General features: G+C 61.6%; 52 protein-coding genes, 1 pseudogene and 1 riboswitch (2 of these 54 cut by a window edge). Of the genes and pseudogenes, 14 read left to right on the top strand and 39 right to left on the bottom strand.

Going from position 1 to position 56,934, the window contains the following annotated elements; all coding sequences use genetic code 11:
* Both RWJ89_RS18890 and hglS read right to left on the bottom strand, forming a co-directional pair.
* Positions 1 to 456, bottom strand: partial view of an NAD(P)/FAD-dependent oxidoreductase gene (locus RWJ89_RS18890; protein ID WP_316028368.1) — the 5' portion only. 828 nt of this gene lie to the left of the window's left edge; the window shows 456 of its 1,284 coding nt (coding positions 1–456); it begins with the start codon at positions 454 to 456; its stop codon lies beyond the left edge, outside the window.
* Between the two features lie 69 nt (positions 457 to 525).
* Complete coding sequence (gene hglS / locus RWJ89_RS18885; RefSeq protein WP_222009795.1) at positions 526 to 1,956, bottom strand: 2-oxoadipate dioxygenase/decarboxylase HglS; 1,431 nt, start codon at positions 1,954 to 1,956, stop codon at positions 526 to 528.
* 84 nt (positions 1,957 to 2,040) lie between these two features.
* Between hglS and RWJ89_RS18880 the strand changes: the two genes are divergently transcribed.
* The 3 genes from RWJ89_RS18880 (at position 2,041) to RWJ89_RS18870 (ending at position 4,580) form a co-directional block, all read left to right on the top strand.
* On the top strand, positions 2,041 to 2,949 hold the full coding sequence (locus RWJ89_RS18880) for a LysR family transcriptional regulator (protein WP_131663138.1): 909 nt from the start codon (positions 2,041 to 2,043) through the stop codon (positions 2,947 to 2,949).
* A 68-nt stretch (positions 2,950 to 3,017) separates the two neighbouring features.
* Positions 3,018 to 3,254: an Lrp/AsnC ligand binding domain-containing protein gene (locus tag RWJ89_RS18875; protein ID WP_221946094.1), complete on the top strand. Its 237-nt coding sequence runs from the start codon at positions 3,018 to 3,020 to the stop codon at positions 3,252 to 3,254.
* A gap of 147 nt (positions 3,255 to 3,401) precedes the next feature.
* Positions 3,402 to 4,580 (top strand): glycosyltransferase family 4 protein, encoded by a 1,179-nt coding sequence (locus tag RWJ89_RS18870; protein WP_168255967.1) that lies wholly within the window; start codon positions 3,402 to 3,404, stop codon positions 4,578 to 4,580.
* 69 nt (positions 4,581 to 4,649) lie between these two features.
* On the opposite strand, the gene RWJ89_RS18865 is transcribed toward RWJ89_RS18870, so the two are convergent.
* The 9 genes from RWJ89_RS18865 to epmA form a co-directional block, all read right to left on the bottom strand.
* Positions 4,650 to 7,961 carry an oligosaccharide flippase family protein gene (locus tag RWJ89_RS18865; RefSeq protein WP_316031249.1) on the bottom strand — a complete coding sequence of 1,104 codons (3,312 nt, stop codon included), beginning with the start codon at positions 7,959 to 7,961 and terminating at the stop codon, positions 4,650 to 4,652.
* Positions 7,962 to 8,043: 82 nt separating this feature from the next.
* Entirely contained in the window at positions 8,044 to 9,222 is a 1,179-nt protein-coding gene (locus RWJ89_RS18860) for a glycosyltransferase family 4 protein (RefSeq protein WP_316031248.1), read from the bottom strand.
* Positions 9,223 to 9,267: 45 nt separating this feature from the next.
* On the bottom strand, positions 9,268 to 11,748 hold the full coding sequence (locus RWJ89_RS18855) for a glycoside hydrolase family 2 protein (protein WP_316031247.1): 2,481 nt from the start codon (positions 11,746 to 11,748) through the stop codon (positions 9,268 to 9,270).
* Positions 11,749 to 11,764: 16 nt separating this feature from the next.
* Complete coding sequence (locus RWJ89_RS18850; protein ID WP_316031273.1) at positions 11,765 to 12,757, bottom strand: DUF1839 family protein; 993 nt, start codon at positions 12,755 to 12,757, stop codon at positions 11,765 to 11,767.
* Entirely contained in the window at positions 12,748 to 13,656 is a 909-nt protein-coding gene (locus RWJ89_RS18845) for an amino acid--[acyl-carrier-protein] ligase (protein ID WP_025396393.1), read from the bottom strand. The genes RWJ89_RS18850 and RWJ89_RS18845 overlap by 10 nt, the downstream gene beginning before the upstream one ends.
* 5 nt (positions 13,657 to 13,661) lie before the next feature.
* Positions 13,662 to 14,843 carry an acyl-CoA dehydrogenase family protein gene (locus RWJ89_RS18840; protein WP_025396394.1) on the bottom strand — a complete coding sequence of 394 codons (1,182 nt, stop codon included), beginning with the start codon at positions 14,841 to 14,843 and terminating at the stop codon, positions 13,662 to 13,664.
* Complete coding sequence (locus RWJ89_RS18835) at positions 14,843 to 15,094, bottom strand: acyl carrier protein (RefSeq protein WP_025396395.1); 252 nt, start codon at positions 15,092 to 15,094, stop codon at positions 14,843 to 14,845. Before RWJ89_RS18835 ends, RWJ89_RS18840 begins: the two co-directional genes overlap by 1 nt.
* Before the next feature lie 263 nt (positions 15,095 to 15,357).
* Complete coding sequence (locus tag RWJ89_RS18830; RefSeq protein ID WP_168255973.1) at positions 15,358 to 16,410, bottom strand: lysine-2,3-aminomutase-like protein; 1,053 nt, start codon at positions 16,408 to 16,410, stop codon at positions 15,358 to 15,360.
* A complete protein-coding gene (gene epmA, locus RWJ89_RS18825) occupies positions 16,407 to 17,468 on the bottom strand; it encodes an EF-P lysine aminoacylase EpmA (RefSeq protein ID WP_025396397.1) in 1,062 nt (353 codons plus the stop codon). The genes RWJ89_RS18830 and epmA overlap by 4 nt, the downstream gene beginning before the upstream one ends.
* Before the next feature lie 148 nt (positions 17,469 to 17,616).
* On the opposite strand from epmA, the gene efp reads away from it, so the two are divergent.
* Positions 17,617 to 18,186, top strand: a complete 570-nt coding sequence (gene efp, locus RWJ89_RS18820) for an elongation factor P (protein ID WP_017962511.1) — start codon at positions 17,617 to 17,619, stop codon at positions 18,184 to 18,186.
* Positions 18,187 to 18,369: 183 nt separating this feature from the next.
* On the opposite strand, the gene RWJ89_RS18815 is transcribed toward efp, so the two are convergent.
* The 6 genes from RWJ89_RS18815 to metA form a co-directional block, all read right to left on the bottom strand.
* Positions 18,370 to 19,098, bottom strand: coding sequence for an SIS domain-containing protein (locus RWJ89_RS18815; protein ID WP_025396398.1), 729 nt, complete (start codon positions 19,096 to 19,098; stop codon positions 18,370 to 18,372).
* 17 nt (positions 19,099 to 19,115) lie between these two features.
* Entirely contained in the window at positions 19,116 to 20,267 is a 1,152-nt protein-coding gene (gene nagA, locus RWJ89_RS18810) for an N-acetylglucosamine-6-phosphate deacetylase (RefSeq protein WP_222061727.1), read from the bottom strand.
* Entirely contained in the window at positions 20,267 to 21,298 is a 1,032-nt protein-coding gene (locus tag RWJ89_RS18805) for an SIS domain-containing protein (protein ID WP_316031246.1), read from the bottom strand. The genes nagA and RWJ89_RS18805 overlap by 1 nt, the downstream gene beginning before the upstream one ends.
* Positions 21,295 to 22,068, bottom strand: a complete 774-nt coding sequence (locus tag RWJ89_RS18800; protein WP_131663128.1) for a GntR family transcriptional regulator — start codon at positions 22,066 to 22,068, stop codon at positions 21,295 to 21,297. Before RWJ89_RS18800 ends, RWJ89_RS18805 begins: the two co-directional genes overlap by 4 nt.
* Before the next feature lie 162 nt (positions 22,069 to 22,230).
* Positions 22,231 to 23,253 carry an aldose epimerase family protein gene (locus tag RWJ89_RS18795; RefSeq protein WP_131663127.1) on the bottom strand — a complete coding sequence of 341 codons (1,023 nt, stop codon included), beginning with the start codon at positions 23,251 to 23,253 and terminating at the stop codon, positions 22,231 to 22,233.
* Positions 23,254 to 23,479: 226 nt separating this feature from the next.
* Positions 23,480 to 24,403: a homoserine O-acetyltransferase MetA gene (metA, locus tag RWJ89_RS18790; protein ID WP_168268657.1), complete on the bottom strand. Its 924-nt coding sequence runs from the start codon at positions 24,401 to 24,403 to the stop codon at positions 23,480 to 23,482.
* 47 nt (positions 24,404 to 24,450) lie between these two features.
* Positions 24,451 to 24,528, bottom strand: a riboswitch (SAM riboswitch).
* Positions 24,529 to 24,642: 114 nt separating this feature from the next.
* On the opposite strand from metA, the gene RWJ89_RS18785 reads away from it, so the two are divergent.
* On the top strand, positions 24,643 to 26,535 hold the full coding sequence (locus RWJ89_RS18785; RefSeq protein ID WP_205938857.1) for an ABC transporter ATP-binding protein/permease: 1,893 nt from the start codon (positions 24,643 to 24,645) through the stop codon (positions 26,533 to 26,535).
* Positions 26,536 to 26,548: 13 nt separating this feature from the next.
* Here RWJ89_RS18785 and RWJ89_RS18780 read toward each other — a convergent pair whose 3' ends face one another.
* The 4 genes from RWJ89_RS18780 to RWJ89_RS18765 form a co-directional block, all read right to left on the bottom strand.
* Complete coding sequence (locus RWJ89_RS18780; protein ID WP_131663124.1) at positions 26,549 to 27,178, bottom strand: hypothetical protein; 630 nt, start codon at positions 27,176 to 27,178, stop codon at positions 26,549 to 26,551.
* 120 nt (positions 27,179 to 27,298) lie between these two features.
* Positions 27,299 to 29,116, bottom strand: coding sequence for an ABC-F family ATP-binding cassette domain-containing protein (locus tag RWJ89_RS18775; RefSeq protein ID WP_316031245.1), 1,818 nt, complete (start codon positions 29,114 to 29,116; stop codon positions 27,299 to 27,301).
* A 3-nt stretch (positions 29,117 to 29,119) separates the two neighbouring features.
* Positions 29,120 to 29,776, bottom strand: coding sequence for a thiamine diphosphokinase (locus tag RWJ89_RS18770; protein WP_206105854.1), 657 nt, complete (start codon positions 29,774 to 29,776; stop codon positions 29,120 to 29,122).
* 57 nt (positions 29,777 to 29,833) lie between these two features.
* Positions 29,834 to 30,361 (bottom strand): MarR family winged helix-turn-helix transcriptional regulator, encoded by a 528-nt coding sequence (locus RWJ89_RS18765; RefSeq protein ID WP_131663121.1) that lies wholly within the window; start codon positions 30,359 to 30,361, stop codon positions 29,834 to 29,836.
* Positions 30,362 to 30,477: 116 nt separating this feature from the next.
* On the opposite strand from RWJ89_RS18765, the gene RWJ89_RS18760 reads away from it, so the two are divergent.
* Both RWJ89_RS18760 and RWJ89_RS18755 read left to right on the top strand, forming a co-directional pair.
* Positions 30,478 to 32,016: an MDR family MFS transporter gene (locus RWJ89_RS18760; protein WP_168329682.1), complete on the top strand. Its 1,539-nt coding sequence runs from the start codon at positions 30,478 to 30,480 to the stop codon at positions 32,014 to 32,016.
* Positions 32,017 to 32,405: 389 nt separating this feature from the next.
* On the top strand, positions 32,406 to 33,950 hold the full coding sequence (locus tag RWJ89_RS18755; protein WP_131663119.1) for a M48 family metalloprotease: 1,545 nt from the start codon (positions 32,406 to 32,408) through the stop codon (positions 33,948 to 33,950).
* Between the two features lie 51 nt (positions 33,951 to 34,001).
* On the opposite strand, the gene RWJ89_RS18750 is transcribed toward RWJ89_RS18755, so the two are convergent.
* From RWJ89_RS18750 to RWJ89_RS18730, 5 genes are all read right to left on the bottom strand, one after another.
* Positions 34,002 to 34,865 carry an RNA polymerase factor sigma-32 gene (locus RWJ89_RS18750; RefSeq protein WP_012759432.1) on the bottom strand — a complete coding sequence of 288 codons (864 nt, stop codon included), beginning with the start codon at positions 34,863 to 34,865 and terminating at the stop codon, positions 34,002 to 34,004.
* 377 nt (positions 34,866 to 35,242) lie between these two features.
* The gene (locus RWJ89_RS18745) at positions 35,243 to 35,815 is read right to left on the bottom strand and encodes a CarD family transcriptional regulator (RefSeq protein ID WP_003543775.1); all 573 of its coding nucleotides are present in this window, start codon (positions 35,813 to 35,815) and stop codon (positions 35,243 to 35,245) included.
* 392 nt (positions 35,816 to 36,207) lie between these two features.
* Positions 36,208 to 36,546 carry a ferredoxin FdxA gene (gene fdxA, locus RWJ89_RS18740; protein ID WP_003567552.1) on the bottom strand — a complete coding sequence of 113 codons (339 nt, stop codon included), beginning with the start codon at positions 36,544 to 36,546 and terminating at the stop codon, positions 36,208 to 36,210.
* A gap of 194 nt (positions 36,547 to 36,740) precedes the next feature.
* The gene (locus RWJ89_RS18735; RefSeq protein ID WP_131663118.1) at positions 36,741 to 37,145 is read right to left on the bottom strand and encodes an RNA-binding S4 domain-containing protein; all 405 of its coding nucleotides are present in this window, start codon (positions 37,143 to 37,145) and stop codon (positions 36,741 to 36,743) included.
* Positions 37,146 to 37,147: 2 nt separating this feature from the next.
* Positions 37,148 to 40,417 (bottom strand): helicase-related protein, encoded by a 3,270-nt coding sequence (locus tag RWJ89_RS18730; RefSeq protein ID WP_221946111.1) that lies wholly within the window; start codon positions 40,415 to 40,417, stop codon positions 37,148 to 37,150.
* 806 nt (positions 40,418 to 41,223) lie between these two features.
* On the opposite strand from RWJ89_RS18730, the gene RWJ89_RS18725 reads away from it, so the two are divergent.
* Both RWJ89_RS18725 and RWJ89_RS18720 read left to right on the top strand, forming a co-directional pair.
* The gene (locus RWJ89_RS18725) at positions 41,224 to 41,379 is read left to right on the top strand and encodes a DUF3309 family protein (RefSeq protein ID WP_017962528.1); all 156 of its coding nucleotides are present in this window, start codon (positions 41,224 to 41,226) and stop codon (positions 41,377 to 41,379) included.
* Positions 41,380 to 41,406: 27 nt separating this feature from the next.
* The gene (locus RWJ89_RS18720) at positions 41,407 to 41,667 is read left to right on the top strand and encodes a YMGG-like glycine zipper-containing protein (protein WP_003543792.1); all 261 of its coding nucleotides are present in this window, start codon (positions 41,407 to 41,409) and stop codon (positions 41,665 to 41,667) included.
* A 489-nt stretch (positions 41,668 to 42,156) separates the two neighbouring features.
* Here the strand turns inward: RWJ89_RS18720 and RWJ89_RS18715 are convergent, their stop codons facing one another.
* Together RWJ89_RS18715 and RWJ89_RS18710 are read right to left on the bottom strand one after the other, a co-directional pair.
* Entirely contained in the window at positions 42,157 to 42,882 is a 726-nt protein-coding gene (locus RWJ89_RS18715; RefSeq protein WP_168283285.1) for a beta-ketoacyl-ACP reductase, read from the bottom strand.
* Positions 42,883 to 42,953: 71 nt separating this feature from the next.
* Entirely contained in the window at positions 42,954 to 44,135 is a 1,182-nt protein-coding gene (locus tag RWJ89_RS18710; protein ID WP_017962531.1) for an acetyl-CoA C-acetyltransferase, read from the bottom strand.
* Between the two features lie 239 nt (positions 44,136 to 44,374).
* Between RWJ89_RS18710 and phaR the strand changes: the two genes are divergently transcribed.
* A complete protein-coding gene (phaR, locus tag RWJ89_RS18705; protein WP_017962532.1) occupies positions 44,375 to 44,947 on the top strand; it encodes a polyhydroxyalkanoate synthesis repressor PhaR in 573 nt (190 codons plus the stop codon).
* Here the strand turns inward: phaR and RWJ89_RS18700 are convergent.
* The 5 genes and pseudogenes from RWJ89_RS18700 to mtgA form a co-directional block, all read right to left on the bottom strand.
* Positions 44,942 to 45,349, bottom strand: a complete 408-nt coding sequence (locus tag RWJ89_RS18700) for a hypothetical protein (protein WP_003543801.1) — start codon at positions 45,347 to 45,349, stop codon at positions 44,942 to 44,944. The genes phaR and RWJ89_RS18700 overlap by 6 nt on opposite strands.
* Before the next feature lie 145 nt (positions 45,350 to 45,494).
* Positions 45,495 to 45,680, bottom strand: a complete 186-nt coding sequence (rpmF, locus tag RWJ89_RS18695; RefSeq protein ID WP_003543812.1) for a 50S ribosomal protein L32 — start codon at positions 45,678 to 45,680, stop codon at positions 45,495 to 45,497.
* Positions 45,681 to 45,835: 155 nt separating this feature from the next.
* Positions 45,836 to 46,483: a glutathione S-transferase family protein gene (locus RWJ89_RS18690; RefSeq protein ID WP_168283284.1), complete on the bottom strand. Its 648-nt coding sequence runs from the start codon at positions 46,481 to 46,483 to the stop codon at positions 45,836 to 45,838.
* A gap of 13 nt (positions 46,484 to 46,496) precedes the next feature.
* A pseudogene (locus tag RWJ89_RS18685) lies at positions 46,497 to 46,592 on the bottom strand (DUF1868 domain-containing protein); the annotation flags it as partial.
* A gap of 83 nt (positions 46,593 to 46,675) precedes the next feature.
* Entirely contained in the window at positions 46,676 to 47,413 is a 738-nt protein-coding gene (gene mtgA / locus RWJ89_RS18680; RefSeq protein WP_168283283.1) for a monofunctional biosynthetic peptidoglycan transglycosylase, read from the bottom strand.
* 135 nt (positions 47,414 to 47,548) lie between these two features.
* Between mtgA and RWJ89_RS18675 the strand changes: the two genes are divergently transcribed.
* Positions 47,549 to 48,463, top strand: coding sequence for a polyprenyl synthetase family protein (locus RWJ89_RS18675; RefSeq protein ID WP_025396416.1), 915 nt, complete (start codon positions 47,549 to 47,551; stop codon positions 48,461 to 48,463).
* Positions 48,464 to 48,472: 9 nt separating this feature from the next.
* Here RWJ89_RS18675 and hisC read toward each other — a convergent pair whose 3' ends face one another.
* The 4 genes from hisC to RWJ89_RS18655 form a co-directional block, all read right to left on the bottom strand.
* Positions 48,473 to 49,534, bottom strand: coding sequence for a histidinol-phosphate transaminase (gene hisC, locus RWJ89_RS18670; protein WP_316031244.1), 1,062 nt, complete (start codon positions 49,532 to 49,534; stop codon positions 48,473 to 48,475).
* 16 nt (positions 49,535 to 49,550) lie between these two features.
* Positions 49,551 to 50,801: a flavodoxin-dependent (E)-4-hydroxy-3-methylbut-2-enyl-diphosphate synthase gene (gene ispG / locus RWJ89_RS18665; protein WP_017995512.1), complete on the bottom strand. Its 1,251-nt coding sequence runs from the start codon at positions 50,799 to 50,801 to the stop codon at positions 49,551 to 49,553.
* Positions 50,802 to 50,897: 96 nt separating this feature from the next.
* The gene (locus RWJ89_RS18660; protein ID WP_316031243.1) at positions 50,898 to 52,088 is read right to left on the bottom strand and encodes an MFS transporter; all 1,191 of its coding nucleotides are present in this window, start codon (positions 52,086 to 52,088) and stop codon (positions 50,898 to 50,900) included.
* Positions 52,089 to 52,152: 64 nt separating this feature from the next.
* Entirely contained in the window at positions 52,153 to 52,929 is a 777-nt protein-coding gene (locus RWJ89_RS18655) for a DeoR/GlpR family DNA-binding transcription regulator (RefSeq protein WP_168283280.1), read from the bottom strand.
* 516 nt (positions 52,930 to 53,445) lie between these two features.
* Here RWJ89_RS18655 and RWJ89_RS18650 point away from each other — a divergent pair.
* From RWJ89_RS18650 to RWJ89_RS18640, 3 genes are all read left to right on the top strand, one after another.
* A complete protein-coding gene (locus RWJ89_RS18650) occupies positions 53,446 to 54,219 on the top strand; it encodes an amino acid ABC transporter substrate-binding protein (protein WP_011653981.1) in 774 nt (257 codons plus the stop codon).
* Positions 54,220 to 54,422: 203 nt separating this feature from the next.
* On the top strand, positions 54,423 to 55,103 hold the full coding sequence (locus RWJ89_RS18645; RefSeq protein ID WP_077977942.1) for an amino acid ABC transporter permease: 681 nt from the start codon (positions 54,423 to 54,425) through the stop codon (positions 55,101 to 55,103).
* Positions 55,100 to 55,861, top strand: coding sequence for an amino acid ABC transporter ATP-binding protein (locus RWJ89_RS18640; protein WP_094087128.1), 762 nt, complete (start codon positions 55,100 to 55,102; stop codon positions 55,859 to 55,861). The genes RWJ89_RS18645 and RWJ89_RS18640 overlap by 4 nt, the downstream gene beginning before the upstream one ends.
* Before the next feature lie 39 nt (positions 55,862 to 55,900).
* On the opposite strand, the gene RWJ89_RS18635 is transcribed toward RWJ89_RS18640, so the two are convergent.
* Both RWJ89_RS18635 and pyc read right to left on the bottom strand, forming a co-directional pair.
* Positions 55,901 to 56,473 carry an NADPH-dependent FMN reductase gene (locus RWJ89_RS18635; RefSeq protein WP_065281619.1) on the bottom strand — a complete coding sequence of 191 codons (573 nt, stop codon included), beginning with the start codon at positions 56,471 to 56,473 and terminating at the stop codon, positions 55,901 to 55,903.
* 188 nt (positions 56,474 to 56,661) lie between these two features.
* A protein-coding gene (gene pyc / locus RWJ89_RS18630) for a pyruvate carboxylase (RefSeq protein ID WP_316031242.1) crosses the window boundary here: on the bottom strand, positions 56,662 to 56,934 show its 3' end. The gene runs 3,192 nt beyond the window's last position; the window shows 273 of its 3,465 coding nt (coding positions 3,193–3,465); its start codon lies beyond the right edge, outside the window — the gene reads right to left on this strand; the stop codon is at positions 56,662 to 56,664.

Genomic DNA, 56,934 nt, shown 5'->3' with positions numbered 1-56,934 from the left:
TGCGCCGCGCGCGGCCCATTGCGCCGCGCGTGCCTCGATCTCCTTCAGCCCATCAGCGCCGACCGCGCAATGCAGCGTGCCGTTCCGTTCGAGTTCGCAGGCAATCTGATGTTTGTCGATCAGCTCCATGACGAGCTTCGGCGCATTGCCGAGCAGATCGAGAAGACGTTCGCCATGCACCGGACCGAGCACGCCGGGCAGATCGTTCGGCATCACCCACATGCCGGCATTGATCAGCCCGACATTGCGCCCGGCACCGCCGAAGCCGATCTCCTTCGCCTCCAACAGCACCACCTTCGACCCGGCTTCGGCAAGATGCAGGGCGGAAGAGAGGCCGGTGTAGCCACCGCCGACGATGACGACATCGGCCGACATCGCGCCGTCGAGAGGCGACGTCGTCGGCGGTTCGGGCGCTGTATTTTCCCAGAGGCCGTGGGAGCGCGGATCATTCAGCATGGCTCAGTCCGATCAGAGCGAAATCGCGGGATACTCTAATGCATAAAAGAAAGTGTTGAACCTGCCATTTCACGCAACCGTCTTCAACGGCAAGCCCACAAGGCCGAGCGCCTCCAGCGCCGAATCCAGCGATGCCGCCTGGCGTTCGGCGTAGAGCGCCAGCTCGTCCTGGACGGTGGCGCCAAGTGCTGCCTCGAAGGCGTCGCGGTTCGAGCGGGTCGCGTAGTTCTGCTGCTGGTCGGTGCCGAGGTTCGACTGGAAGATGCCGGCCGCGCTGACGGGCAGGAAGTCTTCGTAGACGATCGGGGTGAAGGTGAGGTAACCCGAGGCGATCAGTGCCTCCGGATCACCGGGCAGCGTGCTGCCGGCCGCGGCGGCAATGCCCGCAGGCGTCGCGGAATAGCGGAAGAAGGCCAGATTCTCTCTGCGCAGCTCATCCCAGCTGTCCGGCAGTGCCTTGAAACGTGCGGCGAGTTCGTCGTCGTAGGCACCGGCTTTGGCGCCGCCGGCGCCGACCTGCACCTCGCCGCGAACGGAGGCGAGCAGCTGGTCATAGAGCGTCCGGCCCTTCGCCGTCAGCGCCACGCCGCGCTGTTCGATCTCCCCGAAGCGGGCGGTATGCGTCCCTTGCATCGCGCCGTCATCACCGGAAAAGGCGATCATTTCCTCCAGCGCCTTGAAACTCGTCTGCCGCAGCAGGATATCGCAATGACGACGCGGCGGCCCTTCGATGACCGCCTTTGGCGTAATGCCGCGTTCCGGCATGCGGGCCTGGACTGCGTCGATATCGAGCGTGCGCGGCGTCAGATGGTTGATATGCGGCCCCTTGAAGCTGACGACGTCGGCGATCAGCCGATGGGCGTCATGCAGCCGCTTGTAGGTGTCGGCGCTGACTGTCGCTTCGCTATGCCAGCGGAAGGTTTCAAGCGCCTCGGCGACGAATTCCATCGCTTCTGCCTTGGTCAGGCCGCCGTTCTGCTCATGGCGCTCGATCAGCGTGACGGCGCGCGGCGTATAAATCCGTCGTTTCGCCAGAATGGCTTCGGCTTCGCCGCGCAACCCCTCGTCCTCGATCAGCTCCAATCGCAGCAGCGAGGTGAAGACCCGGAATGGATTAACGTTGAGCGCGGCCTCGTCGATTGGCCGGAAGCTGGTGGAATGAACCGGCACGCCGGCGACCGAAAGATCGTAATAGCCGACAGGCTGCATGCCCATGACCGCAAACAGCCGCCGAATGGTGAAGAGCTCGTCGGCCGTACCGAGCCGGATGGCGCCGTGGCGCTCGACATCGATACGCTCCAGCTCGCCGGCGCGGGCCAGGCGATCGCGCAGGTCAGGATCCTTTTCGAGGCAGCCGGCATTCACATCCGCCACCAGTTCGATCAGCGTGCCGTATTGCGGCACCTCCGCCCGGTACATCTGCGACATCGCCTCGGTAAACAGCGATCGGATGCGGTCTGGGGAAACGAAGGCTTGCGGCATTGGGAAACTCCGGCTCATTCCGTTTTTGCAGGATGAACCTCTTTACACGCGCGACAAAGGCGCAAATATCGCTATTTCGGAAATAGCCCATTCTGAAATGGAATGACCGTGCTGACATCTAGACGTTTTCTGCCGTCGATTTCGCATCTCGCCGCCTTCGAGGCGGTCGCCCGCACCGGCAGCGTGACGGCAGCGGCGCGCGAACTCGATCTGACGCAGAGCGCCGTCAGCCGCCAGGTGAGCGCGCTGGAGGAGCAGCTTGGCGTCGAGCTCTTCCTGCGCGAACGCCAGACTATGCGGCTGACGCTTGCCGGCGACGGCTATGCCCGCGAGATTCGCGAGGCGCTGCGGCGGATATCGAGCGCCTCGCTGAACCTGCGCGCCAATCCCCATGGCGGCACGCTCAATCTCGCCATACTGCCGACTTTCGGCACGCGCTGGCTGGCGCCGCGCCTGGGACGCTTTCTCGCCGCCAATGCCGGCGTGACCATCAATCTGGTGACCCGGCTTTCGCCCTTCGATTTCCGCCTCGATTCGATCGACGCCGCCATCCATTTCGGCCACCCGCACTGGCCGGGCGCCGAACTCGCGCTTCTGATGTCGGAGCGCACGGTGCCGGCCTGCAGTCCGGATTTTCTGAAGCGATACGCGATCAAAACACCGGAGGATCTGCTCGCCGTTCCGCTGCTGCACCTGACGACGCGTCCTGACGCCTGGGAGCAATGGTTCGCCGGCAATGGCGTTTCCTTCGAAAATGTGCACGGCATGCTCTTCGACCAGTTCGCTACCGCCGCGCAGGCCGCAATCGCCGGCCTCGGCGTTGCCCTGCTGCCGACATTCCTGATGCAGGAGGAGATCAGGCGCGGCGATCTCGTCGCCGCTGTCGACCGTGAAATGGAAAGTCGCGAGCGCTATTATCTCGCCTTTCCGCCCGAGCGCGCCGATTATGCGCCGCTTGCCGCCTTTCGTGACTGGATCGCCGCAGAAGCCACCGCCAATCCGACTGCGTGACGAACGGCTTGCATCGGCATGGCGCTTTCGACCATTATGCGCGCCAAACAACTTTGCAGGAAATTTCCATGAAGCCGATCTTCGTCCAGCTCCAATGCGCACCCGGCAAGACCTATGAGGTCGCCGACGCTATCTACCAGACCGAACTGGTCTCGGAGCTCTATTCGACCAGCGGCGACTACGATCTGTTGCTGAAGGTCTATATCGAGGAAGGCCAGGATATCGGCAAATTCATCAACGACAACATCGCCAATATTCCCGGCATCGTCCGTTCGCTGACGACGCTGGCCTTCAAGGCCTTCTGAATTCCCGTCAGACGCGGTTAACCTTTTTGACGAAGATTGGCCTTCGCAAGCGGTCTCTTAAACCGTGCCTTAACGCCGGACATATCTGGTCGTTGCTGTGTTAAGAGCCCGCATCAATACGGGCCGGCGTGCAGCGATAGGTGGAAAATGTCGATTATCGAGGCAGATAGGGTACGCGAAAGCCCGCAGTTGGGAACAGGCCCCCTGATCGTCCATGTCGTGCGCCAGTTCCTGCCCAACCGCGGCGGATTGGAAGACGTCGTCGCCAATCTCGCCCGCCAGACCGTGCGCCGCGGTTACCGCGTGCGCGTCGTCACGCTGGATTCGCTCTTCACCGCGCCTGAAGACAAGCTGCCGCTTCGCGAAGATATCGACGGCATCGAGGTGGTGCGCATTCCCTGGTTGGGCACCAGCCGCTATCCTCTGGCACCGCAGGTTTTCCGCCATCTCGCCGATGCCGATCTCGTGCATGTCCATGCCATCGACTTTTTCTTCGACGCGCTCGCCTGGGGCCGGCTGCTGCACGGCAAGCCGATGATCGTCACCACCCATGGCGGCTTCTTCCACACGCGGAAATACGCGACGATCAAGAAGATCTGGTTCCGGACATTGACCCGTGCTTCGGCGATGGCCTACCGCCGCGTCGTCTGCTGCAGCGCCTCCGACCTCAAGCAGTTTTCCGAGATCGTGCCCGACAGCCTGCTGATCGAAAACGGCGCCGATATCGGCAAATTCGCCGACACCGCTTCGCGCCGGGCAAAACGCCGCATCGTCACGATCGGCCGGTTTTCGGTGAACAAGCGGCTGGACCACCTGCTCGATGCGATGGCCATGCTGAAGACCCGCGATCCGGAATGGCATCTCGACATCGTCGGCGCCGAATCCGACCTGAACCGGGCGGATGTCGAAGGCGCAATCGAAAGCCGTGATCTCTCCGGGCGCGTCACCCTGCATGTGTCGCCCGAGAACGACACCATCCGGCGCATCATCGCAGAAGCCTCGATTTTCGCCTCCGCTTCGGAATATGAAGGCTTCGGCCTGGTGGCGCTGGAGGCGATGAGCGCCGGTCTGCTGCCGGTGCTGAACGCCAACGATGCCTTTTCGACGCTCGCCGACCGGCATCCTGTTCTCCTGCTTGCCGATTTCACCAATCCCGAGAGCGCCGCCACGGCGATCGAAGCCGCCCACCAAGCTCTTTCGCGCCAGCCGGACGCCGTTCGCGCCGGGCTTCTCGACGCCGCCCGCGGCTATTCCTGGGATATCGTCGCCGGACGCTACATCGATCTCTACAGATCGCTTGATGTCGTCGCCGCGAAAAGCATCTGATCCTGTCTTCCTGCCGCATAAGCTACGGGGTTGCGCGTGTGAAAAGACGCGGCGCTGTAAAATCGCCGGTTATGCTCTCGCCAGACGAATGATCTCGTCGAGTACGAATTTGCGCGATTGCGGCGGCGTCAGATTGTGGTCGGCATCCGGCAGCATCAGCAGCCGCACGTTCGGATAGCGCGACAGCCTGGCGCCGCGCGGCCCAAAGTGGAAATAGACGTGGTCGAGCCCGACATCGGCCTCGCTGTAGATCAGCGTCAGCGGTACCTTACGCTTGCCGAACAGCGCGAATGAGTGCCGGACCTCGCGGGCGATATGGCGCCGGTCGGGAAGTAACTCGAGCAGCGGCGCGATCCACGGCGACAACCGGCGGCCGGCGGCGATGACGATGTTCCGCAGCGCCGCAACCACGTCGACCTGGCCGCGCAGCAGCCGCTTCAGCGTGTCGAGTCGCGCGAGGCGCTGGCTATAATCATCGAGGCTACGGGGAACGGAGACGACATGCTCCCGTCGCACCGGCATGTCGGGATCCCAATAATAGACGAACGGATTGATCGACACGACCGCCTTCAGCCGTTCGTCGGCGACGCCGGCGCGGAAGGCGACATAGCCGCCGCTGCATCGGCCGGCGACCATGACGGGCCCGGCGACGACGCTTTCGAGCAGATCGAGCGCGGCGACCGCATCCGTGGTCTGCGAATCCGAATAAAGCACCTGTTCCGGCGCATCCGGCCGCGGCGGGCTGTCGCCGACATTGGCGGAATCAAAGCGCAGCGAAACGACGCCTTGGCGAGCGAGCTCGCGCGCCATATCAACCGTCGTCCGTCCCCAGCCGGCATGCCGGTCGTAGGCCGTCGACAGGAAGAGCACGGCATTACCCTTGATCTCGCCGAGCGGCCGGCTGACGACGCCGACCAGATGATTATGGCTTCCGAAACGGACCGGCGTTTCCGCAAAACCATCGCCGGCAAGCGGCAGGCTGTCGATCGCTGCCGGCGATTGGGCGGCGGATGTCTCCGTCGTCGTTGTCTCTAGCCACGTCGTCAGCAGTGCCACGACAGCCATCGGCGTCTTGGCAAACAGCGGATTGGTGGCGAGCTCGTCATAACCTTCGAAAGCCTTCTGCTCGACATCGGCGCCAAGCGCCTTCAGCGTATCGGCAAAACCGGTATCCTCGGCCTTGGCAGGACGTTCTAGGATCAAATAGCGGGGAGCTGCAAGCTCCTGCGGCGAGGCGATGCTGAGCTTGCCGAGCTCGGCAGCGATCTCTTCGGGCATGACGAGCCCGGCAATCTGCACCTTGGCAGTCTGGACATGCTCCTTGCCGAGGCCGAGATCGGCATCGATGATCTTGGACCACATGTTGAGTTCGCGCAGATAGGCCCGGCCGCTCAGCACCGGCGCCAGCATGACGAGGCTGTCGACGCCGTCGATCGAGGAACCGACGCGATGGGCAAGGGTCGCGCCGAGGCCTTGGGCGATGAGGATGACGCGGTCGCAGCCGCTCAGTGATTTCAGCTTGGCGGCGGCCGCACGGATCGAATCTTCCCAGGTTTCCAGCCTTGCCGGCAGAGCGCCGAAATCGAGCGCATCGCCGGTGCCGCGATAGTCGAAGCGCAGGCTCGCCACGCCGATATCCGAGAAATGCTCGGCCGCGACGCGGAAGAATTTCCGGCTGCACATCTCCTCGAAACCCCAGGGACTGACGAAGAGCACGGCGGCCGAACGTTTCTTGGCGAGAGGATTCTCAGGCATGAACAGCCCGATCGTGCCGTCGAAGACGACAGGCAGGGCGGCACTCCGTCCCGCGCCTTCGGCCGGCTCGAGCGAGAATTCACCAGGCGCGACCTTGGCGCGATCGGGATCGCCGGGAAGTCGTGGCGCGATGAAATTGATCGCACGGCCGACCGGCCGGCGCAGCAGGGACGGCATCTTCTCGAGAATAGAGCGCATGACTTCGACATCCTCGCCCGGCACGGCGCGCAGCACCCGCAGTGCTGCGAAATAGCAGAATGCGCCGGCGATGATCGCGCCGACCAATCCGGCCGGACCCTGGACGAATTCCAGCACGGAAATCGCGCCGCAAGCACACAGCACGGAGGCGAGCGTCACCTTCGTCAAGCTCGCGTAGAGGCCCGAAAGCTGGGATCCGAATCCTGTCTGTCTGATCATCATCACCGACATCGCAACGAATACGAGGATACGCACGAGTGCGGCACCCTCGGCTGCAAGCCTAGGTATGATGAGTAAACAACCCACTACCATCAGAAGGCCACCTATCACACTGATGTTCAGGCGGGAGCGGGCCCTGTCCATCGACAGCAGGTAGAGGCTGAGGATCTGCATGAAGGTATAGGCGGGAGCAACAAGCGCAAGCAGCGCCACCACCGTCCCGCTGCGGCGGAATGCTTCACCGAACACGACGAGCACCAGTTCACTGGAGATCGCGGCAAGCCCCAGGCTCATCGGCAGCACGATATAGGCCATGCTGCGGGTGACGGCGGCAAAGACCTCGACCGGCAACGTCGAATCGTCGCTGCTGTGCCGCCGCTCGGAATAATAGGGCAGCAGGCTGCCGGTCATCTGGATCGGCAGTTGCAGCGCGATATTCGCGATCGACAGACCGACGGCATAATAGCCGACCATCTCCACCGACCAGAACTGCTGCAGGAAGAGCAGCTCGAGCCGGTTGAGGAAAATGGAATCGATGATGAACTGGATCGACAGGATGACGGAGGAGGAGGCGAGATATTTCAGCGAGACCCCGCACCAGTCGCGCCGCGCCAGAAGGATCGGCAGCGTGGCGAAAAACAGCACCAGTTGGCCGAGCGCATAACCGACGAGAACGCCTTCGACGCCGTAAAAAACGGCGCCGACGGCAACGCCGGCAGGCTGCACGATCGAGACGGCGACCGTCAGCTTAAAGAAGGCGCCCAGTTTCTTTTCGCCGATCAGGTAGAATTTGACGAAGGAACCGATCGCCTGGACGAAGAACAGCACGCCCGTGACCAGAGCGACGGAAGGCGCGGTGTCGGCCCAGTGCATCTTTTCGGAGGTCAGGAAGAATAGGGCGTAGAGCGCCAGCAGCACGACGGTCGAGAACATCATGAAGCTGACGAGGATGGCGGCAAAACCCCGGCGGCGGCGCGCGTCGAAGCCGTCCGCCGAAAGTTGCGGCAAGGTCTTCAGCAGCGTGATGCTGGAGCCGAGCTCGGCGATCGAGGCGCCGGTCACCACCAGCCAGAGCGAAAAGGCGACGATGCCGTTGGCTTCCGGCCCGAGCAGCCGCGCGGTTATGATCGAGGAAACGAAGCCCGTCAGAAGCAGCAGCATGCCTGCCGCGCCATTCATCACCGAGTTTGCGATAATACCCTTCGACATCTGTCCATCCGTCAGGATCGGCCTACCGCCGCATACCCGCCATCTCTAATGCGAAAATGTTAAAATAAAGCGGAGTGGCACCTTAGCTGGCCTGCATCGCCGCCAGCGTCTGAAGCGCCTTCTCGTAGCTGTTCTCGGCGAGGTAACGCAGCAGGAACTCCCGCGCCTTCTCGGCCTTCTCTCGTGCACGCTCGGGTGTGCGGAAGATGTCCCGCAGGTGCGCGGCCGCCGCCTCGGGTGAGGGATCGGCCCAGACCGCGCCTTCGAGTCCGGCAAATTCGGGATGGGTATCGACCACCGGAATGAGGGGAGAGGCAACCAGCCAGCTATTGTCGGGATCGCAGAAATCCACCGTGCCCGACCAGGCCGTGGAAACGACGGGGGTACGCTGCATGATCGCCTCGGCCACCGTCAGCCCGAAACCCTCGGAACGATGCAGCGAAAGATAGGCGTCTGAACAGCGGATGAGGCCGCTGATATCGGAGTCCGACATCCTGTCGGTGACGATCCTGATCCCGGTATTGCCCGCGACCGAGCTTATCAGTTCGCGCAGGCCCTCATCCTTGTTGATATCGCCGCTGGCCTTCATCAACAGGAAGGCGCTGGGGCATTCGGCGGCAAATATCCTGAAGGCCTCGATGATGGCCTGCGGATTCTTCCGGTTGATCGAGGAGCCGGCGCTGAAGATGAAGCTGACGAGAAAGGCGTCCTCCTCGATGCCGAATTTCTGGCGCATGCCTTCCGTCGCCGGCTTCTCTGTGACGGGATGCGGAACGACGATGACCGGTGCCGCAGTGAGGGGCGCAATCGCCCGCCTGGTGAATTCCGACGGCACGAAGACGGCATTCATGTAATGCATCGCATTGCGCCACTCGGCCGGCACGACTTCGAGCTCCCAGGCGAAATAGCCGATGTTGAAGGCGCGGGTGAAATTGGCAACGCCCTTCTTCAGGATGGCGCGCGGCAGCATCGGCGGATTGAGATGCCAGATCCGGCTCCCCGCGGCTTCGGTGGAGAGATGCGACGGCATCCATCCGGCAAAGGAATTCTCGTCAGGATGCGTGCTGACGTCGGAGAGTGAAATCGCCCGCCCAGCTTCCGACAATGCGCCAGCGCAGAGCCTTGCCGATTCGCCGACGCCGACCGCCATCGAGAGATAGCCGACGATTTCCACCGGCCTGCGCGGATTGAAGGCAAGACGCGACCGCGGGATCAGCCGCTGCAGGACATGGGCGCGCAGAAGGCGGTATATCGTTCTCAAATCACGGTCTTTCCCAATGGATCGGCATCATTCTTCGCAGGGGCGTCAGCCCTCGATTGCGACGCGATGCGAACTGCCTAGACTTCTGATCTCGCCCGCAGGCGGAATATCGCTTTCCACGCCGGACAGCGCGTGGAGCCTCACACGCCGCATCGGACCGGGGGCAAGGTGGAACCAGTCGTCCTCGGCCCGATAGCCCTCGACGTCGATATGCACCGATTGCGCCAGCCGGTCGGTCCTGATGTCAACGAACCAGTCGTCGCCGTCTCTGGTGAATGATGCTTCGATACCTGCATCATGCAGCGCCTTCTCCCGTCCGCACGGGAAGTGGAAGCTCTCGGCGAGAATGGCGCCGTCCGCCAGCGAGCGCAGGCGCGCCACACTGGCATCATGCGCCGGCGGCCCGAAACGGAAGGCATAGGTCGTATCGAAGAAGGCGCCGAACAGCGCGGTGCAGGCAAGGCGCTCCGTGTCTCTTGCCGCCAGCTTGAAGGCCCTGCTACCGCTGACGACCTGCTGTTTTCCGCCGCGCAGGCACACGACTTCGAGCTCGACGTCGAGTGCTGCATCCGTCTCGTTGATGACATGCACGTCGAGACCGTTCGTTCCCTCGTCGGTGAAGATCACTTGCACCGGCCGGAATGCACGGCGCATCGCATACCAGACCGGCTTCGGCTCTCCGGTGGAGTCGATCACTCCCCAGCCCGGGCCCGGCAGCAGGTCTTGCAGCGTCCAGACGAGCGCGCCATTGCAGGCGGAGCCCTTGCGCCGCCATTCGGCAAAAGTCTCCTCGATCACCTCGCCGGTAACGGCGCGGGAGAGATCGAGATAGCGTTCCGGATCTTCGCGGCGCAGCTCAGCCGGATCGAAACCGTAGAGAAGCTGCAGGTAAAAGTCGCGAACGTCCTCGAAATCCCATGATGCGCTGCGGTCGCGGGGCACGCGGGCCTTCCACAGCGGGCTGTGGACGGCGGGCACATCGAGATGGCGCTGCAGCGTCCTTTGCTGCGGCACATGCGCGAAGGCGAGGCTTTCGGAGGCAAAACGCACATCGGCGCGGCGCGCATCGGCAATCGGCCGCATATAGGCGCCGACGCCGTAATAATGCGCGATACCGGCATTGGGCGAAAAGGGCATCGCTCCGCCATATGGCGAGTTCGGCACATAGGGCACGTCGGGGCGCATGCGCGCGACGACCGCCGGGATGATTTCATCGGTGACCGGCCCGCTCCAGAATTCCGCCGGCAGGCCGAGCATTGCCGCCTGCTGGTGAATTTCGCTGCCGCCGCAGAGCACGGCCAGCGAAGGCGACGCCTGCACGCCGTGCAGGAATTCCTCGACCTCCGCATGCACGTGGCCGAGAAAAGCCTTGTCGTTGCGCGGATAATCGAAATTGGCGAACATGAAGTCCTGCCAGACGAGCAGGCCGAGTTCGTCGCAGAGCGCGAAGAAATTAGGCGTTTCGTAGGCCATGGTGCCGCCGATGCGGATCATGTTCATGCCGGCTGCAGCGGCAAGCCGCAGGAACGGCTCATAATCCGCCCGCCCGCCCGGCAATCGCGCGATATCGGCAGTCGTCCACACCGCGCCGCGGCAGAAGATACGCTCGCCGTTGACGAGGAGCGCGAAGTCGTCGCCATCGGCACCACGGTCGACGTCGATACGCCGGAAGCCGGTCCTGCCGAGCGGATATTCAACCCCGTCGGAAACCAGCGTCAGCGCGTAGAGACGCGGAGCGCCATGCGTATGCGGCCACCAGGCCTCGATGTCGGAAAGCTTGAGGATAGCCGAGTAATGACTGTCGCCGACCTTCTCGAACGGCTGCTCCATCCCGCCGCAGCGCAGCAGCATTGCCGGATCCTCGGCATTGCTATGCAGGGAAACGCTGAGGCGGCCGACGCCACTCTCCTCCAATACGGCGCGGATGGAGACGTTGTCGATCGAGACGGGATGGCGCCGCACCATCGAAATCGGCCGCCATGGCCCGACGGCATGGATATCGGGGCACCAGCCCGGCATATGGCCGAGCAGCGTCGTGCGGAAATTCTTCAAGCCCGCCGGCGTGATCATCTGCGGCCGCCAGCGCGCGCGGGGGCCTGGCTCCGACAGACGGGGGCCGAGCGCCCGGAAGCACAGTGCCAGTTCGTCGCCGCCCGAAAGCGTCACCGGAATCTCGTGCGCCGTAAACATGCTCTCGGAAAACAGGATTTCCTGGCCGTTCAAGAAGACATGGCAAAGCGTCGCCAGCCCTTCGAAACGCAGGATCGCGTCGCCGGGCTCGGCATCGAAAAGCCGGCAGAGATACCAGGCATCCCGCGTGTTCAGCGGCTCGGGATTTTCACGGTCGAAGAGCCCGGCTTTTTCGAGCGCGGCGGCGACGGTGCCGGGAACGGGTGCTGGAATGAACTGGGCGGAGAGCGGGATGTCGTGCGGCACGGCGCAGGCGCCCGGCTCCGTCAGGATCAGGTTCCAGCCTTCGGAAAGTAGACTTTCCTCGGCACCGATACTCGCCAAACGCCCCCGCATGGTCAGATCTCCGGCCTCAGATTCGCCCCGCAAGCGACGCCATCATGGAATCCCATGCATCGGCGGCCGGATCAAGTGCTGCCTGCAACGGCTCGAACTTCCTGCGGGTGACGGCGCGGGCAAGCTGGAACTGCACCGATTTCGCCACCTCCGAAATACGCCTAGCCTGCTCGGCGGCAGCCGCGAATTCACCAGGGGAAAGCCAGGCGAGGTAATCGGCCGCCAGCTCGAAATTGGCGCCCACCTGGCGAAGTGTGTTGAAGGCGTATTTGTGGAAGAAGCCGAACGGCCGTTCCGCCACCGCTTCGACCTGGTGTGGAAAGACGCTTGCAAAGGCGCGGATCGGGTTTTCGCGGGGACGCCGGGCAAAATGAAAACCGGCAAGCCGCCGTGCGGTCGCGCGCAGATGCGTTTCATCAGCCGGCCTTTCCGGGAAACGCGCAAATTCCGTGTAGGGCAGGAACGGCAGGTCGTTTTCCGTCAGGTGCAGCTGGAACAGTCCGTCGAAATCCTCGCCTTCAAGCCGGAAATAACCGGCATTATGGAAATAATCGACGCGCTTGGCCGCAACGTCCAGCCGGTTGATCGCGACCGTCGTCTTGCCGTGCTCCTGCCGGTAGGCAGTGCCGCGCGTATCCGGCATGTAGAAGGAATCCATTTCGATCAGGCAGAGACGGGCTCGCGCGACCTGAACCTCGACATGGCGTTCGACACGGTCGTAGATGGCAAGCTCAGTCGCACGAATGCCGTAGAGCGCTTCGAGATCCTCAAGCGGCACTTTGAAGAAAGTGAACTGGTCGCCCTCGAAATCCTGCGTCAGGGTAAAACCCAGCATCGCCTCCGGCGCAACGCCTGATGTTGCCAGAACCTCGATCCAGAGATCGACATAACAATTGGTTTCCGGCCAGGTGCGCTCACCCGAATGCAGCGCATGCGCCCGGTAGGTTTCCGGGTCGATTCCCGAAAATACCCCCGAAAATACCGACGTCATCGATTTGCTCAGCCCCACAGCGCTTTCCGTACGCTGGCCGGCCATTGCTTCACATCGAGCCCGTGATGATGGAAGAGGGCAAGGGCGATGCGCTCCAGTCCAAAGCCGACGCAGGCGGTGTGTGCGACACTGCCGTCTTCGAGATTGAGACCCCACTTCGTGCCGAAGGCATCCTGATGGTAGTTGAAGCTCATGCAGGCGGTCGGATTGGCGGCCGAGGTGATCGGGATCAGCAGCTCGAACTTCAGGTTCTGGTCGCGCTGATTATTGGCGAGCATCTTGCCGGCGCGGCCGAAGAACGGATCATTAGCGACGTCGATCGTCACATCGAGGCCGACGGCCTTCATCATCTCGACGCCGCGATCCATCCAGCGCTGGCGGAAATCGGTGACGTGCAGCTCTGTGCCCATGCAGACATATTCACGCATGCGGAACAACTGCTGGCGGGCAGGGTCTTTCGACGGCTCATGGCGGAAGCAATAGGATTGCAGGTCGAAGAGGCCGCCGGTCTTCGGCAGGTTGCCGCGCTTGGCGATCGTCGGATAGAGCGGATAGCAGGCAGCCGGCGTCAACACGATGTCGGTCGCCTCCTGTCCCTTGGTCCAGTCTTCGCCGACTTCCATGCATTGCAGCAGGCTGACATGATCGAGCTCGCTGCCGCAGAAGCTGTGCACCGTGCCGGCGAGCTGCGGAAAGCTCTTCATATAGCCGCTCTTTTCGAAGAAGGCACGGTTCATGCCGGGCGGAAAGCGCATGGCTTCGGCACCATCGGCGCCGCCGAACGTGTCGATCAGGCGCTCGAAGGCAGCGATCACATCTTCGAACTGGCCGCTGCGGCCGTAGAGCCCGTCGATGCCGGTATCGATCAGCAGACCGGATTCGAAAAGCCGGTCCAGAAACGAGGTCTGCATATCCATGACTGTCACCCCAGTAGGCTAGTGTCCTGTTTATGGACAAGAAGCATGCTCGACGTGTTGCCGAGGATGCGGTCATTCGAAATCATGAGCTGTGCGGAATGCGCGTCGCGCAGATGGCGTCCGAGGCTGAAGGGCGTGCCGTTCTTGTAGCCCATGATGCCGCAGATCAGCATCGCATGGTTGACGATCTCCAGGATCGTCTCGGACGAAGCGATCTTGACGTTGTTCATCGCCACCGCAAATCCCATCGAAGACAGCCTGTCGGCATCGGCCTTGGCATCCTCATAGGCCTTGAGGCCGGCAACCACGTTGGATTTCACCATCTGCAGCAGGTTCGAAACCTCGGCGAGGCGCAGCGCGCCTGGCGGCTGGGCATCCGGCGCCCTGCGGGCTGCGGCACGCACAAAAGCCTGGGCGCGCACAACGGCGTCGACGGCGATGCCGTACCAGACGCCGCTCCACAAGAGGTGCGAGGAGGCAAGCATGGACTGCGCCGCGATCTCCGCGAAAGGCTTCGGCAGGATCTGGCAAGCCGGCGCTTCGCCCTTGAACAGGAAGCCGTCGGAACAGGTGCCGCGCATGCCGAGCGTATTCCAGACATGCGTTTTCTCGAGCGTGTACTGGTCCTTGAGGAAGGCCGTCAGCACCTGATCGGAGGAAGCCGCCTGCGCGTGGGCACGCGAGGTGATGAGAATGGCGTCGGCGTGCGAGCCGTAGGAAATGACAGTCGCATCCTTTTCGAGACGGCACGTGTCGCCATCGACCTCGACCGCACAGATGCTGTTGCGCAGATTTCCGCCGATACCGCCTTCGGTGGTGGCGGATGCGATCAGCAGCTGCTCGGCGGCGATGCGGCGCATGAAACCGCGATGCCATTCGCTGTCGGCGCCGTGTTCAACGAGGCTCGACAGTTTGATGTGGTGCATGGCGAAGACCATGGCGCTTGCAGCGCAGGCCTGGCCGAGCATCGAGCACAATTCGGCGATCTCGGTGATCGAGGCGGATTCGCCGCCGAGATGGCGCGGCACCTGGATGCCGAGCAGCCTTTCGGCCTTCATCGCATCGACGGCTTCCCGAGGGAAACGGGCTTCGGCATCAACGGTATCCGCGTGTTTCGCCGCAATTTCGGCGACGCGGGCCACCCTTGTGACAAGACCGTCCTGCATGATCTTGACAGGGAAATTCATCAGGCGACCTTCCGGCCGTCCCGGATGAGATCGACGGTCCTGGCGATGGCCGAGATGCTCGCGAAGGATTTGCGGTTCAGGAGATTGTCGGGAAATTCGATGTCGAAGGCCTCTTCGAGGCCAAGCATCAACTGCACAGAAGCAAAGGACGTCAAACCTGCCGCATAAAGATCGGCGTCGTCGGCGACCTGATCGATCGGCCCAGGAAGCTTGCCGAATTTGGCTACGAGGTCGCGGATTGCCTTATTCATCCCATCACTCCAAGATTCTCATGATCCCGATCCGGCGTTCATCGCCTTGTCATGAGCGTTCTTTTAGTGCGGAAAACAGAACATTCCGCTAATTTATTGAGTTAAATATGACTAAGGCTCATAGTTAGGATTTTAGCGATCATTCCCGCGCCGTCGTAAACAACCACCTTATATCAATGACTTAAGATAATTTCGATACTGCGACGCAGTCTGGTTTCTGGCGTGGCGAGTACAGAAATGACACGCAAAACGCCGCGTTTGTCTCAACCGGCCGGTGGATAGGAATGCTCGCCGCCGCGATAATCGGTGATGGAATAACATCCGTCGCCTGTCGCACGGATCGCACTCCCAGTGACGACGGCCTTGCCGTGACCGCCTGGGATATCGAGGATGTATGCCGGCTGGCAGAGACCGGAAATTCGCCCGCGCAGCGCCGCGACGATCTCCTGCCCCTCGTCGATCGTCACTCTGAAATGACTGGTGCCGGGCGCCAGATCCGGATGATGGAGGTAATAGGGTTTGACGCGGATTTCGACGAAGGCCTTCATCAGCTTCGCGAGCACGTCGGGATCGTCGTTGACACCCTTGAGCAGCACTGACTGGCTGACCATGGCGATGCCGGCATCGACGAGGCGGCCGCAGGCCGCCCGCGCTTCGGTCGTCAGTTCGCTGACATGGTTGGCGTGCAGCGCGATATAGACCGTCTTGCCGCTCGCCTTCAGCGCGGCGATCAGCGCCGCATTGATCTTCTCGGGATCGACGACCGGAACACGCGTATGGAACCTGATGATCTTGACGTGCGCGATGCTGGCAAGCGCCTCCATGATCTCGCCGAGCCGGCGCGAGGAAAGCACCAGCGGATCGCCGCCGGTGAGGATGACCTCCCAGATTTCCTCATGACCGCGGATATAATCGAAAGCGGCCTGCATCGCCGCGGCATCGAGCGTGCCGAGGCCCTGCGGCCCAACCATTTCGCGCCGGAAGCAGAAGCGGCAATAGACCGGGCAGACATGCACGGCCTTGAGCAACACACGATCGGGATAGCGGTGAACGATGCCTGCAACGGGGCTGTGGGCATGATCGCCGATCGGATCGGCGCGTTCTTCCGGGGCGATCGTGAGTTCGGCTGCATCGGGCACGAATTGCCGAGCGATCGGATCATCGGGATCGGCTCGATCAATGAGCTTGCTGATCGCGGGCGTCAGCGCAACCGCGTAACGCGCTGCCACCTCCTCGAGCGCTATGCGATCGGCAGGCGCGACCAGCCCCGCCTTCACAAGATCGTCGACGCTCTTGATCGGTTTGACGACATTCATCTTCCAACCTCCGCCACCGGCGCCCAGAGCACCTGGTCGATGCGTGATGCTCCCGTCGCGAGCATCACCAACCGGTCGAAGCCGAGCGCGATACCGCTTGCCTCAGGCATCAGCGACAGCGCGGCGAGGAAATCCTCGTCGATCGGATAGGTCTCGCCGTAGACCCGCGCCTTCTCGGCCATCTCGATCCCGAACCGTCGCCGCTGTTCTGCAGCGTTGGTGAGTTCGCCGAAGCCGTTCGCTAGCTCGACGCCGCAGGCATAGAGCTCGAAACGTTCGGCAACCCTCGGATCGCGTGCCGAGCGACGCGCAAGGGCTGCCTCCGAGATCGGATATTCGTCGAGGATGGTGATGCGGCCGAAACCGAGATGCGGTTCGATCTTTTCGACCAGCACCCGGCTGAAGAGATCGGCCCAGCCGTCGTCATCGGCAACCCGCATGCCGATGCGCTTCGTCTCGGCCGCCAGATGGTCGCGGTCAGTCGAACCGTCGGCGGCGACCGAGGCGAGAAGATCGATGCCGGCATGACGCTCGAACGCTTCGGCAACGCTGATCCGCTCCGGCCCGGCGAAGGGATCGCTCTCGGCGCCGCGATAGGCAAGCTTCCCGGTCTTCACCGTCTCAGTCGCCAGCGCCAGGATCCGCACGCAATCCATCATCAGGCTCTCGTAGCCTTCGCCGGCCCGATACCATTCGAGCATGGTGAACTCGGGATGGTGCAGCGGCCCGCGCTCGCGGTTGCGATAGACATGCGCAAAACACGAGATGCGCTCCTCGCCCGCCGCAAGCAGCTTCTTGCAGGCGAATTCCGGCGAGGTATGCAGGTAGAACGGCGCCTTTTGCCCATCCGTCGTCAGTGCTTCCGTCGCGAAGGCATGCAGATGCGCCTCGTTGCCGGGAGAGACCTGCAGCACCGCGGTATCCACCTCGATGAAATCCTCGCGCGCGAAAAACCCGCGCAACGCCGCTTGGATCGCATTGCGTCCGATCAGGAACGGTCGGCGGTCGGCATGCACGGACGGGGTCCACCAGGGGGACGCTTTCGCCGAAGAGTTCATTCCAAGCTTTCTTCGCCGGAGAGGCCGGTATGGGGGGTGGCTATTTCCCGGATTTTAGGTTAGTTGCGCCCCAAAGAAAAACATTTGCGTCTTCGGAGCGTCTCGACAGTCATCTACGACGCCGAAAGCCGAGTTACAAGGAAGTCTTATGGTCAAGGTCATCGCCTCTTCGGTCCGCAAGGGCAACGTTCTCGATGTCGACGGCAAGCTCTATGTCGTTCTCACCGCCCAGAACTTTCATCCGGGCAAGGGCACGCCGGTCACCCAGGTCGACATGCGCCGCATCGTCGACGGCGTGAAGGTTTCCGAGCGCTGGCGCACCACCGAACAGGTCGAGCGCGCCTTCGTCGAGGACGTGAACCATCAATTCCTCTACGAAGACGGCGAAGGCTTTCACTTCATGAACCCTCAAAACTACGATCAGGTCGTCGTCGATGTCGACACGATGGGGGACGACAAGGCTTATCTGCAGGAAGGCATGACCTGCGTTCTGTCAATGCATGAAGGCATTGCGCTGGCGATCCAGATGCCGCGTCACGTCACGCTCGAAATCATGGAGACGGAACCGGTCGTCAAGGGCCAGACGGCTTCGTCTTCCTACAAGCCGGCTATATTGTCGAACGGCGTGCGCGCCATGGTGCCGCCGCACATCAATGCCGGCACCCGCGTCGTCATCGCCACGGAAGACAATTCCTACGTCGAACGCGCCAAGGACTGATCCTGGTTTCAGCCTATAGAAGAGGCCGGCTCACGCCGGCCTTTTTTGTATCCGCCGTCTCGATTAATAATCGGAGCATGATGTCGTCCGAAAACCGCTCACACTTTTCGGCATCATGCTCTATCTTTTTGTTTTCACGCAATTCCGGACGCAAAATCGCGGCACACTTTTGCGCGACATGCTTTAGAGATGCGGGTTGCGCGGACGGTATTTCTTCACGAGCTTCTGGTTGATCTCAGCGGCGCCCGGCATGTTGGCACTGAGATAAATTGGCGCATCGCCGGATTTCGAAAGCTCCGAGGCGACTTCGGCGAAGATCGCATTGATGACCGTCACCCCGACTGCTGTCGAGACTGGCCCAACCCGAAGCCCCGTGCCTTCGAGATCGACAACAGCGTCACCCGGTGGCAGCCCGTTGTCGAGCACCACATCGGCCACGTCGGCGAGCCGCCGGCGGCCATTGGCGATCGCTGAGGAATAGGCGATCGACGTGATGGCAATCACCTTTGCGCCGATTTCGCGCGCATAGTCGGCGGCCTCGATCGGCGCGGCGTTCACCCCCGAATTGGAGGCGATGATGATGACATCGCCCGGCTGCATGCCGTAACGCTCCAGCATCGGCCGCACCAGGCCCTGCGTGCGCTCATAGACCGAACTGATGACCGCACCCTCGTGCAGCATGGCCGAGCCGACGAGTATCGGCACGGTGAAGGCGAGCCCGCCGGCACGATAATGCACCTCTTCCGCCAGCATATGCGAATGGCCGGTGCCAAAGACATAGACCCGCTTGTCGCCGCGGGCAGCATTGAGGATGACGGCTGCTGCCTGCGCCATCGGCTCGGCAAGCGTCTGCTTCAGTTCTTCCAGCCGGCCGATCAGATTGGAGAAATAGGCATCGGTGATATCAGTCATCCGGCTTATCCTTGATTTCAGGCCGTTTCGCCGCTGAGCCAGGTGGCGGTGACGGCAAGCGCATCGGTGAGATGCACGAGATCGGCACGCGCGCCCGGCGAGAGATGGCCGCGATCGGCAAGCCGAAGGAACCGGGCCGGATAAAGGGTCGCCATGCGCAAAGCCTCGGCAAGCGTCAGGTCGAGATAGGTGACGCCGTAACGGATCGTCGAGATCATGTCGACGTCGGAACCGGCCAGCGTGCCGTCGGACAGCACCAGCTTCGAGCAGAAACCGCCCGTTTCGCGCCGGACGGTGCGCCCGTTCAGCGTGAACGAGTCCTTCTCCGAGCCGACGAGCGACATCGCATCGGTGACGAAAAACAGCTTGCCTTCACCGCGTTTGGCGCGCAGCGCCGTGCGCAGGGCCTTCGGATCGACATGATGGCCGTCGGCGATAATGCCGCACCAGGTCGAGGGATGATCGATCGCTGCGCCGACGAGACCGGGCGCACGGTGTCCCAACTGGCTCATGGCATTGAAGAGATGCGTGACTCCACGAGCTCCGGCATCGAAACGTTCTTCCGCCGCCTCGCTCGAACAATCGGAATGGCCGATGCTGACGGTGACGCCGGCTTCCGCAAGCTCACGCACCTGGGCAACCGTCACCTGCTCGGCGGCCATGGTGACGAGCAGCGTGCCGATCGCCTCGCGCGCCCGGATGAAGGCCTTGACATCGCGGTCCTCTACCGGCCGCATCAGTTCGGCCAGATGCGCGCCCTTGCGCGCAGGCGCCAGATGCGGGCCTTCGAGATGCAGGCCGGCGACACCGCGGTTCATTTTCACTGCCTCCTTGGCCGCCTCGATGGCGGCAATGGAGGTCTCTGATGTATCGGTGATCAGCGTCGGCAGCAGCGACGTCGTGCCATAGGGCCGGTGCCCGCCGGCGATGATGTCCATCGAGGCAACGGAAGGCTCGTCGTTCAGCATCCGCCCGGCGCCGCCATTGACCTGCGCATCGATGAAACCGGCCGACAGAACACCGCCGGCAAGCGTCACCACCTCGCCGTCCGGCAGATCATTTCTGGCAGCGATCGCTTCGACGCGGCCGCCGACAACGATGAGGGCCTTGTCGTCATGGAGGCGCTCGCCGTCGAAGATGCGGGCGCCGAGGAAGATCTTGCGGACCATCAGACCGTCTCCGTCACCTTGAGCAGGTTTGCCGGCTTGTCGGGATCGAAGCCCTTGCGGCGCGTCACCGACTCGATCAGCCGGTAATAGACGAGCAGCGACACCAGCGGATCGACGAGGCCGTTGCCCGTCGTCCGCACGCGCAGATGGACGCCGGAAAGCAGCTGAGTCGAGAAACCGACGGTGGTGGCGCCGAGTTTCTGCAGGCGTTCCAGCGCCTGCACATTGTTGACGAAGGCCGCATCGTCGGGCGCAAAGGCGACGATCGGGAAGCCCGGCTGCACCAGGCGCATCGGGCCATGCATCAGCTCCGCCAGCGAGAAGGCCTCGGCATGCAGGCCGGAGGTCTCCTTGGCCTTCAACGCCGCTTCGAGCGCGATCGCGAAGGCCGGGCCGCGGCCGGCGGTATAGAGCGATGTCGCATTGAAGAGCACCTCCTCGGCTGCCGCCGTGTCGATACCGGCGGTTGCCGAGAGCGCCTCCGGCAGCTTGCCGAGCGCGGCCTGCAGATCGGACGCACCGCCGATGGCAGCCGTTACCCCGGAAAGGGCTGCAACCGAGGCGATGAAGGATTTTGTCGCCGCGACACTCTTTTCAGCACCTGCATTGAGACCGAGAACGATATCGGCCTGCTTCGCAAGCGGGCTGTCGGTGACGTTGACGACGGCGATCGTCGTCGCTCCGCCCTTCTTCGCCGCATCCTGCAGCGCGACGATGTCGGGGCTGGCACCCGACTGCGAGACGGTGAAATGGACACCGCCCTTCAGATGCAGCGCCGCACCATAGACCGAAGCGATCGACGGGCCGACCGAGGCGACCGGAACGCCGCAGGTGATCTCGAAGAGATATTTGAAGAAGGTAGCGGCATGGTCCGAGGAGCCGCGCGCCGCCGTCGTCACCACGCTCGGGCGGGCGGACGAAAACAGCCGGGCGATCTCGGCAAAGACCGGTTTTTCCTTTTCGAGCAGCGTGGCCACCACCTCAGGCGATTGGCCGGCTTCCTGTAGCATCAGTGACTGGTGGTCATTCATAGGTCATCTCCGATTCTCAATTCGGCAACGAAATCATAGGCATCGCCGCGATAATGCGAGCGGGTGTATTCGACGACGCGTTGGTCCTCCAGGCGCGAGACACGTTCGATCAGAAGCGCTGGCGCGCCCGATTTGACGTCCAGGATCGCCGCGGAAGACGGATCGAGCGTGACTGCGGTCAGCCGCTGCAGCGCGCGCACGGGCCTGTGGCCGCTGGCCGTCAACGCATCGTAGAGCGATCCCTCACCGCCGGCATCGTGTCCCAGGAACTTGATCGGCACCACGGCGCGTTCGATCGCCAGCGGCAGGCCGTCGGCAAGGCGCAAGCGGTCAAGTCTCAGCACCGGCTCGTCGCCGCCGAGGCCGAGCAGGAAGGATTCCTCCGGCGACGGCGTATTGACCGCCCGCGACAATATCCGTGCGGCCGGCAGACGCCCGCGTGAACGCATGTCGGCGGAGAAGGAGGAAAGCCGCCACAGCGACTGTTCCATGCGTTCCACCCTGCTCGATACGAAAGTACCGCTTCCGTGGCGCGATTCCAGTGCGCCTGACGCCATCAGGTCGCGATAGGCGGTGCGCACGGTGACACGGCCGAGCTTCAGAGCCTCGGCAAGGTCGCGCTCGCCCGGCAGCGCGGTGCCGGGCTTCAGCAGCCCTTCCTGAATGAGGCCGGTCAGCGTCTGCGCCAGCCGCTTGTAGAGCGGCCCGGTCAGCGCCTCGTCACGCAGGCCGCGGCTGTTCAGTTCCGCTATCAGACTGGTTCTATCCATGGACACACAATAGAACCTATATAGAACCAATCGGCAAGACAGAATCGAGCACGGTACGAAAAAACCCTCGCCGGCGGACCAGCAAGGGTTTCATAGCGCTCGAATTTGACGGCCGTGCGTCGACAGCGCCGCGCGTTAAAAACGTGCGGCGCTGGAGGATGCTCAACTCTTGGTGAAGATATAATCCGTCTCCTGGCGCAGCACTTCGCCGGGGCGCAGGACCGCATTCGGAAAACCTTGGTGATTGATGGCATCCGGCCAGATCTGCGTCTCCAGGCAGAAGCCGGCGAATGGGCCGTATTTGCGCCCGCCGATGCCGGGGGCCGCGACATCGAGCTTGAAGCCGGCATAGAACTGCACGCCTGGCTCCGTGCTGCGCACTTCCAGCGATACGCCGGAATACAGGCTGCGGGCGAGCGCGACGCTCCGCTTGGCGGTACGCTCGCCCGACAGGCAGAAATTATGGTCGTAAAACGCTTGTTCACTGCCGACAAAACGCTTCATCGGCGCCATCTCGCGGAAATCGAATTCCGTGCCCTCGACGGAACGGATCTCGCCGGTCGGCACCTGCTTCTCATCGGTCGGCAGATAGTGATCGGCGGCAATCATGATGTCATGGCCAAGCGCGTCTTCGCGGCCGTCGAGATTGAAATAGGCGTGCTGGCAGACATTGGCGAGCGTCGGCTGGTCGCTGGTCGATTCGTAGGTGATCGACAGTTCACCATTGCCATGCACCCAAAAAGTCGCCTGGATGGTGCAATTGCCGGGATAGCCGGCGCGGCCATCGGGATCGACGATCTTCAGCACCACGCGGTCGACGTCATGCTCGACGATCGTCCAATTGCGTTTGGCGATATTGTCGCTGCCGCCATGCAGATGCGTGACGCCGTTTTCATTCGGCTCGAGCTGATAGTCCTTGCCGTCAAGCGTGAACCTGCCGCCGCCGACGCGGTTGGCGCAGCGGCCGGGCGTCGCGCCGAAATAGGACGAATAAAGCAGATAGCTGTCGAAATCGTCGAAGCCAAGCTGCAGCGGCGCATCATGTCCCTCGAGACGCAGATCCTGGATGACCGCGCCCCAGCTGATGATCTTGGCCGTCAGCCCGCCGCCCTTGATCTCGACGCGATAGACGGTCTCGCCCGCCTGCGTCTGCCCGAAAACGTCCCGCTCCAACTTATCCGACATGATCGACCGTCCATTCTATCTCTTCTGCAAATTCCTCAATTCGGAATCGATTTGAGGAATTTGCAGCGATTCAAACTGTGCATTGCACGTCCGGCGAAGACGCGCGGTGTGGTAGGCTTCAGGACAGGAACCTGCCCGCATTTGCTTCGATCCGCAACCGGCGGATCAGAAAGAAAAGCCGCAGCAGTGACGCGGCGGCATAGGCTCGCGGCGCGATCGTCAACGATCAGAGATCGGTGCCGATCTCTTCCACATCAAAGGGCGTCGTCTGGTAGATTTCGTTGATCCAGTTGCCGAACAACAGATGTGCATGGCTGCGCCAGCGGTTCTGCGGCGCAAGCGCCGGATCGTTATGCGGGAAGTAATTGTGCGGCATCTTGATTGGCACGCCGGCATTGACGTCGCGGAAATACTCGTCGGAAAGCGAGGTGGAATCATATTCGACATGGTTGAACATGTAGAGCCGCCGGCCTCTCTTCTCGTGCACGAGGCAGACGCCCATTTCGCTGGACTCCATCAGGATCTCCAGGCTTTCGGATTTCTCGATGTCAGTGCGGCGCACTTCGGTCCAGCGCGACACCGGCACTTCGAAATTGTCGGAAAAGCCGTTGAGATAGATGGAGGACGGCTTGAGGTTCCGGTGACGGTAGACGCCGAAGGCCTTCTCCTTCAGCTCGTATTTCGGAACGCCGTGAAAATGATAGACCGCCGCCATCGCGCCCCAGCAGACGTTCATCGTCGAATGGACATTTGTTTCCGTCCAGTCGAGAATCTCCTGCATCTCCGGCCAATAGGTGACGTCCTCATAGGGCAAAAGCTCGATCGGCGCCCCGGTGATGATGAAGCCGTCGAACTTGCGGTGCTTTACCTCTTCCCAAGTCTGGTAGAAGGCAAGCAGATGATCCTCGGACGTATTCTTCGCCTTGTGGCCGCCGATGCGGATAAGCGACAGTTCCACCTGCAGCGGCGAGGCGCCGACGAGACGGGCCATCTGCAGTTCGGTCTTGATCTTGTTCGGCATGAGGTTCAGCAGCCCGATCTGCAACGGTCGGATATCCTGACGGATCGCCAACGTCTCGGTCATCACCCGCACACCCTCCTGAACCAGGGTTTCGAAGGCGGGCAGCGTATCGGGGATCTTGATGGGCATTGCGGTCACTCGATCAAAAACAAAAACCGGCGGCGACAAAAATCGCTACCGGTCCGCACGCGGCCCTTTAGCGACTTTTTTAACGTGGCTGCAAGCCGGCCGGCCAAATCACCACGGAGGCCTTAATTAGACCCAGTCTGATTGCGAATCAACTGGCGAATGCATGCAGGAGAGACTCATGCAAGCATCATCACACTTTAATGACTGATAGAATCTGTTGATAGACCGGTAACGCCACCATGTTATTTATAGGGGCATGGGCGATTTGGAAAAGCGTAATGGCAGATAAGATCGAGAGGAGGCCGGGCATCCGGAGGCAGGATAGGGTAGGGTATGATCTCAGCCTGACATATCGCCTCGGCGTCATGTTCTCAGCATTCTGGAATTCGGAAGTGCGTGGCAAGGTGCTGTTTCTGGCGACCGTGCTGATCCTCGTCATCCTGGCGACATCCTACGGCCAGGTCATTTTGAACGAGTGGAATGCTCCCTTCTATGATTCGCTGGAGCGCCGCGACCTCGGCGAATTCTTCCACCAGCTCGAAATCTTCGCGATGATCGCCGGCACGCTGCTGCTGCTCAACGTGCTGCAGGCTTGGCTGAACCAGATGACCGCGCTCTATATGCGCGAAGGCTTGTCGCGCGATCTGGTCGACCAGTGGCTGAAGCGCAAGCGAGCGCTGCGGCTCGCCTCCAGCGGCTTGATCGGCGTCAATCCAGACCAGCGTCTGCACGAGGATTCCCGCAACCTTGCCGAAAGCACGACAGGACTGGTTCTCGGCCTGCTGCAGTCGACCATTCTTCTTGTGAGCTTCATCGGCGTGCTCTGGGAACTTTCCAGCGGCTTCATTTTCCGCATCAGCGGCCATAGCTTCTCCATTCCAGGCTACATGGTCTGGGCGGCGATTTTCTATGCCGCTTCCGCCTCAGTGCTGAGCCAGGTCGTCGGCCGCAAGCTGGTGAAGCTCAATGCCGATCGTTTTTCGAAAGAGGCCGAGCTTCGCTTCACGCTGATGCACGCCAACGAAAACATGCCGGCAATTACCGTCGCCCGCGGCGAGGAGAACGAGCGTCGGCGCATCAACACCGATATCAGCTCGGTCCTGACAGTCGTCAAGCGGCTTGCCATGGCCAATACCAATCTCACCTGGGTCTCGGCCGGCTATGGCTGGCTGGTGATCGTCATCCCGATCATCGTTGCCGCCCCCGCCTATTTCTCCGGCGGTCTCACCCTCGGCCAGCTGATGATGTCCGTCGGTGCCTTCAACCAGGTCAACACGGCGCTGCGCTGGTATGTGTCCAATTTCGGCCCGATCGCCGAATGGCGCGCCACACTGATGCGCGTCACCGATTTCCGCCAGGCGCTGGTCGAGATGGAAGAGGACTTCGACCTGAAGGACAGCATCGCCTATGAAAACGCCGCGCCCGACACGCTGACGCTGAAGGACGTGGTGATCGTCGCCAAGATCGGCGAAGACATCGAGGAATGCGGCGGTTTCCGCCTGCGTGAAACCGATGTCGTGATCAAGGCCGGCGAAAAAATCATGATCAACGGCGATCACAGCGTCAATCGCAAGCTGCTCTTCCAGGCGATGGCCGGCCTCTGGCCGTGCGGCAGCGGCACGATAGGCCTGCCGCCGATCGACGACATGCTCTTCGTTCCGCAGGTTGCCTATGTTCCCGGCGGCACGCTGCGCGAGGCGCTGGCCTTCCCCGAACGTCCCGAAGCCTACGAGAAAGCCGACGTCGAGGCGGCCCTCGACAAGGTTGGTCTCCATTCGCTGATCGCAAGGCTCGAAACCCGCGCCCGCTGGGACAAGCTGCTCGACAGCGACCAGCAGAAAGCGATCGGATTTGCCCGGCTGCTTCTCGTGCGCCCGCGCTGGATCATCTTCGACGAAGTGCTGGAAGGCATGGAGCCGGAATTTCAGGAAACAATGGCCAAACTGCTCACCTCGATGCCCGAAAGCGGCATGATCTATATCGGCCGCTCCGAGGCCTATCTCGAGGTGCTGAAGCCGCGCGTGCTGCATCTGCAGGCGCTGCCGTCAAAATCCGAGGAACAGCCATCTGTCGTCCAGACCGGCGCCAGCGCCAGTGCCGGCGCTGCCGCCATGCCCGCGCCGGCGCTTTGATGCCGCGCATCCGTTACATCGGCGGTATGACGCCGTTGAGACCGACGGCGATCTGGCTGGCCGAGATGCTGCCATCCGCCGCCGTCTCGCCGGTGACGACGACGCCGGCGCCGGGCTTCAGATCATCCTTGGTCGCAGGCGCCAACGTCACGATCGGCGTGCCATCGGCAATCGAGATGGTCTTTTCCTTGCCCTGATAGGTCAGCGTGATCGTGTGGCCGTCGACGGATTTGACGGCGTTGCTGACAGTCGCGTTGGTCATCTGGCTGTTCGGCTGTGCATCCCAGGGACGGTTGCCCTCACCGGTTCCCTTCATCGACGCCGGAAAGATCAGCACCTCGATCGCCCCGTCCGGGCCCGTGCCCTTCGGAAGCGAAGCGACGCCGACGAAATCGCCGGGTTTGATATCCTCGACGGAAGCTTTTTTGATGCCGTCGACCTTCCAGCCGGCTTTCAGCGCGACCGTCGCATCGTTGCCCTTGCGCGTCTTGACGACGAGCGTATCGCCGCTGAGTGTTTCGATTGCGCCCCGAACACGAATGCGCTGGGCGTCTTGCGCCTGTGCGGTTTGCGACAGGGCAAGCGCCACGAGGCTGCCGGCAGTAAGTGCTGTGAGAAAACGGGAATGAGGCTTGCGAGACATATGACTTTTCCTTGTCGCCATTGCGATCAGCAATATCCCCGGCTGCCGGACGGCACCTTATGCCGCAGGACGACACACTGACGAATCAAGGAAAAGTGAGCCTTGAGCCTCGAGAAAATCTCAGCCTTCCAGCTCTTCCCGCAGCATTTCGAGCTCCAGCCACTCCTCTTCCATGTCAGTCAGGCTGGCGCGCAGTTTTTCCATCTCGCCGGCAAGCCGGTTGAAGGCTGCGGGATCGCGCGTGAAAAGATTGGGGTCTGCCATCACCTGTTCGCGCTTGGCGATTTCGGCTTCGGCCTTCGCCATTTCCTTTGGCAGGTTTTCCAGTGCGAATTTCTGCTTGAAGGAGAGCTTGACCTTCGAGCTGCCTGAAGCTGTTGCTTGCTGGGTCTTCGGCTTCTCCGCCGCCTTCTCGGCTTTTCTGCGCTCCTCAAGCGCGCCCTTGCGCTGTATAAGCATGTCCGAGTAGCCGCCAGCATATTCGATCCAGCGACCATCAGGCGCATCCGGCACGGCGGGTGCGATCGTCGAGGTCACGGTGCGGTCGAGGAAATCGCGGTCGTGGCTGACGAGGATGACGGTGCCGGGAAAGCCGGCGACAATCTCCTGCAGGAGATCGAGCGTTTCGATATCGAGATCGTTGGTCGGCTCGTCGAGGATCAAGAGGTTCGTCGGGCGCGACAGGATGCGTGCCAGCATCAGCCGGGCGCGTTCGCCGCCGGAGAGGTTTCTGATCGGCGTACGCGCCTGTTCCGGCTGAAACAGAAATTCCTTCATGTAGCCGGTGACATGGCGCTGCTCGCCGTTGACGAGCAGGTTTTCGCCGCGCCCATCCGTCAGATAGTTGGCAAGCGTATCCTCGGGATCGAGATCTTCGCGTTTCTGGTCGAGCGTCGCAATCTCCAGATTGGTGCCGAGCTTGACGATGCCGCTATCGGGTGAAAGCTGTCCGGTCAGCATCTTCAGCAGCGTCGTCTTGCCGGCGCCGTTCGGTCCGACCAGACCAATGCAGTCGCCGCGATGCACGCGGATCGAAAACGGCGTGACGATTGCCCTCTCACCGAAGCTCTTGGTGATCTTGTCGGCCTCGATCACCAGCTTGCCGGATTCCTGCGCGTCCGAAACCGTCGCCTGCACCGTGCCCTGCGGTCCCTTGTGGCCGCGATAGTTCGAGCGCATCGTCTGCAGCTCGCCGAGACGGCGCATGTTGCGCTTACGCCGCGCCGTGACGCCATAGCGCAGCCAGTGCTCCTCGCGCTCGATCGACTTGCCGAGCTTGTGCTGCTCCAGCTCCTCGGCCTCCAGCACCTGGTCGCGCCAGGCTTCGAAATGTGCAAAGCCCCTGTCCAGCCGGCGCGAGGTGCCGCGGTCGAGCCAGACGGTTGCCGTCGAGACCTTTTCGAGGAAACGCCGGTCGTGCGAGATCAGCACCAAGGCGCTGCGCGTCTTTTGCAGCTCGCCTTCCAGCCATTCGATGGTCGGCAGGTCGAGATGGTTGGTCGGTTCGTCGAGCAGAAGAATGTCCGGCTCCGGTGCCATAACCCGGGCAAGGGCTGCGCGCCGCGATTCGCCACCGGACAGCATCCTGGGGTCCTCATCGCCTCTCAGCCCGAGATGCGACAGCAGATAGGTGACACGATAGGGGTCATCGCCCGGGCCGAGGCCGGCCTCGGCATAGGCCTGCACCGTGTTGAAGCCGGCAAAATCCGGCGCCTGTTCGAGATAACGCACCGTCGAGGACGGATGGCGGAAGACCTCGCCGGACTGCGCCTCGACCAGGCCGGCGGCAATCTTCAGCAGCGTCGATTTTCCCGAGCCGTTACGCCCGACGAGACAGATTTTGTCACCGGGCTCGATCTGCAGGCCGGCACCCGCCAGAAGCGGTGCACCGCCAAAGCTCAGGAAGATATCGTCGAGTTTCAGAATGGGAGGGGCCAAAAATCAGACTCCGGAAAGATCATAGGGCCGGGCGAGCACGATTGCCCGGCCGCTGCGGAGCGAAAAGCGAACCTTGCCTTCCGCAACATTGGAAATGGTGCGCGATGAGCCGAAAGGCAGATGGAAATCTGCCAGCGGATAACGTGCATTCTCGATGGAAAGCCCTCTCAGCTCGCTGAATCCGGGCACGGAAAACAGGCTGCCCTTGGGAAGGTCCAGTTCGATCGCACCGGCAACCAGCGGCACTGCCTCTTCCTTGCCCGAGGTCAGCAGCAGGTCGAAACCCTCTTCCGCCAGGCTGACGGCCGACAGCAGATGCTGAAGCGCGTGGTCGGAACGTTCGCCGCCGAGCGCACCGGCGAGGATCAGCCGCCGCGCGCCCCGCGCGATGGCCTCCGCCACGGCGATTTCACCGTCCGTCGCCGCCTTCGCTGCCGGATAGGGCTGTTTCGGCACATCGGGAAATGCACCCGCGAGATCATCAGGGGTCGAATCGAAATCGCCGACCCAGAGCTCCGGCGCAATACCGAGTGCTGCCGCATGCCGCATGCCGCCATCGGCCGCAATGAAGCGGCTGTCCTCGATGGCATCGCGCAGGCGCTCCGTCAGGCTGAGTTCGCCGCCAAGGAGAATGGTGAAGGTGGATTGGCTCATGGGCATTGCCCTTAGCGCAAACGAGGGGTCGAGGGGAAGGGCCGGCGAACGTCGGCGTCTGCCTCAGCCCGGCGTATCCTTGTCGCGCGACAGGAAAACCGCCTCGTAGCCGCCGATGAAGCGCTCGAAGAGCGCTGCGAAGCGCTCGACATCTTCCTGCGGCCAGTCCGAAACGATTTCGGAAATGATCGCAAGCTTCTGCGCGACGATCTCGGCAAGCAGGTCCTGGCCGACCTCGGTCATGACGACGACGATCCGCCGCGCATCGGCCTGCGAGGCCTCGCGGCGCAGCACGTTGCGCCCGACCATGTCGGCCACCACGCGGCTTGCCCGTGACGGATCGATGCGCAGCATCTCCGCGATCATGCCGACCGTGACCTCGCCGGCAGGCTGCGCCCTCCGCACGGCATCGAGCACGTCGAGATGCGATAGCTCGAGGCCCGGTGCAGCACTCTGGATCGCCAGCCGGCCGATCAGCCGCCGCCCGGTCATCAGCCGCATGCGCGCCATGCTCCGGCCGATACGCGGCACGTTTTCACGATCCGGCTTGGCCGGCTCCACAGAATGGGTCTTGGTCAGGACGTCGCTCATCACAGGACCATAACAGAGCCGATTCAAAAATTGAATATGCCGATGTCATTAATGTGCCGTTGACAACTATATGCTGTTAGCACATAAATGCACTTCAACCCGGAACGATGCCTCCCATGGACATGCACCTCGCGCCTGCGCCGCTCGTGACGGATCCTCGTCGCCGGCTTATCCTCTTCTTCTTCCTGATGACCGCCATGTTCATGGCGACGCTTGATAATCAGATCGTCTCCACGGCGCTGCCGACGATCGTCGGCGAATTCGGTCATCTCGAGCGTTTCGGCTGGATCGGCTCGGCCTATCTCCTGTCGCTGAGCGCAGTCATGCCGCTCTACGGCAAGCTCGGCGACCTGTTCGGCCGCAAATACGTGATGATGACGGCGATCATGATCTTCACCGTCGGATCGACAGTCTGCGGCCTTGCGGTCTCGATGAATACGCTGATCGCCGCCCGCGTGCTGCAGGGTCTTGGCGGCGGCGGCATCATGGTATCGATCTTCGCCGTCAACGCCGACCTGTTCGAGCCACGCGAGCGGGCGCGCTACCAGAGCTATTCCAGCCTCGTGCTGATGGCATCGGGCGCGATCGGCCCCGTGCTCGGCGGCACGATGAGCGATCTCTTCGGCTGGCGCTCGATCTTCCTCGTCAACGTGCCGATCGGCTTCATCGTGCTCGCCGGCCTTGTCTTCATGCTGCCGTACCGCAAACCGCATCGCCGCCCCAAGATCGATTATGCCGGTGCGCTTCTGCTTGCCATGACGACAACAAGCATCGTGCTTGCCACCGACAGCAGCGAACTGTTCGGTGCATTGATTTCGCCTGAAAGTATCGGCATCGTCGCCTTCGGCGTCGTCTGCGCCGTCACCTGGGTGTTCGTCGAGCGCCGCGCGCCGGAGCCGATCGTTCCCCTGCAGCTGTTTCGCAACTCGACCTTCAGCCTGCTCCTGGTGATCTCGATCATGGGCGGCGCCATCGCCATCGGCATGGTCAATTATCTCGCTCTCTTCCTGCAGACCACGACCGGCCTTTCGCCGTCTGCCGCCGGCCTGCTCTTCATCCTTCTGACCGGCGGCCTCGTCTGCGGGTCGCTTTCCGCAGGCCGCATCATCTCGAAGACGGGGCGCTACAAGCCCTTCGCCATTGCAAGCCTCACCTGCAGTGCCATCGCCTTTGCACTGATGTCGCAGATCCACGCGGGAACGCCGATCGCCTTCATCGGCGCGGTCATGATGCTGCACGGCATCGGCATCGGCCTTGCCCAGCAGGTTCCCGTCATCGGCGTACAGAATGCAGCACCCGCCCGCGATGTCGGCGCCGCAACCGGCTCGGTGACGCTGTCGCGCATGGGCGGTGCCTCGATCGCCATTTCCATCTATGGCGCCATCATCGCCTCTCAGCTCGGCAAGGTCGGCATCTCCATTCCCGGCGTCGCCGATATCGAGCAGCTGACGCCGAAAATGATGGCCGCCCTTCCCGAAGCGAGCCGCCAGGCCGTCGCCGATACCTATGCCGCCGCTTTCTCGCCGCTCTTCATGACTTCCTGCGCCATTGCGCTGATCGGCCTTGCCGCCGCCATCATGCTGAAACCCGTGCAGCTGCCTCGCGCCGGCGAGACCACGAAGCCGCAACCGGCGACGGCGGAAGCTGCCGAATAGTCGAATCGTTACTGCGAGAGGATGCTTCACCGGGAGCCCTTCCTCTCGATGCCTATATCAAGGGTTGCAATTTTCTCGCAAGACTGTCGCTATCGAGCCGGTTGCTTCAATCGTGCCGTTCTTTTTCCGCGCCGTCGACGAATCTCCGCTTTGTGACGGAACTTTCGCCATAATTTCATCCGAGCGAAAGGAAGCCTTAATGCCTGAGGCTTGCTAAAATGCAACGGCGCCACATTTAAACGAAGTCTCGCTATGCAACCGATGCGTAAATCAGCTACAGCAACGACTTGTATCGGCCGATTGTGCAGCGCGAGATCAGGGGTGCGCACCTGTTGAGTTCCCCTTGCCACGGTCGGTCCGAATCTGCGGCAAACCGGCAAAACAGCGACATGATGCGGAGAATCAGACTGGACAGCTCGACGACGTGGAAATCGCCCGCGCTTTCCAGTGATGCCATCTCCGCGCCGCGGCGCTTCGCGCGTCGCATGATGCTGCTTTCGGCCCTCGCAATGGCGCTGAATGGCTGCCAATCGCTGATCGACCAATCCTATCAGCCCAGTGTCTCGCCTTCTTCCAATCCGCAGATCGTCGACGAGGTGCAGAAGAACGATCCGCGCGCGGCAATGGGCGCCCGCGAGCATCCGCGCATCGTGGCAAGCTATGGCGGCGAATACAAGGACGCCAAAACCGAGCGCCTCGTCGCCCGCATCGCCGGCGCGCTGACGGCGGTGTCGGAAAATCCGAGCCAATCCTACCGCATCACCATTCTGAATTCGCCGGCGATCAACGCCTTCGCGCTGCCGGGCGGTTATCTCTACGTTACCCGCGGCCTGCTCGCCCTTGCCAACGACGCCTCGGAAGTCGCTGCTGTGCTGTCGCACGAAATGGGCCATGTGACGGCAAACCACGGCATCGAGCGGCAGAAGCGCGAAGAGGCTGAGGTCATCGCCAGCCGCGTCGTCGCCGAGGTCCTGTCCAGCGACATCGCCGGCAAGCAGGCGCTTGCCCGCGGCAAGCTGCGGCTCGCCGCCTTCTCCCGCCAGCAGGAGCTGCAGGCCGATGTCATCGGCGTGCGCATGCTCGGCGAAGCCGGCTACGACCCTTATGCCGCCACCCGGTTCCTCGATTCGATGGCCGCTTACAGTCGCTTCATGTCGGTTGATCCCGAAGCCGACCAGAGCCTCGACTTCCTGTCGAGCCATCCGAATTCGGCCCAGCGCATAGAACTTGCCCGCACCCACGCCCGCGCCTTCGGCCAGGAAGGCTCGGTCGGCGACAAGGGTCGCAATTATTATCTCGACGGTATAGACGGACTGCTCTACGGCGACAGCCCGGAAGAAGGCTATGTGCGCGGCCAGACTTTCCTGCATGGCGGCCTCGGCATCCGTTTCGACGTACCGCCGGATTTCCACATCGACAACAAGGTCGAAGCGGTGATGGCCACCGGCCCGAACGACATCGCCGTCCGCTTCGACGGCGTCGCCGACAATCAGAACCAGAGCCTCACTAACTATATTTCCAGCGGCTGGGTGACCGGGCTCGACCCGTCGACCATCCAGCCGATCACCATCAACGGCATGGAAGCAGCCACCGCGCGCGCTAGCGCCGACCGCTGGGATTTCGATGTGACCGTGATCCGCAACAATTCGCAGATCTTCCGTTTCCTGACCGCCGTGCCGAAAGGCAGCGGCGCCCTTGAGCCAACGGCGAATGTGCTACGGGCGAGCTTCCGCCGCATGACGCCGGCAGAGACCGCCTCGCTGAAGCCGCTGCGCATCCGCGTCGTCACGGTCCGGCCGGGTGAGAACATCTCGACGCTCGCCGCCCGCATGATGGGCACAGACCGCAAGCTCGATCTCTTCAAGCTCATCAACGCCCTGCCCACGGGGGCAGCCGTTGCAACAGGCGATCGCGTCAAGATCATCGCCGAATAAAAAAGGCCCGGTTTGCGCCGGGCCAGTCTGTGCTGCTGGAGGGGATAAGGTTCAGGCGTAGGCCGCCATATGCGGATCGGCGCTGACGAGCGCGCTGCGAAGCTTCTCCATCGCCCGGCTTTCGATCTGACGTACGCGCTCCTTGGAAATGCCGAGATCGGCACCGAGCTCTTCGAGCGTGGCACCGTCTTCCGCCAGTCGCCGGGCGCTGATGATCTTCATCTCGCGTTCGTTGAGATGTTTCAGCGCCGAGGCGAGCCAGACGCGGCGGCGCTCGCCGTCGATCATGTTCGACACCTGCTCGTCCGGCAGGGGATCGTCGCTGACGAGGAAGTCCATCTTCTCCGCACTCTCGGCATCGCCGGAGACCGAAGGCGCCTGCAGCGAGGCGTCATTGCCGGAAAGCCTGGCATCCATCGTCTGCACATCCGAGAGGCTGACGCCGAGGGCTGCGGCGATTTCCTGGTGAATGGATTGCAGCGTCAGCTGCGTGTCACCCTTGGCGAGCTTGGCGCGCAGACGGCGCAGATTGAAGAACAACGCTTTTTGCGCCGAACTGGTGCCGCCGCGCACGATCGACCAGTTGCGCAGGATATAATCCTGGATCGACGCCCTGATCCACCAGCTTGCATAGGTGGAAAAGCGCACGTCGCGTTCGGGCTCGAAGCGGGCGGCGGCCTCGAGCAGACCGACATAGCCCTCCTGCACCAGATCGCTCATCGGCAGACCGAAATTGCGGAACTTGCCCGCCATGGATATGACGAGGCGCATATGGGCCATGGCGATCTGGTTGCGCGCACCGCGGTCGTCATGATCCTTCCAACGGGTGGCGAGATCGTGCTCTTCCTGGCGGGCGAGATAAGGCGCGGCCATCGCGATTTTGATCATGCGCCGATCTGCAGACATGTTCTTCATTTCAATCTCCCGAAACAGGCCTCTCGCCCTGAAATGAACAATAAAACTCATCTTCCGGAACATCGCTGTCCGGATTGAATGGGGTTCTGAATGCATAAAAGCCTCGCCCCTGGACTTTTCAGGGGGAGGCCCTATTTCTCATCATGTGCCGGTAAGACGGCTGGGCAGGATCTGTTTCTTCACCTTGCCGGATGGGCAATATAGAAAAGGCATGATCCGCTCCTCATCGAACATTGACGGAATAGCAGTTCGCCCGTGAGGCCATTGCCCGACGAGCAGTCCGCAATTACGTGTGATAAACGCGGCAATCGGGAAAAAGTTCCAATAAAAAAACCCGGCTCGAAGGCCGGGTTTTTTGCCAGAAAAACGGGGTCGCTTTATGCGGCTTCGTCCTGTGAATCGTCTTCTTCGATCGCCTTGCCGCGCTTCGGACCCTTGTTGAGATTGGTCTCGACGAGGCGGACGGCTTCGGTTTCCGACATCTTGTTGACCGCGGCGATTTCGCGCGCCATGCGGTCGAGCGCAGCCTCATAAAGCTGACGCTCGGAATAGGACTGTTCAGGCTGGTTCTCGGCACGATAGAGATCGCGCACGACTTCAGCGATGGAAATCAAGTCGCCGGAATTGATCTTGGCATCATATTCCTGGGCGCGGCGGGACCACATGGTGCGCTTGACGCGCGCCTTGCCCTGCACAACCTTCAAAGCACGCTCGACGAAATCCGTTTCCGAAAGCTTGCGCATACCAATGCTCATGGCCTTCGCGACCGGAACCTTCAGACGCATTTTGTCCTTCTCGAAATCGATAACGAAAAGTTCGAGCTTCATGCCGGCAACTTCTTGCTCTTCGATAGCGGTGATGGTACCGACGCCATGAGCGGGGTAGACAATTGATTCACCGGTCTTGAAGCCGTGACGTGCTGTAGAAGGCTTTTTCTGCTGAGTCGTCATTCTATTCAAAAACTCCCTGTTACGCTTCCGGCGGCGGCCGGAGCCGGGTCAGTCAGGCCCGGGTGAGACGGTAGTATCCGTCGGGTGACTTCACTCTGGTCCCATCGGGCAAAAGCAAAGACTTCTTGCGCACGATCTTGGGACCCGGCGCTCAAAGCGTTGATATGTCACGGAAACCGTGTACGGATTTGTTTTGCTTTCGTGATGGTTTTGGGCATGCGTCATGCCACAAATGGAACAGTAGACGAAACCTATCATAAAAATATGAGGAAATCAATAATTTGCTTCGCTTGAGTCATGCGGGCAACACATGTCACCCATATGCCTCACGCAGCTTTTAAAACGTTTCGCGCCGCGGTCGCCCGAATCCGGGACCGGATGTGGGCGCTGTCTCAATCGCCAGAACCGGGCTTCTCCGAAAAATACTTTTCGAACTTTCCGGTCTCGCCATCCATTTCCTTGGCCTCGGGCAACGGGTCCTTCTTGACCGTGATATTCGGCCAGATCGTGGCATATTCGGTATTGATTTTCAGCCATTTGTCGAGGCCCGGCTCGGTATCGGGCTTGATCGCCTCGGCGGGACATTCAGGTTCGCAGACGCCGCAATCGATGCATTCGTCGGGATGGATGACGAGGAAATTCTCGCCCTCGTAGAAGCAGTCGACAGGGCAGACTTCCACGCAATCGGTGTATTTGCACTTGATGCAATTGTCGGTCACGACATAGGTCATGAAGAACTCCAGGATTTCCATGCGGATGGGGCCGGGCAACCTGGAACGTCGCGCCTATCCCCGTGCCGGAGGAAAAGCGTGAGCAGGCTTGGGAGGCAAGCACGCTTCCGGCAGGTTGTCAGTGACCTATCGGCTTTATCGCCGGATTTCAAGGATAAACGATCTGCAAAAGCCGCCGCCGCAGACAGAGTTTTCTAATCCTCGTCCGACATCAGCCTGTCGATTGCACGTCTTTCCTTTTTGGTCGGACGGCCGGTGCCGGTCGCCCGGATCGCCTGCTCGTAGGGCGTGAGACGTTTTGCCTCATCGGGCGGCGGGGACTGGTCGTCGTAGAGCAGCCGCGCCTCCTCGTAAGGCCCCCGCCGTTCGCCGGCAAGGCGCATGACGAGAACGACATCGCGCCGCTCCATCGTCAGCTCGATACGGTCGCCCGGCTTGACCATCTGGCTTGGATGGTTGCAACGCTCGCCATTGATGCGCACATGGCCCGATTGGATGTGGCTCTGCGCCAGCGAGCGCGACTTCACCATGCGCGCGAAGAACAACCACTTGTCGATGCGCTGGCGCGAACCGCTTGTCGGCTGTATCTCCCCGCTCATGATTACTTCTTCATCTGCTCCTTGAGAGCTGCGAGCTTGGCGAAAGGCGAATCCGGATCGATCGGCTTCTCCTTGCGCGGCGGCTTGGCCTCGAAGCGCAACGGCTGCGAGCCGCCACGATTGTTGTTGCGGTCGTTGCGATCGTTACGCTCGCCGCGATCCTTGCGATCGCCACGGTCCTGCCGGTCGCCACGCGGCTGGTCGCCCCGTGGTTGGTTGTTGCGGTCGCCTCTTGCCTGCTGCGGTCGGCCACCATCGCGACCGCCGCCTTCCTTGCCGCGGTTCTGGCGATTGTTGTCGCGGCCGTCGCCGCCGCGATTGCCCTCGCCGCCTTCACCGCCGCCCGGCCGGCGATTGCGGTCGCCGCGCTCCTGGTTCTGACCGCGCTCCTGGCCCTGGGCGCCACGGCGTTCGCCATGCCCGCCGCGCCCCTGGCGCTGATTGTCGTTGCGACCGCCAAGACGCCACAGAAGAACCGGCTTCGGTTCCGTCGGCTCGCCGGCTTCCCCAGGAGCAGGTCCTGCTTCCTCGGAAGCCGATACCGTTTCCGCAGGAGCGGAGATTTCCCCGGCAGCTGAGGCTTCCGCCGGAGCGGATGCCTCGATCGCTTCCGGAGCGGGGCTTTCGACCGCTCCCGTCACCTGCGCGTCGGCGACCGCCGAAGCCGCCTCGGTTGTGGATGGCTCGGCAGCAGTCTCTTCCGCGGCGCCATCGGCATCGTCGTGATCGGCCTTCTCGGCAGTCTCTTCCGCAGGCGTTTGCGCGCTGGCGGCAGGCACTGAGGCCGCATCCTGCGCCGCAAGATAGACCGATGCCTCTTCCGCCTTCACGGCATCGGCGCGATAGCCGAGACCCTTGAGGATTTCTTCCATGTCCTCGAGCGTCGCACCGAGGATCGACAGCATCGCCGTCGTCGTCGTGAAGCGGCGGCCATCATAGGCGCCCTCCGGACGGTTGTTCTGACCGGGCTTCCATTGCAGCAGCGGACGGATGATATCGGCAAGCCGTTCCAGGATGTCGATACGCACGGCACGCTTGCCGAGGAAACGGAAGCCGGCGAGCTTGTAGAACATCCGCTCGAAGCTCGGATCGGTGACGACGGAGGTGCGACCGGCGGCAAGCACGGGAATGAGATCGCCGTAGCCCGGCTTGTCGAGACCGTCGTTCTTCAGCGCCCAGAGCAGCGTGATGAGTTCGGCCGGCGCCGGCTTCAGAAGTGCCGGGACGAAGATATGATAGGCGCCGAAACGCACGCCGTAGCGGCGCATGGAGGCGCGGGCCTCCTGGTCCAGAGACTTCACCTCCTCGGTTACGTCGCGGCGGAACAGCACTCCGAGATTCTCGACGAGCTGGAAGGCAAGCCCCTTGGCGAGACCCTGCAGGTCCTCGGCGCGCGACAGATCATCGAGCGGCTTCAGCACCGTGCTGATATGATGATTGACGAAGCGCTCGATGCGGGCGGCAACGTGATCGCGGGCATTGCCCGTCAGTTGTTCATCGGCCAGCAGGATCACGCGCGGACGCATGATGTGATCGCTGCCCGAAAGCCGCGCCACCGGGTCGCCCAGCCAACGGATCAACCCATCCGAACCGATCACCAGATCGCTGTTGCCGGCGGCGTGCATCCGGGCCGCGCGGGCTTCGAACTCGAGCCCGAGCGCCTTCTGCGACGCAGCCTGAACCGCCTTGGCATCCGGTCCGTCCGTTCCCGCCACCGGCGTGAAACGGAATCCGCTCAACTGCCCTACATGATGTCCTTCAACGAAGACATCGCCATTCACACTGATTTCAGCTTCCAGCATCGCATTCTCTCTCAGGCGCTTCATGAGCACAGATGTCCTGCGATCAACAAAGCGTTTCGTCAACCTTTCATGTAACGCGTCGGACAATCGATCTTCGATTTCCCGCGTCTTTTCCTGCCAGTGTGTCGGATCGGCAAGCCAACCGGGCCGATTCGAAACGTAGGTCCAGGTTCTTATCTGCGCGATTCGCGCCGAAAGCGTGTCAATTTCGCCATCTGTTCGATCGGAGCGATGAACCTGCTCCGCAAGAAACTGCTCGTTCACCGTGCCATAGCGGACGAGATCGGAAAAGAGGGTCGAGATAAGATCGGCATGTTGTGCTGGCGTGATACGCCGATAGTCGGGAAGCGCGCAAGCCTCCCAGAGTTTTTCGACGCGCGCCGGCCTGTCGGCGAGATCGATGACCTCGGGATAACGCGAAAGCTGTTCCAGCGCCTGCTGGTCGACCGCAGGCAGTGCCCGCGTCAGCCCCGGCACGCGCGGACCCGCCTCGAGGCTGGCGCGCAGCGACGCGATTGAGGAGAAGTCCATCTCCGTCGTCCGCCACTGCAAAACCTTGACGTTGTCGAACTCGTGTCCTTCGATGCGCTGCACCAGCTCGTCGTCGAAGGGCGAGACTTGCCCGGTGACGCCGAAGGTCCCGTCCCGCACATGCCGCCCGGCGCGCCCGGCGACCTGGCCGAGTTCGCCCGGATTGAGATTGCGAAACTGGTAACCGTCGAATTTCCGGTCCTGGGCAAAGGCGACGTGATCGACATCGAGGTTGAGGCCCATGCCGATCGCATCGGTCGCCACCAGATATTCGACGTCACCTGCCTGATAAAGCGCCACCTGCGCATTGCGGGTGCGCGGGCTAAGCGCGCCGAGCACGACCGCCGCGCCACCGCGCTGCCGGCGGATGAGCTCGGCGATGGCATAGACCTCGTCGGCGGAGAAGGCGACGATGGCAGAACGCTGCGGCAGCCGTGTGATCTTCTTCTGCCCGGCATAGAAAAGATGCGAAAGCCGCGGCCGCTCGACGATAGTGATGCCGGGCAGGAGCTGCTGCAGGATCGGCCGCATCGTCGCCGCGCCGAGCAGCAGCGTTTCCTCGCGGCCGCGAAGATGCAGGATACGGTCGGTGAAGATATGGCCGCGCTCGAGATCGCCGGCGAGCTGCACCTCGTCGATCGCGACGAAGGCGGCTCTGGTCTCGCGCGGCATCGCCTCGACGGTGCAGACGGAAAAACGGGCATTGGGCGGCGAAATCTTTTCCTCGCCGGTGACCAGCGCCACATTCTGCGCGCCAACCTTCTCGACCACCCGCGTATAGACCTCGCGCGCCAGCAGCCGCAGCGGCAGGCCGATCACGCCCGTCCCGTGCGCGACCATGCGCTCGATGGCATAATGGGTCTTGCCGGTATTGGTCGGCCCGAGCACCGCGGTCACACCGCGCCCACTCAGAATCATCCGCTGCGAAGTCAGAGTCATGGGTCCATGCAAATGAGGCGGGGTGGCCCCAGGAAAATCTCGGCTCCTCGATGGAAGCTGGACAACACATGGACAGCTGCCGCCGCAAACGCAAGGGCAGATTTCAAAATGCCACACGGATTGCGACCTTTGCGAGTCTCGCGGAACACTCGAATTCACGATTCGGAACAGCGTGAGAACGAATCAGCGACGAATCGCTGACTCCCGCTGATTCAGCTTTTGTTCACGGCTAAGTATTGATTTTGAATCACTTTTTCCCACTAGATGCTGAATCGTGAGACTCTCTCTTGTTCGCATTTTCGCTGTCGTGGGTGACGATTCCCGCGCCGATTTTGAACAGGCAAAAATCCGCCCGAAATTAACCTCTCGACCAAAGCCTGAACGAATCGGAGACGAATCGTTCACACCATCGTTTTCGCCTTTTGTTCACGGCCACATCTGGTAGCGGTCTCAGGTCTGGGCACTAGATGCATATCGGCGGAGATCCTTTCGCGCCGCCTCGTCGCATCGGCATTAATCTTTCAGGAGCCGGATTCAGACGGCGTTAAGTCAAGGCGGCAATATCGGGTTCCGATCAAATACGGAACGAATCGCCGACGAATCGGCGACATCGCGACCTTCCCGCTTTGTTCACCGCAACATATTGTATTTATATGTCTTTTTAACCATAGCAGCAATTTCCGGAAATAACGGAACTTAGAGCGTGATCAGGCGCCGTCACATTTCCGGCGCTTAACCGGGAACAAAAATCGCCAATGTGTGTTTCTCGTCCATCCAAATTGCGGATGAAATGAAGGAAACACACCATGCTTGGCACGATACTTCTTATTATCCTCATTCTGCTCTTGATCGGAGCCTTGCCGAATTGGGGTTATAGCCGTGGCTGGGGCTATGGACCTTCCGGCGGTTTGGGGCTAGTTCTCGTGATTATCATTATCCTTGTACTAATGGGCCGCATCTAAAGCCCAACTAACCTGGGGAGTTACGACATGATGAAGAAGATTGTTCTTATTGGTGCCCTCGTCGGCGCCTTGGCATCCTGCACAGCGACCGAGCAAGGTACGGCGATCGGCGCCGGCACCGGTGCGGTTATCGGCGGTGCCGTCACCAACAGCTGGGGTGGTGCCGCCGTCGGCGCCGTTGCCGGCGGTCTGACCGGCGCTCTGATCGGCCAGTCGGTCGAACGCCGCGGCTACTGCGTCTATCGCGACCGCTACGGCCGCCGCTATGAGGCCCGTTGCCGCTACTGATCGGCAAGCATATCGGACTCCCGACGGGCGCCTTGGCGCCCGTTTTTCTTTTGGCCTGCTGCATCCGTCAACGTGACGTTGACAATCGGTTGCGAAAGTCAAATCTACCGCCGCCCAACTGCCAGACACATATTTCCTTCACGAGCGCAACGGACAGGCAAAGCCGCCCGGCGCAGCTGAAAGGAACGCCTCCAATGACCCAGATTTTGCTTAATTCTCTCGTCGCTGCTCTGATTACATCGGCTTTCCTGACGACCGCGATATCAGCCCTTAGCGGCGAAAATCGCTCGCTGCGCAAAGTGCCGGCCAGAGCTCGGCCACAGCGACGTCCGAACACAGACCGCCGCTCTTGATCTTCCCGAAAACGCACCACTACACCGGCCACAAACCGGCATCACGAGAGACGTTCAAAAACAGCGATAGCGCGTCCTGCCGGACGCGCTATCGTTTTGAATCTAATCTCTACTGTCGACTCGAAGACAGAAATGCCTAGGCGAAAAACTGTCCACCATTGGCCGTCAGCGTCGAACCGGTGATGAAGCCGGCATCGTCGGAGACGAGGAAGGTGACGCAGCGCGCGATCTCTTCCGGTTCGCCGAGACGGCCGACCGGGATCTGCGGAATGATGCGTTCGTTCAGCACCTTCTCCGGCACGGCAAGCACCATTTCAGTTCCGATGTAACCGGGGCAAATGGCGTTGACGGTGATGTTCTTGTTCGCCCCTTCCTGGGCCAGCGCCTTGGTGAAGCCGAGATCGCCCGCCTTGGCCGCCGAATAGTTCACCTGGCCCATCTGGCCCTTCTGCCCGTTGATCGACGAGATATTGACGATACGGCCGAAGCTGCGGTCACGCATGCCGGTCCAGACCTGATGCGTCATGTTGAACAGGCCGGTGAGGTTGGTATTGATCACCTCGTGCCACTGCTGCTGCGTCATCTTGTGGAACATCGCGTCGCGGGTGATGCCGGCATTGTTGACGAGGATTTCGACCGGGCCGATCTCGCTTTCGACCTTGGCAATTCCTTCGCCGCAGGCGAGGTAATCCGAAACATCCCATTTGAACACCGGAACGCCGGTAACGTCGTGGAAGGCTTTGGCCTTCTCGTCGTTGCCGGCATAGCTAGCGGCGACCCTGTATCCGGCATTTTTCAGTGCCATGGATATTGCCGCGCCGATGCCGCGTGTACCCCCGGTGACCAAAGCCACTCTGCTCATGTTCCGCTCCCCTTTTGTTTTTTGCCCCGCCACTTGGCGGGATCTTCAATCAAATATGGATCGTAGGCTATTTAAAGCGCTTCAAAGCACATGGCCACACCCATGCCGCCGCCGATGCAAAGCGTGGCGAGACCCTTCTTCGCGCCGCGGCGCTTCATTTCGAACAGCAGCGTGTTGAGAACGCGCGCGCCGGAGGCGCCGATCGGATGGCCGATCGCGATCGCTCCGCCATTGACGTTGACGATCGACGGATCCCATCCGAGATCTTTGGTGACGGCGCAGGCTTGCGCCGCGAAGGCCTCGTTGGCTTCGACGAGATCGAGATCGTTGACCGACCAGCCGGCCTTCTCGAGCGCCTTGCGCGAAGCCGGGATCGGTCCGGTGCCCATGATCTGCGGATCGACACCCGCCGTTGCCCAGGATACGATGCGGGCGAGCGGCTGGATGCCGCGCCGGACCGCCTCAGCTTCGCTCATCAGCACGGCCGCCGCGGCACCGTCGTTGAGGCCGGACGCGTTCGCGGCCGTGACCGTGCCGTCCTTGTCGAAGGCCGGGCGCAGCTTCCCCATCGCCTCTATCGTCGCGCCGTGACGGATATATTCGTCGGCATCGACCGTAACGTCGCCCTTACGTGTCTTGATGACGTAGGGGATGATCTCGTCGGTAAAGCGGCCGGCCTTCTGCGCCGCCTCCGCCTTGTTCTGAGAGCTGACCGCGAACTGATCCTGGTCGTCGCGCGAAAGCTGCCACTGGCGCGCAATATTCTCGGCGGTGATGCCCATGTGGTAGCCATGGAAGGCGTCAGTCAAGCCGTCCTTGATCATCGTGTCGATCATCTTCATGTCGCCCATCTTGACGCCACCGCGTAAGTGCGCGGCATGCGGCGCCATCGACATGGATTCCTGGCCGCCGGCAACGATGATCTTGGCATCGCCGGTGGCGATCTGCTGCATGCCGAGCGCGACCGCGCGCAGGCCCGAGCCGCAGAGCTGGTTGACGCCCCAGGCCGTCGCTTCCTGCGGAATGCCGGCCTTCATCGCCGCCTGACGGGCCGGGTTCTGGCCCTCGCCGGCGGCAAGCACCTGGCCGAGGATCACCTCGTCCACCTCGCCGGCATCGACGCCGGCGCGCTCGAGCGCGCCCTTGATGACGGCCGCCCCGAGCTCATGCGCGAGAACCGTCGCGAAAGCACCGTTGAAGGCGCCGACTGCTGTTCGCCCTGCGCTGGCGATGACGATGGATGGATTGCTCATGGGGACGCTCCTCGTTTTCGTCTCACTTACATAAGTGGAAACTGGCAAAGCTTGGAGCACAAGTCAAACGCGAAGACCGGCTGCGGCCATTTTTCGGCAGCAGCCCGCCGGAGCCCGATTCATCTGCTCCGTGAAAGGTTTGCCGCATCGCACAAAGAGATTGTCACCGGGCTTCTTTTGCGTTTACAGTCCCAAATGGAGGAATATCCATAAATCAGACGGGGGTTCAGGAGACTGATATGGCGAAGCATGAGGGTCAGATCGTTATCAAGAAATACGCCAATCGACGCCTATACAACACGGGCACCAGCACCTACGTGACGCTGGAAGACCTGGCGGAGATGGTGAAGAAGGGCGAAGAATTTACCGTACAGGATGCAAAAAGCGGAGATGACATCACCCATTCGGTGCTGACCCAGATCATCTTCGAACAGGAATCGAAGACCGGCAATACGTTGCTCCCGATCTCCTTCCTGCGCCAGCTCATCACCTATTACGGCGACCAGATGCAGATGGTCGTGCCGAGCTTTCTCGAACATTCGATGCGCTCCTTTACCGAACAGCAGGCTCAAATGCGCGAGCAGGTGAACCGCGCCTTCGGCGAAACGCCGCTCGGCAAGAACCTGCAGTTGCCGATGCAGATGGTCGAGGACCATGTTCGCCGTAACACCGAGCTGTTTCAGCAGGCGATGCAGATGTTCTCGCCCTTCATGACGCCGCCCGCCAAGGAAAGCCGCAAGGCCGAGGCCAAGGATATCGACGAGCTGAAGGAACAGCTCCGCGCCCTTCAAAACAAGCTCGACAACCTATAGTCCGATCGAGACATCCCGCCCGGCGCTCCGGATCGACACGGCAAAACCGCCGATGACATCGATCAGAGCGATCGTCATCAAAATGAAGAAGACCTGCGTCGCGGCATCCCGGACGAGCAGAAACTCGACCAGGAAGGCGATGAACACCAGCATCGACAGCATGTGGTTGACGAGATTGCCGGGACCGGTTCTGGTCGCTTTGAGGATTTCGAAGAACAGCACGACAAGGGCGATGACGATGAAAAGATCGCCGAGCGCCATACTCCAGATCGCGCCCGAGATCATCGACAGCACGATGATATCATGTTGCAGTGCCGGAATGCCGCCATCGCCCATCAGGCCTAGCATCGCAAGATTGTAAAGAATAAACGGGATAATCATTAGGGGCATGGCGGCTATCATCGGCAATCTCCCATCGCATCATGGAAGAATACTGCCGCAAACCCTTGCCCCACCGCAAGTCATTGCAAATATTATATTGTCGAAATGCAAAAGGCCGGCATGACGCCGGCCTTGAAACTTCGATCGGACAAGCCGAATCGGGAAATTATGCGCTTTCCTTCGGCGTCAGAACCTGGCGGCCGCGATACATACCGGTCTTCAGGTCGATATGATGCGGGCGGCGCAGTTCGCCGGAGTTCTTGTCTTCGACATAGGTCGGAGCCTTCAGGGCGTCTGCCGAACGGCGCATACCGCGCTTGGACGGGCTTGTTTTTCTCTTCGGTACAGCCATTTCTCTTACTCCACTTGCGGGCAAAACATTCCCACGGCCACACCGGCGGCCGAAACGGACATGTCGCGATTTCGGAATTTGGCGCGCTTATACATGCAAGGGGTGACCTTGACCAGTCCCCATGCGTATTTTTTGCAAAGCCGATGATTCCAGGCTCAGACTTCGTCTTCCGGCACGATCCACGGCTCGGCGCGGGCCGCCTCTTCCCATTTCCGCCAGGCCGGATGCGCCTTCATGGCCTGCATATAGGCCAGCGTATCGTTTCGGCCGACGAGGTCATAAATGTCGAACCGGTTGACGACAGGCGCAAACATCGCATCCGCCCCGCTGAACGCGCCAAACAGAAACGGTCCGCCGGATTGCTGCAGGAGGTCGCGCCAGATCGTCTCGATGCGGCTGATATCGGCGTCGACACCATCCGGCAACGCGATCCTGCCCTTCGGCCGGCGAATATTCATCGGGCAGGCACTGCGCAGCGCCCGGAAGCTCGACAGCATTTCCATCGAAACCGAACGGGCGAGCGCCCGCTCGGCCCGATCCCTCGGCAGAAGGCCGGCGTCCGGATAAAGCTCGGCGACATATTCGATGATCGCCAGCGATTCCCAGATCTTCAATTCTCCGTGCTTGAGAAGCGGCACCCTCCCGGTCGGCGAAATCGCCTTGATCTCGGGATTGCCACCAGCATAGTCGAAGGGGATCAGCACCTCCTCGAAATCGACGCCGGCGCCCGTCAGCGCCATCCACGGCCGAAACGACCAGGAGGAGTAGTTCTTGTTGGCGATGTAGAGCGTCGGTCTGTCCATGGGCCTCTCCCGTTCAGGCTTCGAAATCGAAGATCAGCAATTCGTGAAGATGGTTCATGTCCTTGAGCACGCAAAATACCGGCGGGGCAAGCTCGAAAACAGAGCGCCTCGATGACGCTTGCCGCTTCTCATGATGCCGAAAACTGTGAGCGGTTTTCGGGCATCATCATGCTCTAATGACAAGTTCTGGTCTCAATCATAGATGCACTTGATGTAATCGCCCGAACCTTGTGCGCGTCTCTCGATCACGCCGGCGAGCCGGCGAAGACCTCGTCCGGGCTTGCCGGCATTGCGGTCGATGGGGTTCGGCAGCGAGACGGCAAGCAGCGATGCCTGGCGCCGCGTCAGCTTCGAGGCCGGCACCTTGAAATGGTGTTGGGCCGCCGCCTCGATGCCGTAGATGCCGGGACCCCATTCGGCGATATTGAGATAGATTTCCATCAGCCGCCGTTTCGACAGGACGAAATCCGTGGTCACCGCGAGCGGAAGTTCCAGCGCCTTGCGCACGAAGGAGCGGCCGTTCCAGAGGAAGAGGTTTTTCGCCGTCTGCATCGGGATCGTGCTGCCGCCACGCGTCGCCTGACCTTTCAGCGTATCCTCGACCAGCATGCGCATTTCCGCCCAGTCGACGCCGCCGTGAAAGCAATATTGCCCGTCCTCCGACATCATCACCGACTGCACCACGACCGGGGCGATCTTATCAAGCGACACCCATTGCCTGTCGTAACCACGCAGCAGCACGAGATCGCGCAGCATCAGTGTCGAGACGGGGTGAATGAAGGGCAGCAGATAGAAAAAGATCAGCGCATAGGGAAGGATCAGCACGATCAGCACGGTAAGAACAATGCGTTTCAACATACGCCTGTCTTCGAACCATCGCCGACGAGCCGGCATGTCGACGCTGTCCTCTCTCTCCGGCGCTATATCCAATGTCCCCAGTCCGATTTCGCTCCTGTGGTTCTCATAACGCCTGTGTGGAGCTTATGCCAGAGTGCGCGGCGAATCTTGCTGTCGCCATCGACAATTCCGTTGCAAGCCCGGGGGCGCTCATGCCAAACAGCGCCCATGGACGCGAACCCGGACACTTTCGAGACGAGGCTGAAGAACAACGCCCGCGACATCGAGGCGCTGCTCGACGCATTGCTGTCGCCGAGTGCCCTTTCCGATGAAATCGCCAGGCCCGAGACGCTGCGCGATGCCATGCACTATGCCGTGCTGAACGGCGGCAAGCGGCTGCGCCCGTTTCTGGTCGTCGAAAGTGCCGCCCTTCTCGGCGGCGACGCCGAGGCGGCCCTTCGTGTTGGCGCAGCCCTCGAATGCGTCCACTGCTATTCCCTCGTGCATGACGACCTGCCGGCCATGGACGATGACGACCTACGCCGGGGCAAGCCGACAGTACACATCAAGTTCGACGAAGCGACGGCGATCCTCGCCGGCGACAGCCTGCTGACCTATGCCTTCGACATCATCGCCGCGCCGGAAACGGCCCTTGCCGATACGAGCAAGGCGTCGCTGGTGCTGGCCCTTGCCCGCGCAGCCGGTCTCGGCGGCATGGCCGGCGGCCAGGCGCTTGATCTCGCGGCGGAAAAGCAGGCGCCCGACGAGGTCGGCATCATCCGCCTGCAAGCGATGAAAACAGGCGCGCTGATCCGCTTCGCCTGCGAAGCCGGCGCCGTCATCTCGGCAAGCCCGCCGGACGATCGCCGCCGCCTGCGCGCCTTCGGCGAAAAGATCGGTCTTGCTTTCCAGCTTGCCGACGACATTCTCGACCAGACTTCGGATGCAGCGACCATGGGCAAGGCGACCGGCAAGGATGCGGCTCGCGGCAAGGGAACACTCGTCGCCCTGCGCGGCATGGAATGGGCCGAGACCCAGCTCCGTGAGCACGTCCGCGATGCCGAGGCGCTGCTTGCCCCTTACGGCGCCCGTGCCTCGACCCTCATTGCTGCAGCGCATTTCATCGCCGACCGGAAGAGCTGAAGCGGCAGGTCAGGCCGCCAGTATCTCCTTGAGAGCGGATACCAGACGGGCACACTCCTCATCCGTGCCGATGCTGATCCGCAGGAAGTCCGAAATACGCGGCTTGGCAAAATGCCGGACGAGAATGCCGCGCTCCCGCAGAGCGGCTTGAAATGCTGCGCCCGAATGGCTTTGGTGCCTTGCGAAAACGAAATTCGCCTGGGACGGCAGAACCTCAAAATCCAGCGCTTCGAGTTCCCTAACAAGGCTTTCGCGGCTGGCGATGATGTTCCTCCGGCCTGTCTCGAACCACGCCTCGTCCTTGATCGCCGCCGTCGCGGCAAGCTGCGCCAGACGATCAAGTGGATAGGAATTGAAGCTGTCCTTGACCCGCTCCAGCGCCTCGATCAGCGTCCGCTGCCCCAGCGCGAAGCCGATGCGCAGACCGGCAAGCGAACGGGACTTCGACAGGGTCTGGATCACCAGCAGGTTGGAATGCATGGATATCAGCGGGATGGCGCTCTCGCCGCCGAAATCGATATAGGCCTCGTCTATGACGACGACCGCATCCGGATGGGCGGTAAGAAGTGCCTCGATGCCGGTGAGCGGCAGGCCGATGCCGGTCGGCGCATTCGGATTGGGGATGATGATCGCGCCACAGGGCCTGTCGTAATCGGCCAGGCGGATCCGGAACCCATCGTCAACAGGCACTTCGATCGCTTCGACGCCGTATAGCAGGCTATAGGTCGAATAGAAGGCGTAGGTCACATCGGGATAGAGAAGCGGCCGCTCATGTTTCAGCAGCGCCTGGAACGCATGCGCAAGAACCTCGTCGGAGCCATTGCCGACGAATACTTCCTCCGCCGTCAGGCCGAAACGAACCGCGATCGTCTCGCGCAATTCCGTGGCAGTGGGATCGGGATAGAGCCGTAGACGATCGTCCGCCGCCTCCCGGATTGCCTCGATCGCCCTAGGAGACGGCCCGTAAGGATTTTCGTTGGTATTGAGCTTGACCATGTTCGCGGTACGGGGCTGCTCGCCCGCGACATAGGGCCGAAGCTTGCTGACGATTGGCGACCAGTACTGGCTCATCCGAAGATGCGGGCGGTCATTCCGCCGCCGTCCGCTGGCCGAAACGCTTCTCGATATAGTCGACGACAAGCGCCTCGAAATCGGCGGCAATATTGGGACCGCGCAGCGTCAACGCCTTTCGGCCGTCGATGAAGACGGGGGCGGCCGGCGTTTCACCAGTGCCCGGAAGCGAAATGCCGATATCGGCATGTTTGCTTTCGCCCGGCCCGTTGACGATGCAGCCCATGACGGCGACGTTCAGCGCCTCGACGCCGGGATATTTTTCACGCCACACCGGCATGTTTTTGCGGATGTCGTTCTGGATATTTTGGGCAAGTTCCTGGAACACGGTCGACGTCGTGCGTCCGCAGCCCGGACAGGCAGCAACCACGGGTATGAACTGGCGGAAGCCCATGACCTGCAGGATTTCCTGCGCCACCTGCACTTCGCGCGTGCGGTCGCCGTTCGGCTCGGGCGTCAGCGACACGCGGATCGTATCGCCGATGCCGTGCTGCAGCACGAAGCCCATCGCCGCCGACGAGGCGACGATGCCCTTGGTGCCCATGCCGGCTTCGGTCAGGCCGAGATGCAGCGCATGATTGGAGCGTTCGGCGAGCATGGAATTGACGGCGATCAGGTCCTGAACCTGGCTGACTTTGGCCGACAGGATGATGCGGTTGCGCGGCAGGCCGATCTCTTCGGCAAGGGCTGCCGACAGCAGCGCCGACTGCACGATCGCCTCGCGCGTCACCTGCCGGGCCGAAAGCGGCGACCCAGCCTCGGCGTTCCGATCCATCAGCGCCGTCAGCAGATCCTGATCGAGCGAGCCCCAATTGACGCCGATGCGCACCGGCTTGTCATAGCGGATCGCCATCTCGATGATCTCGGCGAACTGCTTGTCCTTCTTGTCCTTGAAGCCGACATTGCCGGGGTTGATGCGGTATTTCGCCAGCGCTTCGGCACAATCCGGATGATCGGCGAGCAGCTTATGGCCGATATAATGGAAGTCGCCGATCAAGGGCACGTCCATGCCGAGGCGCAGAAGCCGCTCGCGGATCTTCGGCACGGCGGCCGCACTCTCGTCGCGGTCGACGGTAATGCGCACCAGCTCCGAACCCGCCCGGTGGAGAGCGGCGACCTGGGCGACGGTGGAATCGATATCGGCCGTGTCGGTATTCGTCATGGATTGCACGACGACCGGCGCCCCGCCGCCGACGATGACGCCGCCGACATCGACGGCAACGGAAGCGCGGCGCGGTTTCGGATCAAAATCGGCGGCTGACAACATGGAGAGTTCTTGCACCCCTAAAAACAGTGCTTTTCAGGTGGATCAAGGCCGGCTGCTTGTCAACCGCCCCTGATATCACTTTTGTCGGGAGGCGGCTCAGTAACCGCCCCCGGAGGTCTCATCGGCATAATGGGCAAGGTTGGACAGCAGCAGAACGACGATCAGCAGCACCGGCAGCGCCATGAAAACGACGGCAAAGCCGATATGCTCGGCGACGAAGCCGATCAACGATGGCGCAACCAGCATGCCGGAATAGCCCATGGTCGTGACCACCGAGATGGCGATGCCGGGCTTGAGGCCGGGTATGTTGCCCGCCGCCGAGAAGGCGATCGGCACCATGTTGGAAATGCCGATACCGCAAAAGGCAAAGCCCAGGATGGCAATCTCGGCATTGGGTGCCAAGCCTGCAAGCAGCATGCCGACAATGGCAAACAAAGTGCAGATCCGCAGCGTCTTGACGCCCCCCAGACGGTCACGCACCAGGTCGCCGCCAAAGCGCATGATTGCCATGGTGGCCGAAAAGGCTGCGAAACCAAGACCGGAAAGCGCGACGGACGCATCCATTTCCTGCCGAAGATAGAGGGCGCCCCAGTCGAGAACAGCACCTTCCGGCACCATGCTGAACAGCGCCATCAATCCGAGCAGCCATGGCAGCGGCACCATCGGCAGCTTCGTCTTTTCCTTCTTGGTGTCGGGATGCGGCGGATCCGCAAGGATCATCGGCCAGGCGACGGCAAGGAAGATCGCCGCCAGCACCGTCGACAGTTGCGCATGGCCGAGAATGCCGAGCTTGGAGATCACGATGCCGCCGAGACCGGAGCCGATCAGTCCGCCAAGGCTCCAGAAAGCGTGGCAGGACGACATGATGGCGCGGCGCATGGATTTCTCGACCGAGACCGCATTGGCATTCATCGCCACATCCATTGCGCCGATGAAGCCGCCGAACAGGAAGAGCGAAATTGCCCCGGTGATCACATTTGGCGCGAGCGTCAATGCCAGCAGCAACGGCAGCAGACAGACGGCCAGGACTTGAACGACGATACGCGAGCCGTGTTTGGCGATCTGCGCGCCGGTGATCGGCATCATGACCAGCGAACCGACGCCGAAGACCAGGATCATCAGTCCAAGCTCGAACTTGGTCAGCGCCAGACGCTCGGCAAAATCCGGAATCTTCGGCGCCCAGCAGCCGACGACAAAACCATTCATAAGAAAGAGCAGGGAAACCGCCGCCCTGCTTCTGGTAATGAAGCCGCTCCGGACTCCCGGCGTACTCACATGACTATCCATTTTTTGGTCTTTCTCATTGCCGGGCTTTCACCCGCCCGATTTCCCTAAACTCTACGACGTCGCCTCAGTTCGTTTTCTCGGCGAGAACAGTTCTGCATCCGCGCTCGCGGTAACGGGCGAGAATGGCCGGATCGGCATCGTGCTCGACGACCAGGCATTCGCAATGGGCAACCGGCAGGATGCTATGGGGGGCCGCGGTGCCGAATTTCTCCGAGGTTGCAGCCACCAACACTTTTCTGCTCCTGGACGCCGCAAAGCGCTTGAACTCTGCATCCTCGAAGCCGAACACCGTGATGCCGGCCTCGAGATCGACACCGCAGGCGCCAAGAATGCAGAGATCGGGCGAAATCTGCTCCATATCCCGCAAGGCCTTGGCGCCGAGCGAACCGCCCGTCTGCCGGTCGACCATCCCGCCGATCAGGATGACGTTGACGCCAGGCTTGTCGATCAGCGCTGCGGCAATCGCCGGCGCATTCGTTGCAGCCGTCAGCGCAAGCTCGGCCGGTAATGCGTTGGCAATCGCCAGATTGGTGCTGCCGGCATCGAAAAACACGGTCGAACCAGCGGCAATCTGCTTTGCCGCAGCGCGCGCCAGCGCCTGTTTCCGGTCAGCGGCAAAGCCGATGCGTTGGGTCATGCTTCCGTGCGCCGGCGAGACCGGCAATGCACCACCATAAACCCGCTCGCAGAGCCCTGCCGCCGCCATTTCGCGCAGATCCCGCCGCACCGTGTCCTCGGAGACACCGAATTCGAGCGCCAGCTCCGTCGCCAGCACGCGGCCATTCAGCCGCAGCCTCTCGGAAATCACGCCTTGGCGTTCTCGCAACAGAAAATCCTGCATGTTCCCACCGGATCGGGATCTTATAAACAGGAAACGTGCATAACCGCTTATGACCATGCAGGCAATATGCACGGTCACACGTTTTCTGACGTTTCGAAACAAAGCTCCATCGCCAGAGCCAAATATGCCCTGTTGACCGATCCGAGAGCCGGGAACATCGATTAGACACTCCCGATTCCCGCCGGCATATCCGCCACCTGGTGCGTTCTCCCCGTGAAAAGCTCCGTCAGCCTGGGCATCCTGCTCACGACCCTCGCCTATATGGCGTTCACCTTCCATGACGCGATCATCAAGGTCCTGGCTTCAACCATTCCAGTCTGGCAGACCTGTCTTTCCGTAGTCTGACGATCCTCGTCGGTTGTCTCGCCTATGGGCGCGGCAAGCTCGTCCAAACGGACGCTTGAGAAAAATATTTGCAGTTGCTGCTTTTATTCGCAGTTTTCTACGCTTCCGGCGCCCTAGTTTTCTGCAAAGTATCCTCACCCGATGACAACCTCCCAAGGATGGATAGAAACAATGAACTGGTTGAAAACCGTCGCTGCCGCTGCCCTCATTCAGGCTGCGGCCTTGCTGCCTGCCCATGCCGGTGAAAACCTCGCCGCCATCAAATCGGCCGGCGTCTTCAAGATCGGCACCGAAGGCACCTATGCGCCCTTCACCTATCATGACGAAAGCGGCAAGCTTGTCGGCTTCGATGTCGAGATCGGCGAAGCGATCGCCGCCAAGCTCGGCGTCAAGGCCGAGTTCGTCGAAGGCAAGTGGGATGGCCTGATCGCCGGCCTCGATGCCAAACGCTACGATACCGTCATCAACCAGGTCGGCATCACCGAAACCCGCAAGCAGAAATACGATTTCTCCGAGCCCTATATCGCCTCCAAGGCCGTGCTGATCGCCCGCGACGGCGACGACAGCATCAAGTCCTTCGCCGATCTGAAGGGCAAGAAGGCCGCCCAGTCGCTGACCAGCAACTTCGGCAAGCTCGCAACTGAAGCCGGTGCCGAACTCGTCGGCACCGACGGTTTCGATCAATCGATCCAGTTGGTATTGACCAAGCGCGCCGACGCCACGATCAACGACAGCCTCTCCTTCCTCGATTTCAAGAAACACAAGCCGGATGCGCCGGTGAAGATCGTCGCCGAGCAGGAAAATGCCGATTATTCCGGCATCATCATCCGCAAGAACGAGCCGGAGCTTCTCGCCGAAATCAACAAGGCGCTTGCCGACATCAAGGCCGACGGCACCTACAAGAAGATCGCCGACAAATATTTCGGCCAGGACGTTTCCAAGTAAACTCCACTCAGGAAAAAGTCCCCTCCCCACAAGGGGGAGAGGCTTAGCCGGCGGATCGCTTCATCTCCAAATAATCGTTTCGGCCTGCCGCTCGGTCGCTATTTCTTGCGAGGCGGCACCTGGATAAGTCCCTCCCCCTTGTGGGGAGGGGTTGGGGAGGGGTATTTCGAGTATCACGACCCAACCGATGAGAGGGAACGCCCTTGCCGCACTGGCTCCAACTGATGGCGGAATCGCTACCCTCCCTCCTCTGGGCGGGGTTGATCTTCACCATACCACTGACCCTGCTATCCTTCGCCTTCGGCCTGACGCTCGGGCTCGCCACCGCGATCGCCCGGCTCTTCGGGCCGATGCCGCTGTCGGCCGTCGCGCGCTTCTATGTCTGGGTCATTCGCGGCACGCCGTTGCTCGTGCAGCTCTTCGTGATCTTCTACGGCCTGCCGAGCCTCGGCATCTTGCTCGATGCCTTTCCGGCCGCCCTCATCGGCTTCACGCTGAATATCGGCGCCTATAGCTCCGAGATCATCCGCGCCGTCATTTCCTCGGTACCGAAGGGCCAGTGGGAAGCCGCCTATTCGATCGGCATGAGCTGGCGCCAGGCGATGAGCCGCACCATCCTGCCGCAGGCCGCCCGTGTCGCCGTGCCACCTTTGTCGAACACCTTCATCTCGCTGGTCAAAGACACCTCGCTTGCCGCCGCCATCACCGTGCCCGAGCTGTTCCAGGCCGCACAGCGCATCGTCGCCACCACCTATGAGCCGTTGATCCTCTATATCGAGGCAGCGTTGATTTATCTCGTCCTGAGCTCCGTCCTCTCGCAGCTGCAGGTGCGGCTGGAACGCCGCTTCGCGCGTTATGGCGGCATGCTGGAGGCAAATGCATGATCGAGCTTTCCAACATCGAAAAGCGTTTCGGCGACGCCGTCATCCTCAAGGATATCAGCATCCGCATCCCCGAAGGCAGCGTCACCGCGCTGGTTGGGCCTTCGGGCGGCGGCAAGAGCACGCTGCTGCGCTGCATCAACCTGCTCGAAATTCCGACCGCCGGCTCCATCCGCCTCGGAGAGGAAACGCTGGCCTTTGCACCGGGCAAACGAACGAGCTGGCCGGCGATCCAGAAGATCCGCCGCCAGACCGGCATGGTTTTCCAGAACTTCCAGCTCTTTCCGCATCAGACCGCGATCGAGAATGTCATGGAAGGCCTGGTGACGGTGCTGAGATGGCCGAGGCCAAAAGCGCGCGAGCGTGCGATGGAATTGCTGACCAAGGTCGGCATGACCGACAAGGCCGATGCCTGGCCTTCGACATTATCGGGCGGCCAGCAGCAGCGCGTCGCGATCGCCCGCGCGCTGGCGCCCTCGCCACGCGTGCTTCTGTGCGACGAGCCGACATCCGCCCTCGATCCCGAGCTTTCGGCCGAAGTGGTCGATGTGCTGGGCAAGCTTGCCAGCGAAGGTACGACGATGGTGATGGCGACCCACGATCTCCGGCTCGCCTCGAAGATCGCCAATGACGTCGTTTTCCTGGAAGCCGGCAGCGTGGTGGAAACGGGCAGCGCCAGAGCAATCTTCAGCGCGCCCGAGCGCGAACGCACCAAACGTTTCATCTCGACGATCAACGCCGCCCATACTTACGATATCTGAGTGCCGGGATGCGAACATCCCGGCTGGCCGGAACTCCAATCAGGAGGCCGTGACGACGGCGCGCGCCGCCTTCAGCGCATTGCCCCACCAGGTGAGCTGGTCGAGCTGGTTCTTCGCCGCTTCGTTGAGATGCGCGTAGTCGCTGAGGCTCTTGCCTTCCTTGAGGACGCCGAGATATTCGCCAAGCGCGATATGCACGCCCGTTTTCACCGAAGCCGCCCCCATCTCCACGAAGATCAGCCGGAGATGCTCGACCGCACGTGCGCCGCCGACGCCGCCGTAACCGACGAAACCGACCGGCTTGTGGATGAACTCGCCGAGGTCGATGGCGTTCTTCAGAACCGCCGTCGGAGCGTGATTGTACTCGGCGACGGTGAAAATGAAGCCGTCGAATTCACGCAGCTTCTTTTTCCAGCGCTCTGCCGTCTCGCTTTCAGCGGTCGTCGCGCGCTGCTCGCCGAAAAAATGCATGGGGTAGTTGAGCAGGTCGAGAACCTCGACCTCGATGTCCTGCCGTTCGCCGGCGATAGCGGCAATCCACTTGGCCGGATGCTCGGCAAAACGGCCAATACGCGTGCTGCCGACGATGACGGCAATCTTCAACTTGCTCATGGAGATCATTTCCTGATGGGTCTTGGGGGCGGATAATGGGAGCGCAACTTTATGAGAAAGCCTCTGCGCCGGGCAAGGCGCGAAGGCTTCGAAAAATCAGCTTTTCGACAGGCCGATCGTACACAATCGAGTGAATGGAGCCCTCGCAAAGTCGGCTGATGCGCGCCTTTGCGCAGGATGGCAACCCTTCAGCCTGCGTAGACGACGAGCAGGTCCTTGGCGTCGATCTGGTCGCCGGCCCGCACCAGCACCTCGGAAATGGTGCCGTCCTTTTCCGCATGCAGCGCCGTTTCCATCTTCATCGCCTCGATCGAGACGAGCACGTCACCGGCATTGACGGCCTGGCCGGGCGAGACGAAGACACGGCTGATGACACCCGGCATCGGCGCGCCGACATGAACGGCATTGCCCGGTTCGGCCTTGCGGCGGACGGCGGCACCCGTCGCCCCATGGGCCCGGTC

The organism is Rhizobium sp. 10PS4, assembly GCF_032464805.1.
GTDB lineage: Bacteria > Pseudomonadota > Alphaproteobacteria > Rhizobiales > Rhizobiaceae > Rhizobium > Rhizobium laguerreae.
This window is presented reverse-complemented; position numbering and strand designations above follow the sequence as displayed.

Coding starts and splice junctions, on each gene's coding strand:
- hglS (WP_222009795.1), bottom strand. CDS start 1,956: ATGAGCCGGAGTTTCCCAATGCCGCAAGCCTTCGTTTCCCCAGACCGC.
- RWJ89_RS18780 (WP_131663124.1), bottom strand. CDS start 27,178: ATGTCTCGCAAGCCTCATTCCCGTTTTCTCACAGCACTTACTGCCGGC.
- phaR (WP_017962532.1), top strand. CDS start 44,375: ATGGCGAAGCATGAGGGTCAGATCGTTATCAAGAAATACGCCAATCGA.
- RWJ89_RS18805 (WP_316031246.1), bottom strand. CDS start 21,298: ATGAATGACCACCAGTCACTGATGCTACAGGAAGCCGGCCAATCGCCT.
- RWJ89_RS18875 (WP_221946094.1), top strand. CDS start 3,018: ATGAAGCCGATCTTCGTCCAGCTCCAATGCGCACCCGGCAAGACCTAT.
- epmA (WP_025396397.1), bottom strand. CDS start 17,468: ATGAACTCTTCGGCGAAAGCGTCCCCCTGGTGGACCCCGTCCGTGCAT.
- RWJ89_RS18845 (WP_025396393.1), bottom strand. CDS start 13,656: ATGGATATGCAGACCTCGTTTCTGGACCGGCTTTTCGAATCCGGTCTG.
- efp (WP_017962511.1), top strand. CDS start 17,617: ATGGTCAAGGTCATCGCCTCTTCGGTCCGCAAGGGCAACGTTCTCGAT.
- RWJ89_RS18715 (WP_168283285.1), bottom strand. CDS start 42,882: ATGAGCAGAGTGGCTTTGGTCACCGGGGGTACACGCGGCATCGGCGCG.
- RWJ89_RS18675 (WP_025396416.1), top strand. CDS start 47,549: ATGGACGCGAACCCGGACACTTTCGAGACGAGGCTGAAGAACAACGCC.
- RWJ89_RS18865 (WP_316031249.1), bottom strand. CDS start 7,961: ATGTCGAAGGGTATTATCGCAAACTCGGTGATGAATGGCGCGGCAGGC.
- RWJ89_RS18830 (WP_168255973.1), bottom strand. CDS start 16,410: ATGAATGTCGTCAAACCGATCAAGAGCGTCGACGATCTTGTGAAGGCG.
- RWJ89_RS18770 (WP_206105854.1), bottom strand. CDS start 29,776: ATGCCCATGAGCCAATCCACCTTCACCATTCTCCTTGGCGGCGAACTC.
- nagA (WP_222061727.1), bottom strand. CDS start 20,267: ATGGTCCGCAAGATCTTCCTCGGCGCCCGCATCTTCGACGGCGAGCGC.
- RWJ89_RS18785 (WP_205938857.1), top strand. CDS start 24,643: ATGTTATTTATAGGGGCATGGGCGATTTGGAAAAGCGTAATGGCAGAT.
- RWJ89_RS18660 (WP_316031243.1), bottom strand. CDS start 52,088: ATGGATAGTCATGTGAGTACGCCGGGAGTCCGGAGCGGCTTCATTACC.
- RWJ89_RS18870 (WP_168255967.1), top strand. CDS start 3,402: ATGTCGATTATCGAGGCAGATAGGGTACGCGAAAGCCCGCAGTTGGGA.
- rpmF (WP_003543812.1), bottom strand. CDS start 45,680: ATGGCTGTACCGAAGAGAAAAACAAGCCCGTCCAAGCGCGGTATGCGC.
- RWJ89_RS18755 (WP_131663119.1), top strand. CDS start 32,406: ATGATGCGGAGAATCAGACTGGACAGCTCGACGACGTGGAAATCGCCC.
- RWJ89_RS18815 (WP_025396398.1), bottom strand. CDS start 19,098: ATGACTGATATCACCGATGCCTATTTCTCCAATCTGATCGGCCGGCTG.
- metA (WP_168268657.1), bottom strand. CDS start 24,403: ATGCCCATCAAGATCCCCGATACGCTGCCCGCCTTCGAAACCCTGGTT.
- RWJ89_RS18765 (WP_131663121.1), bottom strand. CDS start 30,361: ATGAGCGACGTCCTGACCAAGACCCATTCTGTGGAGCCGGCCAAGCCG.
- RWJ89_RS18855 (WP_316031247.1), bottom strand. CDS start 11,748: ATGCGGGGGCGTTTGGCGAGTATCGGTGCCGAGGAAAGTCTACTTTCC.
- RWJ89_RS18650 (WP_011653981.1), top strand. CDS start 53,446: ATGAACTGGTTGAAAACCGTCGCTGCCGCTGCCCTCATTCAGGCTGCG.
- RWJ89_RS18655 (WP_168283280.1), bottom strand. CDS start 52,929: ATGCAGGATTTTCTGTTGCGAGAACGCCAAGGCGTGATTTCCGAGAGG.
- RWJ89_RS18730 (WP_221946111.1), bottom strand. CDS start 40,417: ATGACTCTGACTTCGCAGCGGATGATTCTGAGTGGGCGCGGTGTGACC.
- RWJ89_RS18720 (WP_003543792.1), top strand. CDS start 41,407: ATGATGAAGAAGATTGTTCTTATTGGTGCCCTCGTCGGCGCCTTGGCA.
- fdxA (WP_003567552.1), bottom strand. CDS start 36,546: ATGACCTATGTCGTGACCGACAATTGCATCAAGTGCAAATACACCGAT.
- RWJ89_RS18840 (WP_025396394.1), bottom strand. CDS start 14,843: ATGAATTTCCCTGTCAAGATCATGCAGGACGGTCTTGTCACAAGGGTG.
- RWJ89_RS18880 (WP_131663138.1), top strand. CDS start 2,041: ATGACCGTGCTGACATCTAGACGTTTTCTGCCGTCGATTTCGCATCTC.
- RWJ89_RS18745 (WP_003543775.1), bottom strand. CDS start 35,815: ATGACGACTCAGCAGAAAAAGCCTTCTACAGCACGTCACGGCTTCAAG.
- RWJ89_RS18835 (WP_025396395.1), bottom strand. CDS start 15,094: ATGAATAAGGCAATCCGCGACCTCGTAGCCAAATTCGGCAAGCTTCCT.
- hisC (WP_316031244.1), bottom strand. CDS start 49,534: ATGAGCCAGTACTGGTCGCCAATCGTCAGCAAGCTTCGGCCCTATGTC.
- RWJ89_RS18690 (WP_168283284.1), bottom strand. CDS start 46,483: ATGGACAGACCGACGCTCTACATCGCCAACAAGAACTACTCCTCCTGG.
- RWJ89_RS18760 (WP_168329682.1), top strand. CDS start 30,478: ATGGACATGCACCTCGCGCCTGCGCCGCTCGTGACGGATCCTCGTCGC.
- RWJ89_RS18735 (WP_131663118.1), bottom strand. CDS start 37,145: ATGAGCGGGGAGATACAGCCGACAAGCGGTTCGCGCCAGCGCATCGAC.
- RWJ89_RS18795 (WP_131663127.1), bottom strand. CDS start 23,253: ATGTCGGATAAGTTGGAGCGGGACGTTTTCGGGCAGACGCAGGCGGGC.
- RWJ89_RS18710 (WP_017962531.1), bottom strand. CDS start 44,135: ATGAGCAATCCATCCATCGTCATCGCCAGCGCAGGGCGAACAGCAGTC.
- RWJ89_RS18800 (WP_131663128.1), bottom strand. CDS start 22,068: ATGGATAGAACCAGTCTGATAGCGGAACTGAACAGCCGCGGCCTGCGT.
- RWJ89_RS18725 (WP_017962528.1), top strand. CDS start 41,224: ATGCTTGGCACGATACTTCTTATTATCCTCATTCTGCTCTTGATCGGA.
- RWJ89_RS18700 (WP_003543801.1), bottom strand. CDS start 45,349: ATGATAGCCGCCATGCCCCTAATGATTATCCCGTTTATTCTTTACAAT.
- RWJ89_RS18750 (WP_012759432.1), bottom strand. CDS start 34,865: ATGAAGAACATGTCTGCAGATCGGCGCATGATCAAAATCGCGATGGCC.
- ispG (WP_017995512.1), bottom strand. CDS start 50,801: ATGTTGTCAGCCGCCGATTTTGATCCGAAACCGCGCCGCGCTTCCGTT.
- RWJ89_RS18640 (WP_094087128.1), top strand. CDS start 55,100: ATGATCGAGCTTTCCAACATCGAAAAGCGTTTCGGCGACGCCGTCATC.
- RWJ89_RS18635 (WP_065281619.1), bottom strand. CDS start 56,473: ATGAGCAAGTTGAAGATTGCCGTCATCGTCGGCAGCACGCGTATTGGC.